The 57,671-nt window shown below is 77.8% G+C and carries 48 protein-coding genes (1 of these 48 running past the window's edge); 13 read left to right on the top strand and 35 right to left on the bottom strand.

From position 1 onward, the window contains the following. From ACRYMN_RS12355 to ACRYMN_RS12280, 16 genes are all read right to left on the bottom strand, one after another. Positions 1-510, bottom strand: partial view of a hypothetical protein gene (locus tag ACRYMN_RS12355; protein WP_432495437.1) — the 5' portion only. The gene continues 159 nt to the left of window position 1, outside the view; only the first 510 of its 669 coding nucleotides appear in the window; the start codon lies at positions 508-510; its stop codon lies beyond the left edge, outside the window. 60 nt (positions 511-570) lie between these two features. Beyond that, entirely contained in the window at positions 571-3,735 is a 3,165-nt protein-coding gene (locus ACRYMN_RS12350; RefSeq protein ID WP_432495435.1) for an arabinosyltransferase domain-containing protein, read from the bottom strand. A gap of 7 nt (positions 3,736-3,742) precedes the next feature. After that, positions 3,743-5,827 (bottom strand): arabinofuranosyltransferase, encoded by a 2,085-nt coding sequence (locus ACRYMN_RS12345; protein ID WP_432495433.1) that lies wholly within the window; start codon positions 5,825-5,827, stop codon positions 3,743-3,745. Positions 5,828-5,985: 158 nt separating this feature from the next. Continuing rightward, positions 5,986-7,656: a SpoIID/LytB domain-containing protein gene (locus ACRYMN_RS12340; RefSeq protein WP_432495431.1), complete on the bottom strand. Its 1,671-nt coding sequence runs from the start codon at positions 7,654-7,656 to the stop codon at positions 5,986-5,988. A 31-nt stretch (positions 7,657-7,687) separates the two neighbouring features. Then, on the bottom strand, positions 7,688-8,896 hold the full coding sequence (locus tag ACRYMN_RS12335) for a glycosyltransferase family 87 protein (protein ID WP_432495429.1): 1,209 nt from the start codon (positions 8,894-8,896) through the stop codon (positions 7,688-7,690). Continuing rightward, positions 8,893-9,390, bottom strand: a complete 498-nt coding sequence (locus ACRYMN_RS12330; RefSeq protein ID WP_432495427.1) for a GtrA family protein — start codon at positions 9,388-9,390, stop codon at positions 8,893-8,895. The genes ACRYMN_RS12335 and ACRYMN_RS12330 overlap by 4 nt, the downstream gene beginning before the upstream one ends. Continuing rightward, positions 9,387-10,256 carry a decaprenyl-phosphate phosphoribosyltransferase gene (locus tag ACRYMN_RS12325; protein WP_432495425.1) on the bottom strand — a complete coding sequence of 290 codons (870 nt, stop codon included), beginning with the start codon at positions 10,254-10,256 and terminating at the stop codon, positions 9,387-9,389. The genes ACRYMN_RS12330 and ACRYMN_RS12325 overlap by 4 nt, the downstream gene beginning before the upstream one ends. Continuing rightward, on the bottom strand, positions 10,253-10,870 hold the full coding sequence (locus ACRYMN_RS12320; RefSeq protein ID WP_432495423.1) for a phosphatase PAP2 family protein: 618 nt from the start codon (positions 10,868-10,870) through the stop codon (positions 10,253-10,255). The genes ACRYMN_RS12325 and ACRYMN_RS12320 overlap by 4 nt, the downstream gene beginning before the upstream one ends. A gap of 8 nt (positions 10,871-10,878) precedes the next feature. Then, complete coding sequence (locus tag ACRYMN_RS12315; protein WP_432495421.1) at positions 10,879-11,628, bottom strand: ABC transporter ATP-binding protein; 750 nt, start codon at positions 11,626-11,628, stop codon at positions 10,879-10,881. After that, positions 11,628-12,533, bottom strand: coding sequence for an ABC transporter permease (locus ACRYMN_RS12310; protein WP_432495419.1), 906 nt, complete (start codon positions 12,531-12,533; stop codon positions 11,628-11,630). The genes ACRYMN_RS12315 and ACRYMN_RS12310 overlap by 1 nt, the downstream gene beginning before the upstream one ends. A 5-nt stretch (positions 12,534-12,538) precedes the next feature. Next, positions 12,539-14,656, bottom strand: a complete 2,118-nt coding sequence (locus tag ACRYMN_RS12305) for a glycosyltransferase (protein ID WP_432495417.1) — start codon at positions 14,654-14,656, stop codon at positions 12,539-12,541. Next, positions 14,653-15,837 carry a UDP-galactopyranose mutase gene (gene glf / locus ACRYMN_RS12300; protein WP_432495415.1) on the bottom strand — a complete coding sequence of 395 codons (1,185 nt, stop codon included), beginning with the start codon at positions 15,835-15,837 and terminating at the stop codon, positions 14,653-14,655. Before glf ends, ACRYMN_RS12305 begins: the two co-directional genes overlap by 4 nt. Positions 15,838-16,068: 231 nt before the next feature. Beyond that, positions 16,069-18,081: a DUF6541 family protein gene (locus tag ACRYMN_RS12295; RefSeq protein WP_432495413.1), complete on the bottom strand. Its 2,013-nt coding sequence runs from the start codon at positions 18,079-18,081 to the stop codon at positions 16,069-16,071. Then, positions 18,078-20,066 carry a glycosyltransferase gene (locus tag ACRYMN_RS12290; protein WP_432495411.1) on the bottom strand — a complete coding sequence of 663 codons (1,989 nt, stop codon included), beginning with the start codon at positions 20,064-20,066 and terminating at the stop codon, positions 18,078-18,080. The genes ACRYMN_RS12295 and ACRYMN_RS12290 overlap by 4 nt, the downstream gene beginning before the upstream one ends. A gap of 35 nt (positions 20,067-20,101) precedes the next feature. Next, on the bottom strand, positions 20,102-21,262 hold the full coding sequence (locus ACRYMN_RS12285) for a glycosyltransferase (protein WP_432495409.1): 1,161 nt from the start codon (positions 21,260-21,262) through the stop codon (positions 20,102-20,104). A gap of 26 nt (positions 21,263-21,288) precedes the next feature. Next, entirely contained in the window at positions 21,289-23,082 is a 1,794-nt protein-coding gene (locus tag ACRYMN_RS12280; protein WP_432495407.1) for an ATP-binding cassette domain-containing protein, read from the bottom strand. Between the two features lie 228 nt (positions 23,083-23,310). Between ACRYMN_RS12280 and ACRYMN_RS12275 the strand changes: the two genes are divergently transcribed. Continuing rightward, on the top strand, positions 23,311-23,955 hold the full coding sequence (locus tag ACRYMN_RS12275; RefSeq protein WP_432495405.1) for a glycosyltransferase family 2 protein: 645 nt from the start codon (positions 23,311-23,313) through the stop codon (positions 23,953-23,955). A gap of 19 nt (positions 23,956-23,974) precedes the next feature. Continuing rightward, positions 23,975-24,358 (top strand): DUF2304 domain-containing protein, encoded by a 384-nt coding sequence (locus tag ACRYMN_RS12270; RefSeq protein ID WP_432495403.1) that lies wholly within the window; start codon positions 23,975-23,977, stop codon positions 24,356-24,358. Between the two features lie 17 nt (positions 24,359-24,375). On the opposite strand, the gene ACRYMN_RS12265 is transcribed toward ACRYMN_RS12270, so the two are convergent. Then, a complete protein-coding gene (locus ACRYMN_RS12265) occupies positions 24,376-25,485 on the bottom strand; it encodes a cell wall-binding repeat-containing protein (RefSeq protein ID WP_432495401.1) in 1,110 nt (369 codons plus the stop codon). 262 nt (positions 25,486-25,747) lie between these two features. Here ACRYMN_RS12265 and ACRYMN_RS12260 point away from each other — a divergent pair, with 262 nt between their 5' ends. Both ACRYMN_RS12260 and ACRYMN_RS12255 read left to right on the top strand, forming a co-directional pair. Continuing rightward, on the top strand, positions 25,748-27,076 hold the full coding sequence (locus ACRYMN_RS12260) for a UDP-glucose dehydrogenase family protein (protein WP_432495399.1): 1,329 nt from the start codon (positions 25,748-25,750) through the stop codon (positions 27,074-27,076). Between the two features lie 155 nt (positions 27,077-27,231). Next, positions 27,232-28,611, top strand: a complete 1,380-nt coding sequence (locus tag ACRYMN_RS12255; protein WP_432495397.1) for an LCP family protein — start codon at positions 27,232-27,234, stop codon at positions 28,609-28,611. Between the two features lie 74 nt (positions 28,612-28,685). On the opposite strand, the gene ACRYMN_RS12250 is transcribed toward ACRYMN_RS12255, so the two are convergent. The 5 genes from ACRYMN_RS12250 to ACRYMN_RS12230 form a co-directional block, all read right to left on the bottom strand. Further along, the gene (locus ACRYMN_RS12250; protein ID WP_432495395.1) at positions 28,686-29,744 is read right to left on the bottom strand and encodes an NHL repeat-containing protein; all 1,059 of its coding nucleotides are present in this window, start codon (positions 29,742-29,744) and stop codon (positions 28,686-28,688) included. A gap of 167 nt (positions 29,745-29,911) precedes the next feature. Beyond that, positions 29,912-31,678 carry a S8 family serine peptidase gene (locus tag ACRYMN_RS12245; RefSeq protein WP_432495393.1) on the bottom strand — a complete coding sequence of 589 codons (1,767 nt, stop codon included), beginning with the start codon at positions 31,676-31,678 and terminating at the stop codon, positions 29,912-29,914. Positions 31,679-31,810: 132 nt separating this feature from the next. Further along, the gene (locus tag ACRYMN_RS12240; RefSeq protein ID WP_432495391.1) at positions 31,811-33,118 is read right to left on the bottom strand and encodes an alpha/beta fold hydrolase; all 1,308 of its coding nucleotides are present in this window, start codon (positions 33,116-33,118) and stop codon (positions 31,811-31,813) included. A 4-nt stretch (positions 33,119-33,122) separates the two neighbouring features. Continuing rightward, entirely contained in the window at positions 33,123-33,656 is a 534-nt protein-coding gene (gene purE, locus ACRYMN_RS12235) for a 5-(carboxyamino)imidazole ribonucleotide mutase (protein WP_432495389.1), read from the bottom strand. Further along, on the bottom strand, positions 33,653-34,921 hold the full coding sequence (locus tag ACRYMN_RS12230; protein WP_432495387.1) for a 5-(carboxyamino)imidazole ribonucleotide synthase: 1,269 nt from the start codon (positions 34,919-34,921) through the stop codon (positions 33,653-33,655). The genes purE and ACRYMN_RS12230 overlap by 4 nt, the downstream gene beginning before the upstream one ends. Before the next feature lie 401 nt (positions 34,922-35,322). Here ACRYMN_RS12230 and ACRYMN_RS12225 point away from each other — a divergent pair, with 401 nt between their 5' ends. Next, the gene (locus tag ACRYMN_RS12225) at positions 35,323-36,027 is read left to right on the top strand and encodes a GtrA family protein (RefSeq protein WP_432495385.1); all 705 of its coding nucleotides are present in this window, start codon (positions 35,323-35,325) and stop codon (positions 36,025-36,027) included. Here ACRYMN_RS12225 and ACRYMN_RS12220 read toward each other — a convergent pair. Next, positions 35,968-36,837, bottom strand: coding sequence for a biotin--[acetyl-CoA-carboxylase] ligase (locus ACRYMN_RS12220; protein WP_432495383.1), 870 nt, complete (start codon positions 36,835-36,837; stop codon positions 35,968-35,970). The genes ACRYMN_RS12225 and ACRYMN_RS12220 overlap by 60 nt on opposite strands. A gap of 114 nt (positions 36,838-36,951) precedes the next feature. On the opposite strand from ACRYMN_RS12220, the gene ACRYMN_RS12215 reads away from it, so the two are divergent. From ACRYMN_RS12215 to ACRYMN_RS12200, 4 genes are all read left to right on the top strand, one after another. After that, the gene (locus ACRYMN_RS12215; protein ID WP_432495381.1) at positions 36,952-37,986 is read left to right on the top strand and encodes an ABC transporter substrate-binding protein; all 1,035 of its coding nucleotides are present in this window, start codon (positions 36,952-36,954) and stop codon (positions 37,984-37,986) included. A 49-nt stretch (positions 37,987-38,035) separates the two neighbouring features. Continuing rightward, complete coding sequence (locus ACRYMN_RS12210; RefSeq protein WP_432495379.1) at positions 38,036-39,715, top strand: DUF885 domain-containing protein; 1,680 nt, start codon at positions 38,036-38,038, stop codon at positions 39,713-39,715. A 74-nt stretch (positions 39,716-39,789) separates the two neighbouring features. Then, on the top strand, positions 39,790-40,476 hold the full coding sequence (locus tag ACRYMN_RS12205) for a Maf family protein (protein WP_432495377.1): 687 nt from the start codon (positions 39,790-39,792) through the stop codon (positions 40,474-40,476). Between the two features lie 46 nt (positions 40,477-40,522). After that, positions 40,523-42,439 carry an ATP-binding protein gene (locus ACRYMN_RS12200; protein WP_432495375.1) on the top strand — a complete coding sequence of 639 codons (1,917 nt, stop codon included), beginning with the start codon at positions 40,523-40,525 and terminating at the stop codon, positions 42,437-42,439. Positions 42,440-42,484: 45 nt separating this feature from the next. Here the strand turns inward: ACRYMN_RS12200 and ACRYMN_RS12195 are convergent, their stop codons facing one another. Beyond that, positions 42,485-43,039: a TetR/AcrR family transcriptional regulator gene (locus ACRYMN_RS12195; protein WP_432495373.1), complete on the bottom strand. Its 555-nt coding sequence runs from the start codon at positions 43,037-43,039 to the stop codon at positions 42,485-42,487. 102 nt (positions 43,040-43,141) lie between these two features. On the opposite strand from ACRYMN_RS12195, the gene ACRYMN_RS12190 reads away from it, so the two are divergent. Then, positions 43,142-44,098, top strand: coding sequence for an SDR family NAD(P)-dependent oxidoreductase (locus ACRYMN_RS12190; protein ID WP_432495371.1), 957 nt, complete (start codon positions 43,142-43,144; stop codon positions 44,096-44,098). A gap of 9 nt (positions 44,099-44,107) precedes the next feature. Here the strand turns inward: ACRYMN_RS12190 and ACRYMN_RS12185 are convergent, their stop codons facing one another. The 3 genes from ACRYMN_RS12185 to ACRYMN_RS12175 are packed head-to-tail and all read right to left on the bottom strand — an operon-like array spanning position 44,108 to position 46,979. Beyond that, positions 44,108-44,917 carry a DUF4097 family beta strand repeat-containing protein gene (locus tag ACRYMN_RS12185; RefSeq protein ID WP_432495369.1) on the bottom strand — a complete coding sequence of 270 codons (810 nt, stop codon included), beginning with the start codon at positions 44,915-44,917 and terminating at the stop codon, positions 44,108-44,110. Then, a complete protein-coding gene (locus tag ACRYMN_RS12180) occupies positions 44,914-45,582 on the bottom strand; it encodes a response regulator transcription factor (RefSeq protein WP_432495445.1) in 669 nt (222 codons plus the stop codon). Before ACRYMN_RS12180 ends, ACRYMN_RS12185 begins: the two co-directional genes overlap by 4 nt. Before the next feature lie 41 nt (positions 45,583-45,623). Next, the gene (locus ACRYMN_RS12175; RefSeq protein WP_432495367.1) at positions 45,624-46,979 is read right to left on the bottom strand and encodes a sensor histidine kinase; all 1,356 of its coding nucleotides are present in this window, start codon (positions 46,977-46,979) and stop codon (positions 45,624-45,626) included. 177 nt (positions 46,980-47,156) lie between these two features. Between ACRYMN_RS12175 and ACRYMN_RS12170 the strand changes: the two genes are divergently transcribed. After that, positions 47,157-47,579, top strand: a complete 423-nt coding sequence (locus tag ACRYMN_RS12170; RefSeq protein WP_432495365.1) for a hypothetical protein — start codon at positions 47,157-47,159, stop codon at positions 47,577-47,579. Positions 47,580-47,609: 30 nt separating this feature from the next. On the opposite strand, the gene ACRYMN_RS12165 is transcribed toward ACRYMN_RS12170, so the two are convergent. Together ACRYMN_RS12165 and ACRYMN_RS12160 are read right to left on the bottom strand one after the other, a co-directional pair. Continuing rightward, on the bottom strand, positions 47,610-48,023 hold the full coding sequence (locus tag ACRYMN_RS12165; protein WP_432495363.1) for a hypothetical protein: 414 nt from the start codon (positions 48,021-48,023) through the stop codon (positions 47,610-47,612). Between the two features lie 46 nt (positions 48,024-48,069). Next, positions 48,070-49,509 carry an NAD(P)H-quinone dehydrogenase gene (locus ACRYMN_RS12160; RefSeq protein WP_432495361.1) on the bottom strand — a complete coding sequence of 480 codons (1,440 nt, stop codon included), beginning with the start codon at positions 49,507-49,509 and terminating at the stop codon, positions 48,070-48,072. A 175-nt stretch (positions 49,510-49,684) separates the two neighbouring features. Here ACRYMN_RS12160 and ACRYMN_RS12155 point away from each other — a divergent pair, with 175 nt between their 5' ends. Continuing rightward, a complete protein-coding gene (locus tag ACRYMN_RS12155) occupies positions 49,685-50,137 on the top strand; it encodes a gamma-glutamylcyclotransferase family protein (protein ID WP_432495443.1) in 453 nt (150 codons plus the stop codon). 64 nt (positions 50,138-50,201) lie between these two features. Then, on the top strand, positions 50,202-51,044 hold the full coding sequence (locus tag ACRYMN_RS12150; RefSeq protein WP_432495359.1) for a purine-nucleoside phosphorylase: 843 nt from the start codon (positions 50,202-50,204) through the stop codon (positions 51,042-51,044). Between the two features lie 16 nt (positions 51,045-51,060). On the opposite strand, the gene ACRYMN_RS12145 is transcribed toward ACRYMN_RS12150, so the two are convergent. From ACRYMN_RS12145 to ACRYMN_RS12120, 6 genes are all read right to left on the bottom strand, one after another. After that, on the bottom strand, positions 51,061-52,152 hold the full coding sequence (locus ACRYMN_RS12145; RefSeq protein ID WP_432495357.1) for a CAP domain-containing protein: 1,092 nt from the start codon (positions 52,150-52,152) through the stop codon (positions 51,061-51,063). A 155-nt stretch (positions 52,153-52,307) separates the two neighbouring features. Further along, positions 52,308-53,120 carry an ABC transporter permease gene (locus ACRYMN_RS12140; protein ID WP_432495355.1) on the bottom strand — a complete coding sequence of 271 codons (813 nt, stop codon included), beginning with the start codon at positions 53,118-53,120 and terminating at the stop codon, positions 52,308-52,310. Next, the gene (locus ACRYMN_RS12135; protein ID WP_432495353.1) at positions 53,117-54,166 is read right to left on the bottom strand and encodes an ATP-binding cassette domain-containing protein; all 1,050 of its coding nucleotides are present in this window, start codon (positions 54,164-54,166) and stop codon (positions 53,117-53,119) included. The genes ACRYMN_RS12140 and ACRYMN_RS12135 overlap by 4 nt, the downstream gene beginning before the upstream one ends. Positions 54,167-54,297: 131 nt before the next feature. Beyond that, the gene (locus ACRYMN_RS12130; protein WP_432495351.1) at positions 54,298-55,938 is read right to left on the bottom strand and encodes a PhnE/PtxC family ABC transporter permease; all 1,641 of its coding nucleotides are present in this window, start codon (positions 55,936-55,938) and stop codon (positions 54,298-54,300) included. Then, entirely contained in the window at positions 55,935-56,723 is a 789-nt protein-coding gene (locus ACRYMN_RS12125; RefSeq protein WP_432495349.1) for a phosphonate ABC transporter ATP-binding protein, read from the bottom strand. Before ACRYMN_RS12125 ends, ACRYMN_RS12130 begins: the two co-directional genes overlap by 4 nt. Further along, positions 56,720-57,607 carry a putative selenate ABC transporter substrate-binding protein gene (locus ACRYMN_RS12120; protein ID WP_432495441.1) on the bottom strand — a complete coding sequence of 296 codons (888 nt, stop codon included), beginning with the start codon at positions 57,605-57,607 and terminating at the stop codon, positions 56,720-56,722. The genes ACRYMN_RS12125 and ACRYMN_RS12120 overlap by 4 nt, the downstream gene beginning before the upstream one ends. Positions 57,608-57,671: the final 64 nt, after the last annotated feature.

Below are 57,671 nucleotides of genomic sequence, written 5' to 3'. Positions count from 1 at the left end.
GGCGCGCCCGTGCTGCAGCGCGGTGTAGCGGATGCCCAGCCAGAACCCCGGTTCCTGCACCTGCAGGCCGTCCTCGTCGTCCTCGGCCTCGCGGGCGCGGTCGACCAGGACCTGGCTGACGTAGGCGCGCCCGTACCCGTCGACGCCCTCGAGGACCACGATGCGGGACCCGTCCTGCGACGGCGTGGGCGGCACCGCCACCGTGCACAGCTCCCGCGGCGCCCGCTCCGGCCCGGGAGCGCCCAGCGGGTCGTGCACGATGCCGCTGGACATCCCGGGGCAGCCGTCGTTCTCCTCGCACACCCGCTCCATCGCGGCCGGGGTGCGCTGCGCGGCCAGCGCGACGACGCCGGCGACCACCGCGCGCGCCTCCTCCTCGCCGACGGCGGCCACCGGCCCCCCGGCGCCGGCCGGCGCGCAGCCGCCGAGCGCGCCGGCCAGCAGCAGGGCGGCCAGGAGGGGGGCGAGGACCGGGACCGCCGGCGGCAGCGGTCGGCGGGGTGCGCTCACACCGGCGACCGTAGCGGTGCGCGGGCCGCGCCGGGCGGGTTCCGCGGCGGGCGCGCCCCGTCAGCGGTCGGGGTCCGCGGTGCCGTCGAGGTACTCCTGCGGGCTGGGGCCCGGGCCGGCGCCGTCCCACCAGCGCCACCCCGGCACGGTGCGCCGCCCCTCGCGCACGTCGTAGCGGCCCGGGGGCAGCTCGTACTCCACGCGCAGCAGGTCGCCCCACTCCCGGTACGGCGCCCCGGGCAGGAAACCGCGGTACGGCGTCAGGGTCGCCACCTCCGGCAGCGTGGAGTAGGTGCCGCCGCCGTCGATGACGGTGAGCATCGGGGTGCCCTCGAAGGTCGCGCTGCGCACCGCCCACCCGACCGGCTCGGCCATGCCGCCGGCCACCACCGGCGGGGCGTAGCAGGGCAGGTGCAGGCCGATCGGCCAGTCCACCAGCACCCGGGTGCCCGGCGGCACCGCCTGCGACAGGGTCTGCGCGGTGCGCCGGTACGGGTCCGTCACCGCCGGGGGCACCGCGTCCTGCGCGTCCTGGGCGCTCCCGGCGCCGGCGACGCCGTCCGCGGCGATCGCATCGGCGTCCACCCGCAGGCGCACCCTGGCCGCCACCGCCGTCGGCGGGGTGTCGCCCAGCGGGCCGAAGCCCACGCGGCGCCAGCCGCTCCCCGGCGGCAGCACCGCGGGCACCGGCAGGGACGCGCCGGCGGCGTCGGTGAACTCCACGAGCACCGCCGCGGGCGCGCCGAGGACGTCGAACGCCAGGGTGTCGGAGGGGCTGCGACCGCCCAGGTCCACCCACGGCGTGACGACCTCCGCGCCGGGCACGCCCGACCAGGCGCCCACCTGCGCCGGGGCGGTGGCCGGCAGGTCCTCGCGCTGCTCCGGCGTCGCCGCGGGAGCGGCCGGCCCCGGTGCGCCCGGTCCCGCGCCCGGCGCCGGGTCCAGCACCCGGGCGCCGGTCAGCGCCACGGCCGCGTCGGCGAAGCCGCACGAGCGCCCGGTCAGCGCCGGCCACGCGTCCGCGGCCACCGACCAGGTCCCCGACAGCCGCCGGGTCGCCGAGGCGACGCTCGCGGCCTGCGCGAGCACCGAGGCGACCAGGACGACGGCCACCGCGGCCACGACCAGCTCCGGCCACGCGTCGCGCACCGCGCCCCCCGCGCCCCCCACGCCCCCCGTGCCGCTCACGCCGCTCGCCCGGGCGCGCCGGCGGCGCACGGCGAGCACGGGCAGCACCACCAGCGCCGACAGCCCCGCCCACAGCAGCGGGTTGCCCAGCAGCTCGGGCAGCTCCGGCTCGACGCCGTAGGCGGAGTACTCCACCTGCGCGTCCGGGCCGTGGAAGGCCGCGCCGGCGACGACCACGACCGCGGCCCACAGCGCCAGCAGCGCCCAGCGCGTCGGGCGGCGGCGCACCAGGACGACGGCGCCGGTCACCGCCAGCAGCGTGCCCACCCCGGCCAGGGCGCCGAAGTGGTGCGACCACTTCGTCGGCGAGAGCGCCAGGACGGCGAAGCCGGTCCAGGCGGCGGCCACCGGGACCACCCACGCCACCCGCGCGGCGCGGGTGCGGGTGGCGCGCAGCAGCGCGGCGGTGACGCCCACGAGCAGCACGAGCGTGACGAGCACGACCACCTGGCGGGCGTAGCCGCGCTGGTTGGGGTCCACGCCCACCGTCAGGGCGGCGTAGCGCTGCGCCTCCTGCCACCACTCCAGGTTGGGTCCGACCTCGTCGTGCACGCGCAGCGAGGTCAGCGCGGTGGCCAGGGTCGCGTCGGCGAACACCAGCGGCGAGGAGGCGCTGGCGCACGCCAGCAGCAGCGCGGCCGTCGGCAGCGACCCCAGCCGCGAGGCGCGCACCAGCGGCCACCAGCGCGGGGCGAGCACGAGCAGCAGCACGGCGGCCAGCAGCCCCGAGGCCGTGACCGCCACCCCGACCCCGGCCGTCAGCGCCGCCGGCCCCAGCAGCCAGGCGCGCCGGCGCGCCACCGCCTCCAGCACGAGGGCCAGGGTCGCGGTGGAGACCAGCACGACCAGGCTCTCCGGGCGCGCGGAGGTGTTGAACGGCCACCACCACGCCAGCAGCACCACCGCCGCCAGGGGCCGGGTCCACGCCGGCGGGTCCTGCACGAGCCGGGGCAGCACCACCCGGGTGAGCAGCACCCACGTGGCGATCCCGCACAGCGCGGCCGGCAGGCGCAGCGCCCACGGCGCCGCCGACAGCTGCACCACGCCCGACAGCAGCAGCTGCTGCAGCGTGAAGGGGATCTCCGGGACGTTGAAGTAGCGCACGACGTTGCCCACGTAGCCGGTCAGCTCCACGCTGCGCGCCTCGAGGACGTAGTAGAAGTCGTCGGTGTGCAGCGGGCCCACGCCCGCCCACAGCACCAGCGCGCCGGCCACCGCCGCGTCGCTCAGCGCGGCCAGCGCGCGCCGCCACCAGCGCGGCGCCGCCGGGTCCAGGCGGAGCGGGCGGGCGGCGGCCGCCTCGTCCGCGGAGCGCTCGCGGCGCCGCAGCGGAGCGGGCCCGGCGGCCACCAGCAGCACGAGCAGCGCCAGCAGCACCAGCAGCGCGTGCGCCACCAGCAGCGCGACCTTCAGCAGCGCCGGGACGCTCTCGAAGCGCGCGTCGGGGTGGGCCACCAGGGAGGGGGCCGCGCCGTCCGCGGCGGTCAGGTCGGTGACCAGGGCGCTGACCTCGGGCACCGGCAGGCCCGGCGCGGACGCCAGCTCCTCCCCCGCCCCCGCCGGCGCGCCGCCGGGAGCGGCGCGCACGGTGGTGCCGTCCTGCGCGGCCACGACGCGCAGCACGCAGCCGGGCACCGCCAGGCGCGGGTCGTCGGCGGCCACGTCGAGCAGGTCGCGCCCGGAGGAGCGCACCAGCACGCGCCCGTCCGCGGCGGCCACGCTCAGCGAGCGGGCCCGCCCGCGCGCGGACCCCTCCGGGGCGGTGACCACCAGCGCGGTGCGCGCGCCCAGCGCGGTGCGCCCGGCCGCGGCCAGCGCGCTCGCGCACGGCACCTCGGCGCTGACGTCCAGCGGCCGGTAGGGCGCGAACAGCGCCGTGGTGGAGGTGGGCGCCTCGCCGGCGCGCGGCCAGACGACCTCCGGGGTGCTCACGAGCACGGGCGCCAGCGGCAGGGCCGCGGAGAGCACGCACGCCACGGCGGCCAGGAGCAGGGCGAGGGCGCGCGCGAGCGGGCGCGCCGGAGCGGCGGACGGCAAGGGCGCGTCAGCCGGCCGCGGCGGGGGCGGCGGGGGCGGCCGCGGCGAGCGCGCCGGGGTCGACGCCGACGACGACGAACGGGCCGGCGTCGGTGGACGTGAACGCCGGGTCCTCGAAGAGGGCGGGGTCGAACGTCACCGTCTCCCACGCCACGTTCGGCTCGGCCGGGAAGGTGTCGCGGGTCAGGCCCACCTGGTAGCCGTCCGCGGCGCGGCGCAGCACCAGCACGTCGGGCGCGGCGAACGGGCTCGCGGCCATCCGGCGCAGCAGCTCGCCCGGGTCGCCGGCGGCCGCCCAGGAGGCCACCTCGGCGCGGCGCGCGTCGAAGTCGGCCAGCGGGTTGGCGTAGTGGGCGGTGATCTGCTGGAAGCCGCGGTAGGGGCGGAAGGAGAAGACCTCGTAGTACGTGCTCAGCACGACCGCCCCGCCGGGGGCCAGGCCCTGCGCGGCCACCTGCGCGTCGACGGCGCGCAGCACCTCGTCCGTCCAGGCGCCGTCGAGGTCCTCGTCGGCCTGGCCGAGGGCGTTGGTGCCGTCCTCGGCGTAGTCGGTGTAGGCCTTGGTGATCTGGGGGGCGAGGTTCTGGGCCGTGGCCTGCAGGGGCACCACGAGCACCGCGGCGCCGGCGAGCGCGGTGAGCACCCGCGCCTCGGGCAGGCGGCCGCGGGCGCGCACCCGCTCCAGGGCCGCGGGCAGCGCCCGCCACAGCGCGGCCGCGCCCAGCGCGCCGGCGACCGCCGTGGTGGCCACCAGCACCGCCTCCATGCGGAAGGCCAGCAGGGTGGTGCGCGCCACCAGCGCGGCGGTGGACAGCAGGTACCACGCGTAGCACAGCGCGACGACGAGCAGCAGCGGCGCCGCGACGGCGTCGCGGCGCGCGGCGAGCACCAGCCAGGCGCAGCCCAGCAGCAGGAACGCCCCCCACGGGGTGGGCGCGAGCATCGGGGCGGGCAGCTGCGCGGAGATCAGCGGCAGGAAGTGCTGCGCGGCGGCGCGCCCGCCCCCGGCGGTGAGGACCTCCACGACGTACGGCGCCCACACCAGCAGCGCCAGCGCCGCCGAGACGACGGCCGCGAGCACGAGCGCGGGCACGCGGGTGCGCAGGGCCGCCGGCCCGGCCCCCGCGCGCCAGGCGGCGGCGCTGCGCACCGCGCACGCCAGCGCCACGACGAGGGCGGCGAAGCCGGCGTAGAGGGTGTACGTCATCGCCCCCAGGCCCAGCGCGACGCCCACCGCGACGGCCGCGGCGGTGCGGGCGCGGGCGGGCACGTCGCCGAAGGCGCGCCAGGCGACCACGGCCACCACCGGCACGAACGCGGCCAGGCACCACGAGTACGGCTCGTCGACGAACGGGCCGGCCAGGGCCGGGTGGACGCCGACGGCGACGGTGGCCAGCCCGGCGAGCAGGCCGCGGCGCGGGCCGACCAGGCGCGACCACGCCAGCAGCGCCAGCACCGGCACGACCGCGGAGGTGGCGATCCCGGCGGGCTTGAACGCCTCCCAGGCCGGGGTGCCGGTCAGGTCCGCGAAGCGACCGGCCAGCCAGAACCAGCCGCCCGGGTAGAAGGAGGGCAGGTCGGCGTAGTTCATGTCCGCCAGGTGCCAGTCGTCGGCCAGGCGGCCGAGGAACTGGGTGCGGAAGAGCTGGTCGTTGGTGTTGCCGCCGAGGTAGTAGCGGGTGCCGGCCAGCGGCACCGCCAGCAGCAGCGTCGCCAGCGCGGAGACGACCGGGACGGCGACCGCCTCGGTCCCGCGCCACCAGCGCCGCCGCGCGCACGCGGCCAGGACCGCGGCGACCACGACGACGAGCACCGCGGTGCTCGCGGCGGTGCCCGCGTAGGAGGGGGTGGGCGAGGAGAACAGCGGCGCGCCGTCGGGGCCGGCGCCCACCAGGCGCGCGGTCAGGGCGCCCACCGCGCGCTGCACGAGCAGGCTGACCGCACCGGCGACGACGGCACCGACGAGCAGGGCCGCGCCCAGCCGGGCGAAGCCGCCGCGCACCACGGCGTCGCGCGGACGCGGTCGCGGTGCCGGGGGCGGCACCTCACCGGCACCGGTCAGTCCCCCGCTCGCGCCAGCCACCTGCGTCACGCGTCACCCACCGCCTCGAGCGCCGGCCACGGTGACCGACCGGTACCCGAGGGTAGGCCACGGCGCGCCGGGGTCCGCCCCGCCGCGCGGGCGCGGGCCGGGGCCGCCGGTGCAGCCCGCCGGTGCAGCCCGCCGGCGCAGCCCGGCGGTGCGACCCGTCAGCGCAGGGCGACGACCGCCCCGCCGGCGGGGGTCCAGGTGATCGAGCCGCCCTGGAAGTCGCTGCGCTTGCCGCCGGGCACGTCGTACTCGTCGCTGGTGGGGTAACCCAGGCGCCCGGCCTCCCAGCCCTGCCGGGCCCACGCGTCGCGGATCGCGCCGCGCACCGCGCGCGCGCCCGTGGCCGGCGACCAGTACACCGAGCCGCCCTGGAAGTGGTTGAAGGCGCCGCCGCGCAGGGCGGTCTCGTCGGTGGCGGGGAAGCCGAGGTAGCCGTTCTCCCAGCCCAGCGCGCCCCAGCGCTCGCGGATCGCCCCGTGCACCTCGTGCGCGCCGGTGGCCGGCGACCAGTACACCGAGCCGCGCTGGAAGAGCTGGTAGGAGCCCTCCACCTGCGGCAGCGCCCACACCGGGGAGGTCGGCAGGCCCAGCACGCCGCCGGGGCCGCCGACGCGGCGCCAGGCGGCGTCGACCTCGGCGGTGCCGCCGGGCACGACCGCCCACCAGCTCGAGCGCAGGGTGCCGGCGAAGCGGGCCACCGCGGAGCCGGAGAGGGTCGCCTCGCCCGTGGTGCAGCGCACGACGAGGTCGGTGATGCGCCCGCCCCACTCGCCGTTGCCGTCGCGCCGGGTGATCGACAGGCTGCGCGGCTGGCCGCCGGCCGGGCAGCTGCGCGCGACGGCGGCCACGGGCAGCTGCGCCGTCCACCCCGCCACGGTGTCCTGGGGGACCTTCCCGGCGGGCGAGGAGAAGGGGTCGGGCGCGGCGCGCAGGTACGGCTTGCTGCCGGTGGCCGACCAGCCGCCGTTGCTGGAGGAGAACTGCGTGAAGGCCGCGGCGCCCTCGAACTCGCGGATCTCGCCGGCGGTGGCGCGCACGGCGGCGGTGGTGGCCGCCGGCTGCAGGTCCGTGACGGCGCCGGCGGCGGTGCGGGTGGCGGCGCCCTGGTAGACCTGGCAGGCCTCGGTGTCGCAGATGTCGTACCCGGACGAGGCCGGGCGCAGGGTCGACAGCGCGTAGCTGCGCGCGGCGACCGCCTGGGCCTTCAGGGCCTCGGGCGCGAACCAGGCCGGCGACTCGCGCGGCACCACGCCGAGCAGGTACCCCTCCAGGCCGATGACGTTGACCGGGGTGACGGGGGCGGCCAGCGGGAAGGTGACGGTGCCGGCGTAGCGGTTGCCGGAGCCGTCGAGGCGCTCGACCCACACGCCGTCGGCGCCGGTGACGGTGGGCGCGGCGGTGACGCGCTCGCTCCACACCTCCTGCCAGCCGGGCAGGAACGCGGTCAGCACCAGGGCGCCGCCGTCCCACGTCACGCGCAGGCGCTGGCCCTGCGGCACCTCGCGGGCGCCGACGCGCAGGGGTGCGGCGGTGCGGCTCTCCAGGAACACCTCGGGGCCGGCGAAGCGGGAGAGCTGCACGCGCACGGTGCGGTCGGGGCGGGTGGCCGCCCGGGTGCCCGGGTAGTACGCTTCGAGGATCTGGCGGTGGCCCTGGCCGGCGACGGCGCGCGACTGCGCGCCCCACTGCGACATGCCCCAGCCGTGCCCGAAGCCGTGGCCGGTGACGGTCCAGGCGCCCGAGGCCGGCGCCGGGTACGTCTCGGCCGCCTGGGCGACCGCGGCGGGCAGGGCGGACAGGGCGATGCCGGCGACCAGGGCGGCGGGCACGAGACGACGACGCACAGTGACCGAGTGTTCGTCAGGTGCTACCCATCGTCAAGGCACTCTCCTCACTCGTGACACTCCCGTGACTGACGGGGCGCTGCAGCACCAGCAGCCCCACGAGCACCAGCAGCGACAGCGGGCGCGACTGGGCCAGCAGCGCCCCCGCCGGGCCGGGCAGGGCCGCCGCCAGCTGCAGCACGGGCAGCACCCACAGCACCAGCACCACCGCGCCCGCCACGCGCTCGCGCCGCTCGCGGGGGGGCCAGCCCGCGGCCAGCACCACCGCCGCCAGCGGCGCGGCCAGCGCGTGGTGGCTCCACGCCACCGGGCTGGCCAGGCACGTCAGCAGGCTGACCACCAGGCCCCAGCGCACCCGCGCGGGCACCCCCGGCTCGGCCGGCTCCCCCGGCACGGGCGGGCGCAGCAGCACCAGCGCCACCAGGGCCACCAGCACCGCGGCCAGCACCGCCCCCGCCTCCGGGGCCAGGTGCCCGGGCACGCCCGCGTGCGCCAGCCCCCCGGCCAGGGAGTTGTTGCTCGTCGTGCCCGGCCGGCCCACCCGCCCCGAGCGCCACAGCAGGTCCAGGAAGTAGCTGCGCCAGGACGCCGGCGCCGCCAGCGCCCCGGCCGTGGTCAGCGCCGCGCCCACCACCACCACCCCCAGCGCGAAGCGCCGCCACGGGCGCGAGGCGCCCAGCAGCAGCACCAGCGCGGGGGTGACCTTCACCGCCCCGGCCGCCCCGGCCAGCAGCGCGCCCAGCCGCGGCGAGCGCCCGGCCAGCGCCGCACCGCCCACCAGGGCCAGCACCACCAGCGGGCTGATCTGCCCCAGCACCAGCGCCTCGCGGAAGGGGTCGCTGACCACCACCAGCGCCAGGGCCGCCGGCACCAGCGCCGGGGGCACCCCGCCGGCGCGCAGCAGCCGGTGCCCGCCGGCCACGACGGCCACGACGAGCACCGCGTCCCAGGCGAGCAGGTCCACGCCCACCGGCAGCAGCAGCAGCGGCACGAAGAGGACCGCCGCCACCGGCGGGTAGACGAAGTAGTGCCCGCGCTCGGTGGCGCGGTGGTACAGGTCGCGCCCGGCCAGCAGGTCCTCGGCGCCGTCGCGGTATACGCCGAGGTCGTAGCCGCGCTGCCAGCCCTCGGTGCCCACGCCGGTCACCAGCACCACCGCGCACCAGGCCAGCGCGAGGGCCAGGGGGACCCAGCGCAGGACCGGCCGGGGGGCCGGGCGGCTCACGAGCGGTCGGGGAAGACGAGCGAGCGGAAGGTCAGGAAGCGGAAGACGGTGGCCAGCGCCATGCCGACGAGGTTGGAGGAGACGTTGTCCGCCAGCGGCGAGGTCAGCCCCAGCACGTGCCGGGAGAACCACAGGCAGCCCACCTGCAGCAGGGCGGCGACCACGCTCAGCAGCAGGAACACCGCGTACTCGCGCCCCGGGTGCTCCGAGCGCCGGTCGCGCCAGGTGTAGTAGCGGCTGCCCAGGAACGCCACGGCGATGGCCACGACGCTGGAGACGACCTTCGACCACAGCGAGGGCACGTCCAGCACGAGCAGCAGCAGGTTGAAGACGGCCACGTCCACGAGGTAGGCCGCGCCGCCGGTGACGAGGAAGCGCAGCACCTCCTGCACCCGGTGGTGGCGCCACGCGGCGGCGGCACCGCCCGCACCGCCCGCCGCGCCCTGCGCGGGGCCGGGCGCGGCGGGGGCGCCCAGGTCCTCCTCGCGGCTCACGCGTACACCGCCAGCAGCAGCACGCCCACCCACGCCAGCGCCAGGGCGAGCAGGACCCGGTCGTGCAGGGCGAGGTCCTCCGGCTCCTCGGCCTCGCCGCGGTCGACGTCCACCGCGTAGCGCAGCACCGCCAGCACGAACGGCACGACGGAGACGACGGCCCAGCGGGTGCTGACCTCGTCGAGGACGGTGAACGCCCACAGCGAGTAGGCGGTGACGAGGACGGTGGCCGAGAGCGTCCAGACGAAGCGCAGGTAGGTCTGGGTGTACCGCTGCACCACCCGGCGCACCTGCCGGCCGGTCGCCTCGCCCTGGCGCGCCTCGGCGTAGCGCTTGCCGGCGGCCATGAACAGCGAGCCGAAGGCCGTCGTCAGCAGGAACCACGACGACAGGGTGATCCCGGCGGCCACGCCGCCGGCGAGGGCGCGCAGCAGGAACCCGGAGGCCACGCAGGCCAGCTCCACGACGGGCTCGTGCTTGAGGCCGAAGCAGTACGCCAGCTGGATCACGGCGTACACCGCCATGACGACGAGCAGGTCCAGGTCCCACAGGGCCGAGCCGGCCAGGCCGACGGCGAAGAGGACCCCGGCCGCGGCGTAGGCGGTGCCCGGGGAGACCACCCCCGCCGCGATGGGCCGGAAGCGCTTCTTCGGGTGGGCGCGGTCGGCCTCGACGTCCTTGGCGTCGTTGACCAGGTACACGGCGCTGGCCACGACGCAGAACGCGGCGAAGGCGATGGCCGCGCCCGCGAAGGCGCGCCCGTCGAGCTGGGAGGCGCCGGCGGGCAGCAGCGGGGCGACGACGAGGACGTTCTTGATCCACTGGTGGGGCCGCGCGGTCCTGACGAGCCCGGTGACGGCGTTCACGCGCGCCGCTCCCCGAGCAGGCGCTCGGCCACCGGCTGCCCGGCCAGGGCCACCAGGGCGCCCAGCGCCGAGCCGGCGGCCACGTCGCTGGGGTAGTGCACGCCCACGACGATGCGCGAGAGCGCCATCGCCGGCACCAGCGGCGCCATCTTCCCGCGGCCGACGAGCGCGCCGAAGGCGACGGCGGCGGCCGCGGTGGAGGTGGCGTGCGAGCTCGGCAGGCTCCAGCGGCTGGGCGTGCCGGCGCGCACCGCGACGTCCGGGTGCGAGGGGCGCACCCGGCGGGTCAGGCGCTTGACGACGACGCTGCTGCCGTGGGCGGCCACGACGGTCGCCGTCGCGGCGAGCCAGCGGCGCCGGCGCGGGCGGTCGACCAGCGCGCCCAGCGCGCCGCCGGCGATCCACACCGCGGCGTGCTCGCCGGCCAGGCTCATCAGCTGCGCGGTGCGCACCGTGGCCGGCTGCGACAGCGCGCGCTGCGCGGCGATCATCAGGCGCAGCTCGGCGGTCGTCGGCACCGGCCCCTCGGGCGGGCCGTCGACGCCGGCGACGGCCCCGCGGGCCGCCCCCGGCCCCTGCGCCGCCGGGTCGTGCCGCTCCTGCTGCTCGTCCATGGGTCCCTTCACGTCCGCAGCCGTCCCACGGCTGAGTGGATGTCCTCGTCGGCGAGCAGGCGCCCGTGCTCCAGCACCACGCCGCGCTCGCACAGCTCCTCGACCATGTCCAGGTCGTGGCTGACGATGACGAGGGTGCGGCCCTCGTCGCGCAGCTCGCGCACGCGCGCCAGGCACTTCTGCTGGAACGGGGCGTCGCCCACCGCGAGGATCTCGTCGATGAGGAAGATCTCCGGGTCGGTGTGCACGGCGACCGCGAAGGCCAGCCGCAGGAACATCCCGGAGGAGTAGAACTTCACCTCGGTGTCGATGAAGCGCTCGATCTCGCTGAACGCGACGATGTCGTCGAAGCGGCGGGCCGTGGTGGCCTCGTCCATGCCCAGGATCGCGGCGTTGAGGTAGACGTTCTCGCGCCCGGTCAGGTCCGGGTGGAAGCCGGCGCCGACCTCGATGAGCCCGGCGATGCGCCCGCGCACCAGCACCCGGCCGGTGTCGGGCGTCATGACGCCGGAGATCAGCTTGAGCAGGGTCGACTTGCCCGAGCCGTTCAGCCCGAGCAGCGCGACCGTCTCGCCCTCGGCGACGGTGAGGTCCACGCCGGCGAGGGCGTCGAAGGAGTTGCCGAGGTCCTTGCCGCGCAGGGCGGAGACGGCGAGGTTCTTCAGGCTGCGGTCGTGGCGCAGGTGGAAGCGCTTGCCCACGCCCTCGACGCGGATGCTCGTGCGGGTGCGCGGCGCGGCGGCGACGGGTCCGGTCATCACAGCTCCTGCGCGAAGCGGCCCTCGAGCCGCCGGAAGGTGAACTGCCCGGCGGCCAGGACGGCCAGGGCGACCAGCAGCGCCAGGCCGCCGTGCCAGAGCAGGTCCGGCGGCAGCGTGGCGGCCGGGCCGCCGTCGGGGCGGGTGGCGCCGAACCAGAACGCGTAGTGGAACAGCTCCACGCCGCTGGTGACCGGGTTCAGCTGGTAGAGCTGCCACAGCCAGCCGGGCAGCTCCTGCTGCACGAGGTTCCACTGGTACAGCACCGGCGAGGTCCAGGTGACGACCAGCAGCATGAGGTCGACGATGTTCTCGAAGTCGCGGAAGAGCACGTTGATCGAGCCGAAGAACAGCCCCAGCCCGGTCGCCAGCACCGCCACGACCACGAAGCCGAGCACCCCGGACAGCAGCTGCCACACCGTCGGGCGCCACCCGGACACCAGGGTGCCCAGCAGCAGGATGACCAGCTGCGGCAGGAAGTGCACCGCGGCCACCCACGCGGAGCTGACCGGGAACAGCTCGCGCGGCAGGTAGATCTTCTTCACGAGCGCGGCGTTGCCGGTCACCGAGCGCGTGGCGTTGCCGAACGCCTCGGAGAAGAAGTTGATGACGACGATCCCGGAGAACAGGTAGACGGCGTAGTCCTGGATCGCCTCGTTCTGCTGCAGGAAGACGCCCAGCGCGAAGTAGAAGACGCCGAACTGCACCGCGGGCTTGACGTAGCTCCACAGCAGCCCCAGGAACGAGCCCTGGTAGCGCACCCGCAGCTCCTTGCGCACCAGGAGCTTGAGCAGGTACCGCCGCTCGAGGACGTCGAGCAGCCCGCGCCCGCGCCCGGGCACGGTGAAGCCGTCGAGGTCCTCGCCCGTGCGGGGGCCGGCCGCTCCCGGCGACCCGGCGACCACCCCGCTCAGCGCTCCTCTCCCGCACCCGTCAGCGCGGCGTCACCGGCCTCCTCGGCACCGGCCCCGCCGGCCGCGCCGTCGGCACCGCCCGCGCCGGGGGTCACCGGCTGCGGCGCGGGCACGGCGCCGGCGTCGAAGACGGCGTCCCACGCCTGCGGGGAGGTGAAGCGCGGAAGCGCCGCGCGGTAGGCGGCGGACAGCTCGTCCCAGCGCGCCCACAGCTGGCGGTGCGCCTCGGCGCTGCGGCGCAGCAGGTCGCGGAAGGTGCGCGGGTCGCGCCGGTACCAGGCGGCGGCCGTGCCGTCGGCCGTGGAGACGACCGCGGAGTCGTAGTGCGCCAGGCGCCACCAGGTGGAGTCCATCGCGGCGACCTGCTTCTCCGGGCGCTCGAGCGCCGCCGGGTCCGGCGCCGTCAGGTGCCGGGCCACCACGGCCGCGGCCCAGGGCAGCAGCGTGTAGCGGTTCGGCGAGGACGGCTCCTTGCCCTTGCGCGGCGGCTTGCGCTGGTGCGGTGCGGGGAAGGCGTCGACGTCGGTGGAGGCGCGCGCGTCGCTGAAGTCCTTGCGGGCCGCGCGCACCTCGGCGGTGCGGGTGGGCAGCGTGGCCAGCAGGTGGTCGGGCCCGGAGAGCACGTCCTGCAGCGCCATCAGGCGCAGCACCTCGGTGGAGTACTGCATGGAGATCAGGTGCTTGACGTCGGTGAAGACGCTCTCGCGGAAGATGCGCCCGCCGCGCGGGTAGGGCGAGTGCAGCAGCGCGGCCACGACGCGGTTGCGCTCGTGGAAGTACGCCTGCCAGTCGGTGCCGTCGTCCTTGTCCAGCCAGGAGACGTGCCACACGGCCGCGCCGGGCAGGCTGACCGTGGGGAAGCCGGCCTCGGCGGCGCGCAGGCCGAACTCGGCGTCGTCCCACTTGATGAACACCGGCAGCGAGAGCCCGACCTCGCGGATCACCGAGACCGGGATCAGGCACATCCACCAGCCGTTGTAGTCCACGTCGACGCGCTTGTGCATCCACGGCGTCGCGCGCAGGTTCTGCGCCGACAGGTCGTGGCGCTCGTGCACGCCGGGCACCGAGCCCCAGAAGAAGCGGTACCTGTCGATGCGCTCGCCCAGCGAGTGCATGACGCTGCGGTCGTACATGTCGAACATGTGCCCGCCGACGACGGTGGGCGTGCGGCACGCCTGGGCGAACCGCAGGGCCCGCAGCACGCCCTCGGGCTCGACGACGATGTCGTCGTCGAGCAGCAGCACGTGCCCGCTGCGGCCCTCGCGCAGGGTCTCGCGCATGCCGCGCGAGAAGCCGCCCGAGCCGCCCAGGTTGGCCTGGCGCACGACGCGCAGCTGCTCGCCGAGCTCGGCGGCGACCTCGTCGAAGCCGGGCTGGTCGGAGACCAGCTGCGTGCCCTGGTCCACGACGAAGACGCGGTCGAGCACGGCGCGCACCTCGTCGGCACCGGCCAGCGCGCGCAGCAGCGCCAGGCAGTAGTCGGGGCGGTTGAAGGTCGTGATCGCGATGGACAGCGTCGAGGCCGGCGCCGGGACCTCCTCGGCCACCTGCCACTCCGCGGCCACCAGCGCGGTCTCGCCGGCGCCGGCGGCCACGTCGAACCAGTACCAGCCGCCGTCGCCGAAGGCGGCCAGCGGCAGCTCCGCCAGCAGCGGCTCGCCCGGCGCCACCGGGCGCGAGGTCACCCGCTGGCGCAGCCCGCGCGCGTTGGACTTGTAGACCGTCACCGTGCCCGGCGCGGCGAGCTCCACGCGCAGGCGCACCGCGCTCGCGGTGGTCCAGCGCCGCCAGTAGGCGGCGGGGAAGGCGTTGAAGTAGGTGCCGAAGGACACGCGGCTGCGCGCGTCGACCACGAGGCCGCGGCGCCCGCGCACGTTCTCCGAGCGGCCCTCCTGGCGCACCGCGAACGCGGACGGGCCCGCCTCGGCGTCGGCGCCGCCGCCCAGGGAGGCGGCGTCGTCGCCGGGGCGCCCCGCCGAGGCGCCCGAGGTGGCCACGGCCGAGTCGTAGTCGACGTACAGGGCCAGGTCGTCGGCGTCCGGGTCCTGCGGCAGCACCACCCGGTGCACCGTGCGCCAGGTCGCGCCGGGCAGCTCCACCAGCGTCGTGCTCACGCGTCCACCCCGCCGCTCGTCAGCTTCGCGCTCCCGCCGAAGTGCGGGGCGAGCTTGTTGTCCACCGTGGACAGCGCGGCGCCGATGGCCATGTGCATGTCCAGGTACTTGTAGGTCCCCAGCCGGCCGCCGAAGAGCACGCCGTCCTCGCCGCGGGCCAGGTCGCGGTAGGCCAGCAGGCGCCGGCGGTCGGCGGGGGTGTTCACCGGGTAGTACGGCTCGTCGCCGCGGGCGGCGAAGCGCGAGTACTCCTTGACGACCACGGTGGCGTCGCGGGTGTAGTCGCGCTCGGGGTGGAAGTGGCGGAACTCGTGGATGCGCGTGTAGGGCACGTCCTCGTCCGCGTAGTTCATCACCGGGGTGCCCTGGAAGTCGCCCACCGGCAGCACCTCCTGCTCGAAGTCGAGCGTGCGCCAGGTCAGCTCGCCCTCGACGCGCTCGAAGTACTCGTCGACCGGGCCGGTGTAGACCACCGGCACCTGCCCGACGACGGCGTCCTTGGACAGCTCGCCGGGGCGCAGGAAGTCGGTGTCCAGGCGCACCTCGACGCCCGGGTGGTCCGCCAGCCGCTCCAGCCACGCGGTGTAGCCGTCCACCGGCAGGCCCTCGTGCGTGTCGTTGAAGTAGCGGTTGTCGTACGTGTAGCGCACCGGCAGGCGGGTGACCGTCTCCCCGGGCAGCTCGCGCGGGTCGGTCTGCCACTGCTTGGCGGTGTACCCGCGGAAGAACGCCTCGTACAGCGGGCGCCCGATCAGCGAGATCGCCTTGTCCTCGAAGTTCTCGGCGGTGGCGGTGTCGACCTCGCCGGCCTGCTCGGCCACCAGGGCCCGCGCCTCGGCCGGGGACATCGCCTTGCGGAAGTACTGGTTGATCGTGGCCAGGCTCACCGGCATCGGGTACACCTCGCCGCGGTACGTGGAGTACACGCGGTGCACGTAGTTCGTGAACCGGGTGAAGCGGTTGCAGTACTCCCACACGCGCTCGTTGGAGGTGTGGAACAGGTGCGCGCCGTAGCGGTGCACCTCGATGCCGGTGGTCGGCTCGGCCTCGGAGTAGGCGTTGCCGCCGATGTGGGACCGGCGCTCGAGCACGAGGACCTTCAGGCCCAGCTCCTCCGCGCACCGGCGCGCGACGGTCAGGCCGTAGAAGCCGGACCCGACCACGACCAGGTCGGCGTTCACCGCGACCCCCCACCGCGCCGCGACGGGACGGGCGCGCACTCCTGCGACAGGCTGTACCTAGGCATGATGCCGCTCAGGGTAACGGCCCGCCGCCGGGGCCGGGGCCAGGCGCGCCCGCCCCCGCCGCGCGCGCACGCCGCGCGCACACCGCCCGCACACCGCGCGCACCGGCCCGCGCACCGGCCCGCGCACCGGCCCGCGCACCGGCCCGCGCACCGGCCCGCGAGGTCGTCAGCCGCAGGCGGTGATCCGGTACAGCACCGCCCCGCCGCCCGCGGCGACCGGCTCGAAGCCCGGCCGGCCCTGGAAGAGGCGGAAGGCGGTGTAGCCGGCCGGCTCCAGGCGCGGCGGGCGCCACAGCTGCCCGTCGTCGAGGACCCAGCGCACGCGGTGGCGCTGCAGCGCCGGGCACACCGCCGGGTCCACCCCGGCGTCCTGCAGGTGGTCGGCCAGGAAGACCCAGTCCGCCGGGTAGCCGCCGCGCAGGTGCGGGTAGAGCACCTCGGCGCCGGAGAGCGCGTAGGCGAAGGCGCTGCCGTCCCACGGGGTGCCGGCGACCACGTCGCCGGCGGGCACGTACCGGCCCAGCCCCTCCAGGAAGCGCTGCTCGGCGAGGGTGACCAGCGAGTTGCGCGGGTGCTCGGCGGCCTCGACGTTGGCCTTGGCCAGCTGGGCGGCGTTGCCCCGCACCTGCGGCACCGTCCCCGCCAGCGCCAGCAGCGCGGCCACCGCGACCGCGGCGCGCCGGGCCCGGTGCGCCGGGCGCAGCGCGCGCGCCGCCAGCCGCCCCAGCGCGCAGGCGCCCAGCACCGCCAGCGCGGTGCCGGTGACCGGCAGGCTGGCCGCCAGCCGGCCGCGGTCGTTGTACCAGGGCCCGGTCAGCAGCGAGGACAGCGGCGAGTCCACCGAGGCGGCCAGGACGTCCAGGGCGGCCACGACGACGTGGCCGACCACCAGCCAGCGCCAGCGCGTGCGGGTCGCGGCCACCACGGCGCCCACCAGCACCAGCGCGCCCACGAGCCAGCTGGCCCCCGAGCCCGCCGGCGCGCCGCGCACCGCCTCGAGCAGGGCGCGCGCGACGCCCCGGGTGGCCGGCCAGTCCGCCGCGGCCATGCGGCGCAGCGAGGGCGAGGCCACCACCACGGCGGCCGCGGCGGCCAGCACCGCCAGGGCCGTCACGGCCAGCACCGCGCGCTGCTCGCCGTCGCCGCGCCAGGGCAGCAGCAGCCCCGGCAGCGCGGAGACCACCGCCAGCACCACGGCCAGCAGCAGGGCCACGAAGAACGCCCCCGGGTGCGCCAGCGCGCAGGCGCCGGCCGCCGCGGCGGCCACCACCAGCGCGCGCGGGCGCTCGCCGGGCACCGCCGGGCCCGGCGCCGCGCGCCCGCCCGCGGCCAGGACCAGCGCCCCCAGCACCGCCGGCACCAGCGCGGTGCCCAGCACGAAGGGCCACAGCCCGCCGCGGTCGACGTACCAGGGGAAGGCGACGAAGCCCTGCGCCAGCACCGGCGCCAGCAGCAGCGGCAGCGGGCGCGCGCCCAGCACGGCGCGCACCAGCAGCCCGGCCGACAGCGACCACACCACGCCGGGCACGGCGACGACGAGGGCGTCGGCGGCGGGCACCGGCGCGGTGGGCCCGGCCACCAGGGCGGCCAGCCCGTGCCAGGCGGACGGGTAGAAGCCGCCCGTCTCCCGCTCGGTCAGGCGCGCCACGTCGAACGGGGAGGCGCTGCCGGTCCGCAGCACCCACCGCACCGCGTTGAGGTGGAAGATCGTGTCGAAGGCCTGCGAGACGACGTCCGGGCGGCCGAGCCCGCGCACCGCGGTGGCGCAGGCCAGCGCGGTGCCGGCCAGCGTGCCGGTCAGCAGCGCCGCGACGGCCCGGCCCTGCCCGGCCCACGGCCCCGGCGCGGGGCCCGCCGGTGCCCGCGCCGCGGCGCGGGCGCGGCGGTGCACCAGCCGCGGGGCCAGCCGGCCGGCGAGCGCGGCCGCCGCGGCCGCCGCGGCGGTGGCCAGCGCCACCGCCGGCGGCCCCCAGCGCAGCCCGGCCGCCGGCGCCACCAGCGCGCACGCGGCCAGCACCGCCACCGTCAGCGCGGGCGCGGCGGCCACGAGCAGGACGCCGCGCAGCCGCAGCGCCCAGCCCACCAGCAGCCCGGGCAGCACGCAGGCCGCGACGGCCAGCGCCAGGACGGGCAGGGCGGCGGCCCACTCCGCCGGGGTCGCCGTGGTCGCGACGCTCACCGGGGCAGCCGCTCCGGGCGCGAGCGGGCGATGAGCCGGCGGTAGGCGACGGTGCGCACGCGGGCGGGCACGAAGCGGTAGCCGCCGCGCACGACGACGTTGCGCACCGCCTGCCCGCGGGTGGTGAAGCCCTCCGCGCGCAGGTGCCGCTGCAGGGCCAGCTCCGAGCGCCACAGCCGCACCCCGCCGCGCCGGGCGTAGGAGCCGGCGGCGGCGTCGGCGCCCACGCGGTACTTCACCAGCGGCTCGGGCAGGTTCTCGCAGCGCGCGCCGGCGGCGATCATCCGCGCGAAGAGCCAGTAGTCCTCCATGAGCGGCAGGTCGCGGTACCCGCCGGCCGCGGCCACCGCGGAGCGCCGGTAGACCACCGTGGGGTGGTTGAAGGGGTCGTGGAAGCGCGCGTAGGCGGCGATGCGCTCCCCCGTCGGCGGGGTGCGCCGGCCCACCACGTCGTCCTCGTCGGCGCCGATCTCCCACAGCCCGGTGCCCACGAGGTCCGCGCCGGCGGCCAGCAGCGGCAGCTGGCGCGCGAAGCGCTCGGGCAGGCTGACGTCGTCGGCGTCCATGCGGGCCACCACGTCGTGCCGGCACGCGGCCAGCCCGGCCTCCAGCGCGGCGGCCAGCCCGGCGTTGCGCGCCAGCTCCACCACGCGCACCGGCACGCCCGCCGCGCCGGCCCCGGCCAGCTCGCCCAGCAGGGCGGCCAGCGGCGCCGGCACCGGGCCGTCGCGCACGACGACGAGCTCGTCGGGGCGCAGCCGCTGGTCGGCGGTGACGCTGCGCACCGCCCGGCGCACCTGCTCGGCGTCGTCGCGCGCCCACACCGGCAGCAGCACCGAGAAGGGGGGCAGCTCGCCCGGCGGCAGCGGCGCGGCGGGCGCCACGCGCCCGGCAGCCCGCCCGGCGCCCCGCGCGGCGGCCTCGACGGCGGCGACGTCCTCGCTGACCTCCCCCAGCCCGGCGAGCACCGCCTCGGTCGGCGCCGGCGCGCGCAGCGCCTCGGCCAGCCCGCGCACCAGCCCGCGCGCGAGGACCCCGCGCGCGGAGGAGCCGCGCACGGTGCGGCCCCAGCGCAGCAGCGTCGCCCCGCCGTACAGGGCGGTGTCGCGCGCGCCCAGGGTGCGGTACCGGGTGAACAGCCACGCCTTGTTGCGCACCTCGAAGCGGAAGCGCTCCCCCGGGTCGGCGTCGGTGCCGCCGAAGGCGCGGGTGCGGTGCTCGACCACGCTGGCCGGGGCGTGCACGCCGCGCGCGCGGCGCAGCAGCCGGGTGGTGAACTCGAAGTCGTCGTTCCACAGGAAGAACGCCGCGCGCGGCAGCCCGGAGGCGCGCACCGCGTCGGCGTCGACGAGGGCGGCCACGAAGGAGGCGGAGCGGATCGGGGTGCAGCCGGCCGCCGCGGCGGCCTCGCGCTCGGCGCGCGGGGCGCCCGGGCGCGGGCGCGGGGTGTTCATCGGGTGCTCGCGCCCGTCGGTCCACACCACGCGGCTGGCCACGACGACCGCGCCGGTGGCCTCGCGCGCCGCCAGGGCGGCGGCCAGGGCGCCGGGGCGCGCGACGGTGTCGTCGTCCATGAGCCAGACGGCGTCCGCGCCGTGCCGGCGCAGCGCGCGGGCCAGCCCGGCCGCGAAGCCGCCGGCGCCGCCGGTGTTGCGCTCCAGGCGCACCAGGTCCACCGGGAACGGCGCCCCCGCGCCCCAGGCGCGCACCGCCGGCGAGGTGCCGTCGGTGGAGGCGTTGTCCACCACGACGAGCGCGTCCGGGCGGCGCGTCTGCGCCGCCAGGGCGGCCAGCGCCTCCAGCAGCAGCTCGCGGCGCTGGTGCGCGACGACGACGGCCACGACGCGACCCCCGCCGGCCCCGCCGGCCCCGCCGGCCCCGCCGGCGGGCTCGGGGGTCGGCCCGGGGGTCGGCTCGGGGGTCGGCCCGGCGGGCTCGGTGGCGGGCTCGGCGGCGGGCTCGGCGGCGCGGGGGTCGGCGGGCACGGCGCCAGCCTCCCAGGCGCGCGCGGCGGCGCCGCTCACGCCCCGCCCGCCCCGGCGACGTCGAGCACCGCGCGCGCGGCGCGCCCGGCGGCGGCGGCCAGCGAGCCGTGGCGCTCGGCCCAGGCGCGCAGCGCGGCGCGCCGGGCCGCGTCCGGGCGGGTCCAGCCGCGCAGCACCGCCGCCACGGCCGCCGGGTCGTGCTCGACGACGGCGCCCAGGTCCCCGGCGCGCACGGCGTCGCGCCCGCTGCCGACGCCGGCGAAGAGCACCGGGGTGCCGCAGGCGGCCGCGGCGGCGACCTTCGTGGGGGCCATCAGGTCGTAGCCGGTGCCGGGCACCAGCGAGGCCAGCGCCACGTCGGCGGTGGCCAGCAGCCGCGCGGCCCGCTCGGGCGGGACGGTGCCGGACAGCTGCACGGCGCCGGGCGCCAGCTCGGCGGCCAGCGCCCGCAGCCGCGGCACGTCCACGCCGCCGCCGACCATGACCAGCCGCGCGGCCGGGTCCGCGCGCGCCACCTCGGCGAAGGCGCGCACGAAGACCTCCGCGCCCTGCCACTGCGACATCGTGCCGCTGTAGACCGCCCGCAGGCCGGGGGCGTCCGGCACCCGCCCGGCGGGGCGGAAGACGTCCACGTCCACGCCGTTGCCCACCACGTGCACCCGCTCCGGGCGCGCGCCGGCGCGCACCACCTCCCGCGCCATGCCCGCGGTGACGGCCAGCACGGCCGCCGCGCCGCGCAGGGCCGCGGACTCCGCGGCGCGCAGCGCGGCCAGCACCGGGCGCGGCGCGCCGGCGGCCACGGCCCCCAGGGACCACACGTCGGGCACGTACGACACGTACGGCGCCCGGCGCGCGGCGCCGGCCAGGCGCACCGCCAGGCCGGTGGTCGGCGGCGGCTCCTGCACCACGACGTCGGGGCGGCGGCCCAGCAGCAGCCGTCCGGTCAGCGGCACGTCGAAGCTGAGGTAGGGCAGGTACCCGCGCACGGCGCCGTCGGCGTCGCGCAGCACGGGGGCGCGGCGGGTGCGCACGCCGTCCTCGTCGGGCGGGGCGCCCGCCCCGCGCGGGGCGGTGGTGAGCACCTCCACCTCGCAGCCGGCGTCGGCCAGGGCGCGGGCCAGGGCGCGCAGCCGGAAGGGGGCGGCCCCCACGTCCGGCGCGTACGTCCGCGTGGCGATGCGGACCAGGGGCGGCACGGACGGCGACCCTACCGGCAGGCGGTTCACGCGAGGCCGGACAGCTGCGCCTGCACCGCGAAGTCGGGGACGCGGGCCACGACCTCCTCGAAGGAGCCGACGGCCGCCACCCGGCCGTCCTGCAGGAGCACCACGGAGTCGCAGTCGCGCACGGTGGACAGCCGGTGCGCGACGACGAGCACCGTCACGTCGCGCAGGCCCGCGACGGTCGCGCTGACCGCCGACTCGGTCGCCGCGTCCAGGGCGCTGGTGGCCTCGTCGAGCACCAGGACCCGCGGCCGCACGTACAGGGCGCGGGCGATGCCGAGGCGCTGGCGCTGGCCGCCGGACAAGCGCAGGCCCCGCTCCCCCACGGGCGTGCGCACGCCCGACGGCAGGGCGTCCACGACGTCCAGCAGCTGCGCGGCGGCCAGCGCGGCGCGCACCCGGTCCGGGTCGATGCCCTCGTCGCGCCAGCTCAGCGCCACGTTGCGGGCCACGTCGGCGTCCAGCAGCGCGACGTCCTGGGGCACGTAGCCGGTGGGGACGCGCCACCCGGCCGACCCGCGCACCGGGTGGCCGCCGACCAGCACCTCCCCCGAGTCCGGCACCAGCAGGCCCAGGACGAGGTCCACGAGGGTGGACTTGCCCGAGCCGGAGCGGCCCACCACCGCCACCCGGGCCCCTGCCGGCACGTCCAGCGCGACGCCGTCGAGGGCGGCGCGCCCGGAGCCGGGGTAGGTGTAGCGCACGTCGCGGACCTCGATGCCCACCGCCGCGCCCGGGTCCGCCGCCGGCGGGCCGGGCAGCGCCGCGGGCGCGCCCGCGGTCGCGCCGGTGTCGCGCAGCGCCTCGAGGACCTCGTGGACGTCCGGCTCGTGGGCGTGCATGGTCGCGAAGACGGACTGCAGGCGCGTCAGGCACGGCACGACGCGGAAGCCGGCGACGGCGAACAGCCCGATGGAGGAGACGGCCTGCGTGACGCCCTGGGTGAGCACGGCGACGCCCCCGACGACGAGGAAGCCGCCCAGCAGGGCGGCCTCGAGCACGAAGCGCGGCCCCACCGAGTAGAAGAAGGCCATGCCCCGGGCGCGGGCGCTGCCGGCGCGCACCTCGCGGGCCGCGCCGGCCAGCTGCTCCCCGCGCCCGAGCAGCGAGATCTCCTTGGCGGCGGCGAACGACTCCTGCACGAGCCGGACGGTGTGGACGCTGGCGGCGGTGGCCGTCCGCCCGGCCGCGGCCGCGCGGCGGGCGATGACCGCGTACAGCACGACGGCGACCAGGGCGAAGTAGGCGGCCGCCACCAGCGCCGTCTGCCACGCCGCGACGAGGACCACCACGCCGACGGCGGCGAGGGTGGCCACCTCGGCGACCAGGCTGGAGAACGGCATGAGGAAGCCGTTGAAGGCCTGGTTGAGCGACTCGTCGACGGTGCGCACCGCACGCGCCGAGCTCGAGCGCAGGCGGTAGCTCCAGGAGGCGGACAGGTAGGCGCGCACCAGGCGGTCGGCGACGCCGACCTCGTGCTCGGCGAAGCGCACGACGCCCCAGCGCACCACGAGCAGCTGGACCACGCTCTTGACGACCAGCAGCAGGCTCGCGACGCAGATGAGCAGGACGAGCTGCTCGGGGCCGACCTCGCCCCCCACCCCGGGCACCGCGACGGTCAGACGGCCCCCGCCGGCCACGGCGGCGGGCAGGAGCACCGACAACAGGCCGAGGGCGAGCACGTCGAGCACCGACAGCAGCGCCTGCGCCGCGCAGTAGCCGACGACGAAGCGCGAGCTGCCCGCGGGCAGCAGCGCGAGCAGGGCTCGCACGGTCGAGAGCAGGGCCTTCACGAGCGCGTCCTCACCGCGCCATCCTCCCCGACGCGCCGGGGGCACCCGCACGCGCCGCGGCGCTGCCCGACGCGCCATCATGGGCCGACAGCCGCCACCCGGGAGCCCAGACCTGTGAGCCTTCACCCGCCCCGCGCCGCCGCACCTGCGGCGGCGCCAGGAGCCGTCCCCGCGCCGGCCCCGGTGCGCGCGCGGGCGGGTGCGCGCTACGCGGGGACGTGGGTCGTCGTGCCGCTCTACCAGGAGGCGGCCGTGGTGGGCGGCGTCGTCGAGGAGCTGCTGGGCACCTTCCCGCTGGTCGTCTGCGTCGACGACGGCAGCCGCGACGGCTCGGCCGCCGCCGCGCGCGCGGCCGGCGCGGTCGTGGTGCGCCACGCGGTGAACATGGGGCAGGGCGCGGCCCTGCAGACGGGTCTGGAGTACGCGCTGCGCGACCCGCTGACCCGCTCGGTGGTGACGTTCGACGCGGACGGGCAGCACCGCGTCGCCGACGCGGCGGCGATGGTGGACCGCCTGCGCTCGGAGGACCTCGACGTCGTCTTCGGCTCCCGCTTCCTGGACGACCGCACCGAGCTGGACCGCCTGCGGCGCGTCGTGCTCCGGCTGGCGACCTTCTACACCAACCGCTCCACCGGGGTGCGGCTCACGGACGCCCACAACGGCCTGCGCGTCCTCTCCCGCGAGGGGGCGGCGGCGCTGCGGATCACCCACAACCGCATGGCCCACGCCAGCGAGATCGTCGCCCAGGTGGGCAGGGGGCACCTGCGCTGGGCGGAGCACCCCGTGCAGGTCCTCTACACGGACTACTCGCGCTCCAAGGGGCAGTCGCTGCTCAACAGCGTCAACATCCTCGTCGAGACGCTCCTCGGCTGACGCCGGGACGGAGGCCGTCGTGCTCGTGATCCAGGTGCTGCTCATCTCGACCGTGCTGGTGGTCGGGGTGCTGCTGGTGCGCAGCACCGCCGGCGCGCGCCACCAGGCGGTGCGCCGGCTGCTGCTGGGCGGGCTGGTGCTGCTGGCGGTCGCCAGCATCCTGGCCCCGGACGCGGTGAGCGCGGTGGCGCGGGTGCTGGGCGTCGGGCGCGGCACCGACCTGCTGCTGTACGGGCTGGTGGTGGCGTTCCTGGGTGCGCTGGTCTCCTCGTACCGGCACCGCCGCTCGATGGAGGAGCGCCTGACGCAGCTCACGCGGCGCCTGGCGCTGGACGAGGCGGAGCCGCCGTCGTCCGTGCGGGCGCGCCGGGAGGGGGCGGACGGCGAGCGGCCCGGCGCGTGAGCGCCGGGCCGCTCGCGTCAGCCCAGGGCGGTGCGCACCTGCTCGACCACGACGTCCTGCACGGAGCTGGCGCTCCCGAACACCAGGGCGTCGGTGATCTCAAGCGGCTGCCCGTCCTCGCCGCGCTGGGCGCGCGCGTCGGCCTGCAGGGCACCCAGCGTCTCGGCGGTGACCGGCGGCAGCTGGTCGGGGCGGGTCAGCAGCACCGGTCCACCGCCGTAGGCGAGCAGGGCGGAACCGGCCAGGGCGTCGGGCCAGTTCTCGCCCGTGGCGATGCCCACGATCGTCGTCGCGTCCTCGAAGAAGCCGGTGGAGGAGAACTGCCGGGCGACGAGCGCGGCGGTCGCGTAGCGGTCCGCACCCGCCAGGAACCCCCAGTCGGTGGACCCGGTCTGCGGCCCGACCGCCACGCTCGCCGGCCCGCCGACGGCGATCTTCGTGGCGAAGCTGCGCCGCTCGAGGTAGCGGGCGGTGGTGTCGCCGACGCGGTTGCCGTCGCTGAGCAGGACGACGCCGACGCTGCGCCGGGTCTCGTCGTCCACCACGCCCATGAGGGCACCGGCGGCCAGGCCGTCGGGGTAGTTCCACCCGTTCACCAGGGAGACGGTCCGGGCCTGCGGGAGCAGCTCGGCGACCGCGACGGCGGTGCCGAACCGGTCGGCGCCCTGGACGCGCTGGGTGGTGAAGCCGAGCGCCCGAACGGACGACTCGACGCCCGCCGACAGCGCGTTGGTGTCACCGAGCAGGTAGACCGTGCCACCGGGCGCCAGGACGTCGCGGATCGCGTCGGCGACCTCCGGCTGCAGGGACGTGCGCGAGGTCAGCAGCAGCGGGCCGCCGCGGTCGGAGGCGAGGGGGGCGCCGGCCAGGGCGTCGGCGAAGGTGTCCGAGCGGGTCAGCACGACGGCGTCGGCGGCCTGCCCGGTGAAGGACCCGGCGGCCGCGACGGCGGTGGCCACGCGGTCGGGGCCGGCGACGCGCGAGACGGCGGCGGCCTTGAGGTCCACGTCGAGCCGGGCGGTGCCCGGGTCGACGGCCGGGGTGGCGCCGGCGGGCACGGCACCGCCGCCGAGGACGGCCACCGCGAGCGCGGCGGCGAGGGCCAGGGAGCGGGGGGCGAGACGCATGGGGACCTTCCGGAGCGGGGTGCCGTGGGCCGCGCGCGGGAGGGCACGACGACCTGACCGGTGTCGGACCGGCCGGGCTGGACCTTGAGGCACAGGGTGGCACGAGCCGCACCCGTCCGGGGACCCCCGTCCGCAGCAGCCCGTCCCGCACGGTGACCGGTCCCCGCCCTGCCGCGGCGGGCGGGTGCGGCCGCTTGGCGGATCACCGCCGCGCAGCGGGTCGACGGTGACCGGGGCGCTCGCGGAGCACTACTGTGCGCGCATGCGCATGACTGTCATCGGGTGCGGGTACCTGGGCGCCGTGCACGCCGCGTGCATGGCGGAGCTGGGCCACGAGGTGGTCGGCGTCGACGTGGACGCCGAGAAGATCGAAGCGCTGCGCGAGGCGCGCGCACCGTTCTTCGAGCCGGGCCTGCCGGAGCTGCTGGCCAGCGCCATGGCCACGGGGCGGCTGCGCTTCACCACCGACGTGGCCGAGGCGGCCGGCTCGGCCGTGCACTTCGTGTGCGTGGGCACCCCGCAGAAGCGCGGCGAGTTCGCCGCGGACATGCGCTACGTGGACGCCGCGGTGGACGCGCTGCTGCCGCACGTGGGCGCCGGGGAGCTGGTGGTCGGCAAGTCCACCGTGCCGGTGGGCACCGCGGCGCGGCTGGCGGCGAAGGTGGCCGAGCTGGCCCCGGGCGCGGCGCTGGCGTGGAACCCGGAGTTCCTGCGCGAGGGCCACGCCGTGGACGACACCCTGCACCCGGACCGCCTGGTCTACGGCGTGCCCGGGGGCGCGGAGTCCGCGGAGGGCCGCGCGGCGAAGGCGCTGCTGGACGAGGTCTACGCCACCCCGCTGAAGCGCGGGACCCCCGTGATCGCCACCGACTACCAGACCGCCGAGCTGGTCAAGGTCGCGGCCAACTCCTTCCTGGCCACGAAGATCTCCTTCATCAACGCGATGGCCGAGCTGTGCGAGAAGGTCAACGCGGACATCACGCAGCTGGCCGACGCCATCGGCCACGACGACCGCATCGGGCGCAAGTTCCTCAACGCCGGCCTGGGCTTCGGCGGCGGGTGCCTGCCCAAGGACATCCGCGCCTTCATGGCCCGCGCCGGCGAGCTGGGCGCGGACCAGACGCTGACGTTCCTGCGCGAGGTCGACTCCATCAACATGCGCCGGCGCATCCGCATGGTCGACCTGGCCCGCGAGGTGTGCGACGGCTCGCTCATCGGCAAGCGCGTGGCGGTGCTGGGCGCGGCGTTCAAGCCCGACTCCGACGACATCCGCGACTCCCCCGCGCTGAACGTGGCCGCGCAGATCCGCCTGCAGGGCGGTGACGTGGTCCTGACCGACCCGGCCGCGCTGGACAACGCCCGCAAGGCGTTCCCGGACATCTCCTACGCGGAGACCGTGCAGGAGGCCGTGGCCGGTGCGCACGTCGTGCTGCTGCTGACGGAGTGGAAGCAGTACCGCGAGCTGGAGCCGTCCACCCTCAACGGCCTGGTGCGCGAGAAGCGCGTCCTGGACGGGCGCAACGCCCTGGACCCGGCGAAGTGGCGCGCCGCGGGCTGGACGTACCGCGCGCTGGGCCGCCCGCGCGCCTGACGCCCGCGCCCGCCCCGGGCCCGCCCGCGCCCCGGCGCGGGTGGGCCCGCGCGCGTGTGGGGGAAGTGCGCGGGTTCTCCGGCGCACCGGCGAGGACGCCGCGCGCTGCGGCCGCGTCGACCCCGGGCGGCGGGCCGCAGCCCTACTGTGGTCGCGTGCCCGTCCAGCCGCCCCCCACCCCCGACCCGGCGCAGCCGCCGCGGCGCCGGTCGCCGGGACGGCCCACCGCGGTGCGCCGCTCCGACGAGGAGCCCTTCGACGGCGGCACCCGCGCGCTGCCGGCGGGCGGTGCGCGCGGGGAGGCCGCGGCGCCCGCGGGCGCCGAGCGCGCCGGTTACACCGCCACCACCTACGGACGGCCCGTGCGCCGCCGGCCCGAGCGCGCCGCCGCGCAGACCCCCGGCCGCGAGCAGCGGCTGGCCGAGCTGCGCCGCCCCGCCGAGGGCGGCCCCGGCCGGCCGGCACCGCCCCGCGAGCCGGCCCGCCGCGCACCCGCACCCCCCGCCCCGGGCGGGCCCGGCGGGCCCGCCTCCCCCGGGGGCCGCCCGCGGCGGCGGCCCAGCGCGGCGCAGCGGCGCCGGCGCACCCTGCTGGTGCTGCTGGTGGTGGCGGCGCTGGCCGTGGCCTACCCGGTGGCGCTGGGCTGGCGGGGCGTCTCGGCGGTGCGGCACGTGGCGGTCGAGCCGGCCGGCGAGCGCCCGGCGGACACCCCGGGCACGACGTACCTGGTCGTGGGCAGCGACTCGCGCGAGGGCATGAGCGAGGAGGAGCTGCGGGAGTACTCCGCCGGCGGCACCGACGGCCTCGGGCAGCGCACGGACACGATCATGCTGCTGCACGTGCCGCGCTCCGGGCCCGCCGCGCTCATCAGCGTCCCGCGCGACTCCTACGTGCCCATCCCCGGCCACGGCTCGGGCAAGGTCAACGCCGCCTTCGCGCTGGGCGGGGCGCCGCTGCTCGTGCAGACCCTCGAGCAGGTCTCCGGGCTGCGCGTGGACCACTACGTCGAGACCGGCTTCGCCGGCTTCGCGCGCGTCGTCGACGCCGTCGGCGGGGTGCAGGTGTGCCCGCCGGAGCCGGTGCAGGACGTGCGCGCGGGCCTGGACATCCCGGCCGGCTGCCAGCAGGTGGACGGCGCCACCGCGCTGGGCTTCGCCCGCTACCGCTACTCCGACGTGCGCGGCGACCTGGGCCGCGCGGACCGCCAGCGCCAGCTGCTGGCCGCGATCGCCGACCGCGCCGCCGGCCCGGGCACGCTGCTGAACCCGTTCCGCGCGTTCGCGCTGGCCTCGGCCGGCGGCGGGGCCCTGACCGTGGACGAGGGCGCCTCGCTGCCGGCGCTGGTGACCTTCGCGCGCGGGATGCGCTCGGCCACCGGCGCCGACGGGGTGTCCACGACGGTGCCGGTGGCCGACGCGGCCTACCGCACCTCCTCGGGCGTGGCGGTGAAGTGGGACACCGAGCGCGCCCTGGCGGTGTTCGCGGCCCTGCGGGCCGACGACACCGCGGTGCTGCGCGGTCTCACCGGTGCGTAGCGGGCGCGCACCGGACGGGCCGCGCCCCGGCCGGTGCGGGACCGGCCGGGACGCGGCGCCGCCGTCAGCCGCCGTCAGCGGTGGCGGGGCAGGTCCACCCGCACCACCTGGTAGTCGGCCGTGGCCGGGTCGGGGTTGGTGAAGCGGCCGTTGACCAGCCACAGGGCGCCCGCGCTGAGGATGCCGGTGGTGGGCACGTCGAGGTCCTCGTCGGTCAGCTCGCCGACGACCGCGCCGCTGCGCGCGTCGGGGGCCAGGCGCACCACGGCCACGGAGTCCGCCGGGTCGAAGCCCCGCACGACGTACAGGGTGCGCCCGCGCAGCACCAGGCCGTCGCCGGCGGTGAGGTCCCGGCCGGTCAGCTCGATGCGGTCGGTGGCGCCGGTGGCCGGGTCGAGGCGGAACAGGTCGCCGGTGCTGCTCTGGGTGACGACCAGGGTGCCGTCGCCCAGGTCGCGCACCCCGTTGGCGTTGAAGCCCTCCCCGTAGGCGAAGTCGCCCGTGATCGGCACGGTGCGCGCGCCGTCGGGGCCGGGCAGGGCCCCGTCCTCGCCCAGCGGCACGACGACGAGCTGCGCGACGGCGGAGTCGGTGACGTGCACGGCGTCGTCGGTGATCGCCACGTCGTTGAGGAACCCGCTGCCGGGCACCACCCAGCGGCCGAGCTCGGCGCCGGTGGTGCCGTCGTAGGCGGTGACGGCGCCGGTGGTGCCGCCGGCCACCCACAGCCGGTCGGTGCGCTCGTCGTAGGCCATGCCCACGGCGATGCGCCCGGCCACGCCGGGCACGAACGGCTCGCTCTCGCCGGTGCGCAGGTCGCCGCGCACGACGCTGCCGTCGGCGCGCGAGCCGGCGTAGAAGGTGGTGCCGGGCCCGTCGGCGATGCCCTCGGGCAGGGAACCGGTGGGCAGCGGGACGGTCTCGGGGAAGGCGGCGGGCGCCTGGCCCCAGCCGCCGGGGCCGCGCCAGTCGCGGCCCTGGCCCCAGCGGTCGGAGCCCTGGCCCCAGCGGTCGGAGCCCTGGCCCCAGCGGTCGGGACCCGGGCCCCAGCCGTCGGCGGCGGCAGCGGCGGTGGGGGCGGTGAGGAGGAGGCAGGCGGTGGCGGCGACGAACGCGCCGGTGCGGCGTCTCATGCCTCCGACGGTAGGTCGCCGCGCGCGACCCGGCGAGGCGGCGCGGGCACGACGGCAGGACCGCGCCGGGAGAGGAGGACGACGACGCCCCGCCGGCGGTGCCGGCGGGGCGTCGTCGTCCGGGTGGGGCGGATCAGCGCTGCGGGCCGATCAGCGTTGCGGGCGGATCAGCGCTGCAGGGCGCTGACGGCGGCCACGGCGTCGACCGTGCCCTGGCCGTAGAAGCCGTTGACGTCGGCCGGGCCGGCGCAGGTGGCGGTGGTGGTCACCGGGCCGTTGGCGGTGACGCGGCGGTAGGTGAACTCCGCCGGGGTCGGGCAGGGGACGTCCTCGGCGGTGCCGAGCAGCAGGGCCTCGGTGAGCGAGGGATCCAGCGTCAGGGTGCCCGGGTGGGCGGGGTCGCGCCGGCCGTACTGGCTGACGACCAGGGCGGCCACGCCGGCGGCGTGCGGGGCGGCCATCGAGGTGCCCTGCAGGTAGCGGTAGTAGGCGCTGGTGCCGTCGGCGGCGACCTCGCGCACCACGGACGCGGTGGTCGGCTCGCCGGCCGCGTCGATCAGGCCCTCGGCGGCGAGCACGCCCTGCGGGTAGGTGGACAGCACCTGGCGGGTGACGTCCACGCGGTCGTTCGGGGTGTCGTACGCGTCGCCGCCGGGGGCGGCCACGTCGGCCTGCTCGGTGCCGTAGTTCGAGTAGTACGCCTTGCGCCCGGAGGGGCCGGTGGAGGTGACGGTCACGACGCCGCTGCTCTCGGCGGGCACGCTCAGGCAGGTGGAGTTGTCGACGGTGCGCTCGCGCACCGGGGACTGCTCGCCCGTCTCGTCGATCCGGTAGTTCGGGCTGGTGGCGTCCACGCCGGGGGCGCCGAGGTCGGTGGCGGCGTTGCCCGCCGCACCCACGGGCAGCACGCCGTGGTCGCGCGCGTAGTCGATGGCGCGCTGCACGGCGGTGATGGTCACGCGCTGCTCGGCCTGCTCGGCGGGCGAGTCGGCGGGGTTCGCCTCGCAGTTGAACAGCCACGGGTCGACGTAGAAGCTCATGTTCACGACGTCGACGCCGGAGTCGGCGGCGAAGGTGAGCGCGTCGAGGGTGGGCTGCAGGAAGAAGTACCCGGAGTCCTGCCCGGCGCGCAGGTTCACGAGGTTCACCCCGGGGGCGACACCGGCGATGCCCAGGCCGTTGGCGGCCGCGGCGATGGTGCCGGCGACGTGGGTGCCGTGGCCGCCCTCGTCGACGTCGGCGGGGTCGACGCAGGTGGCGACCTCGCAGGGGCCGTCGATCTCGGGCAGGTCGGTGACGAAGTTGCGGCTGCCGGCGGCGTCGAAGTTCGGCGCGATGTCCGGGTGGGAACCGTCGACGCCGGTGTCGATGACCCCGACGGTGACGCGGTCGCTGCCCGGCTGCAGGCGGTACGAACCCTCGGGGGTGGCGCCGATGGCGGCCATGTCCCACTGCAGGTCGGCCAGGGGTTCGGCGGCGGGGGCCTTGGGGCCCCGGGCGCGCGAGGCCTTCAGCACGGCGTCGCCGTCCGCGACGGTGGCGGTGAGGCGCTCGACGGCGTCGTCGGCGCGCTCGGTCCCCTCGGGCGAGGCGCCGATGCGGCGGTTGGCGGCCGCGCCGAGCAGGACCGGCGCCTCGGCGGCGCGGGCGGCGAACTCCCGGGAGGCGGAGCGCACGAAGGCGTAGCCGACGGACTCGTTGCTGGAGACCACGGTGCCGCCGGCCTCGGTGATGGCGGCCCGGGCGGCGGCGTCGGTGGCGCCGGGTTCGTAGACGACGACGTACTCGCCGTCGGTGGTGACCGCGCGGGAACCGCGCTCGACGGCCGGGGAGGTGGTGGCGGTGGGGTCGGCCGAGGACGCGGTCTGCGTGGCGGCCAGTGTCGCGGCGACGAGCGTGGCGCTCAGCGCGGACGAGAGGACGATCTTGCGCACGTGGGACTCCTGCCTGGGGGGACCGACGGACGAACTCGCCCGTTCGGCGCAACGATGTCGCAGAGTGTGGTGCTCAGAGTGCACACAGACAAGGCGGCGCGCTGAGCAGATCGCTCGCGGGATCCCGCTCCCTCAGCGCCGCACGAGGTCCAGCAGGACGCCCAGCAGGCGACGGCCGTCCAGGCGCAACGCGTCGTGGTGGTACTCGTTGGTGACGAACGTCCTCGCCCCGCGCACGGCCGCGGCGGTGCGCCGGCTCAGCTCGGCAGGCACGAACAGGTCGTCGAGGTAGACGGCCGCGGCCACCGGGACGGTGCTGCGCGCGAGCACGTCCGGGTCGTGCAGGGGCGCGAAGTCCTCCCGCGCCGCGAGCAGTTCCGCCGTGCCGCGCAGCGGCACCAGCGCGGGGTCCTCCTCGAACTGCCAGGGGTAGACGTGCTCGGCGGTGAAGCGGAACGGCGCGCCCGCCGGGGGTTCCGGGGAGAACTCCTCGAACTCCTCGCGCACCCGGTGCGCGGACCAGCGCGTCGCACCGCCGGTGAGCGGGCCCTGCGCGTAGATGCTCTCGTGCAGCACCGCGTACAGCGGGTGCGCCGCGAAGGACAGCCGCCGGCCGGCCTCCACGAGGAACCGCTGCCGCAGCCGGCGCGCGCCGCGCACGGTGGTGAACGGGTCCTCCAGCGCGAAGTGCAGCGCGTCGAACCCGGAGGTCTGCCCCAGCGCGATCCCCAGGGTGCGGAACCGGCGCGAGCTCAGGCGCTCGCCCGTGGGCAGGAGCTCCTCCTCGCCGTCCAGGTGCGCCGCGACGGCGCGCGCGACGTCCTCGTCGCGCGGGTAACGGGCGAAGAACTCCGCGTTGCGCAGCGCCGTCCGCGCGTACGTGGCGCGGTAGACGTCGTCGGCGCTGCTGCGCAACCCCGGCAGCCCCGCCGTGATGAGCACCCCGGCCAGCCCGTGCGGCGCCTGCGAGAGGTAGGTGGTGGCGGCGAAACCGCCGTAGCTCTGCCCCAGCACCCACCAGGGCTCCTCGCCCTGCAGTGCGCGGCGCAGCGCCTCGGCGTCGGCGACGATGCCGTCGGCGCGGAAGTGCGCCAGGTACCGCGCCTGCGCGGCGGCGTCGCCGACCTCGCCCAGGGACTGCCCGTCCAGCGGCGTGGAGCGCCCCGTGCCGCGCTGGTCCAGCAGCACGACGCGGAACTCCTCCAGCGCCCGGTCCAGCCAGCCGCCGACGACCTCCGGGCGCGGGGCGGGGTTGCCCGGGCCGCCCTGCAGGAACACCAGCCGCGGGGCGCGCTCGAGGCCGTCGCGCACGTACTCGCGGGCGAACACCTCGACCTCGCCGGCTTCGGCGCCGGTGCGGTCCAGGGCGACGGTCAGGACGTGCTCGTGCACGTCGTGGCCGTCCACGCGGTGCGAGGCGGTGCGCACGGCGGGGCTCACCGGTTCAGGCGCCGAAACCGGTGCCGGTGCGCCGCGCGCGGGCGCGCAGCGTCGAGCCCTTGTCGACGGCGCTGCGCCGAAGCGCCTCCTGGAACTCCACGACGCGCTCGCGCAGCGCCTCGTCGGTGGCGGCGAGGATGCGCACGGCCAGCAGGCCGGCGTTGCGCGCGCCGCCGATGGAGACGGTGGCCACCGGCACGCCGGAGGGCATCTGCAGGATCGACAGCAGCGAGTCCACCCCGTCCAGGTGCCGCAGCGGCACGGGCACGCCGACCACGGGCAGCGGGGTGACGCTGGCGAGCATCCCCGGCAGGTGCGCGGCGCCGCCGGCGCCGGCGATCACCACCTGCAGGCCGCGCTGCGCGGCGGAGGCGCCCCAGGAGACCATGTCGTGCGGCATGCGGTGGGCGGAGACGACGTCGGCCTCGTACGGCACGCCGAACTCCTCCAGCGCCTTCGCCGCGTCCTCCATGACGGGCCAGTCGGAGTCGGACCCCATGACCAGGCCCACCCGGGCCGGCTGCTCCTGCGCGCTCACTCGTCGATCTCCCCCGCGATGAAGGCCGCGGCGTGGCGGGCGCGCGCGCGGACGAACTCCAGGTCGTCGCCGTAGGCGGTCACGTGGCCCAGCTTGCGCCCGGGCCGCTGCTCCTTGCCGTACAGGTGCACCTTCACGCCCGGGTCGTGGGCCATGACGTGCAGGTAGGAGCGGAACAGGTCCGCGTGGCGCTCCTCGGTCCGCTCGGGACCGAGGACGTTGACCATGACCGTCCACGGCGCCCGCGCGGAGGTGTCGCCCAGCGGCAGGTCCAGCACGGCGCGCAGGTGCTGCTCGAACTGGCTGGTCACCGAGCCGTCGATGCTCCAGTGCCCGGAGTTGTGCGGGCGCATGGCCAGCTCGTTGACGAGCACCTCGCGGTGGGGCCGCCCGTCGACCTCGCGCTCGACCTCGAAGACCTCCACGGCCAGCACGCCGGTCACGCCCAGGCCGCCGGCCACGCGCAGCGCCACGTCCGTCAGGTGCGCGGCCAGGTCCGGGTCCAGGCCGGGGGCGGGCGCGGTGACCTCGTGGCACACCCCGCGGCGCTGGACGGTCTCCACCACCGGCCAGGCCGCCGCCTGCCCGGAGGAGCTGCGCGCGACGAGGGCGGCCAGCTCGCGGACGAAGGGCACGTGCTCCTCGGCCAGCAGCGGGCCGCGCTGCGCCCAGGCGGCGAACCAGGCGTCGGCGGTGGCCCAGCCGGCGTCGTCGGGCCCGTCCAGGACGAGCACGCCCTTGCCGTCGTAGCCGCCGCGGGGGGTCTTCAGCACCACCGGCCAGCCGGCGCCGGCGGCGAAGGCCTCCACGTCGGCGCGCCCGCCCACCTTCGCCCAGCGCGGGCACGGCAGGCCCAGCTCGGTCAGCCGCTCGCGCATGACGACCTTGTCCTGGGCGTGCAGCAGGGCGTCGGCGCCCGGCTGCACGCTCGTCAGCTCGGCCATGGCGCGCACCCCCTCGGCGGGCACGTGCTCGTGGTCGAAGGTGACCGCGTCGCACCCGGCGGCGAAGGCGCGCAGGGCCTCCACGTCGTCGGCGGCCCCCACCGGCGCGGGCGTGACGACCTGCGCGGCGCTGACGTCGGGCCCCTCGGCGAGCACCCGCAGCCGCAGGCCCAGCGCCACCGCGGCCGGCTGCATCATGCGGGCCAGCTGCCCGCCGCCGACGACGCCGACGACGGGGAAGCCGCCGGGGCGCGCGTACGGCGCGGGGTCCGGGCGCGCGGGCGCGGGTGCGGGGGCGGCGGCGGAGGGGGCGCTCGTCACGGGCGCGAGCCTAGGCGACGGCCCGCCGCTCAGGTCCCCGGCGTGTCGGCCGACGGGGAGGCGAGCGCCGGGCCCCGCGTGGTCCACGCTCGTCCCGGGATGCCCGGCGCCGACCGGTGCTCCATCCTGGGTCCGCGCTCCGCGGACCCGCGGAGCATCCCACGGAGGGGGAAGTCCAGTGCTCACCGTCATCGCCTGCGTGGCGCTCGTCGTCGTCGGCATCCTGGGTGCCGTGAAGATGGAGGACCACCTGGACCCGTCGAAGGGCCGCAGCCGCGCGGAGCGCTGAGCGCGCCGCGCGCCGCGCGCGGGCTCCACAGCCGCGTCCGTCACACTGCGGACCGGTACGACCGAGCCCCGCCCGCGCGGCGGGCGACGCGACGAACGGAGCCCCGCCCACCGTGGCCGACCAGACCCCCGCGACCCGCCGCAGCGCTGCCCGGCCCACCCCCGGGCCCACCCCCGGACCCACCCCCGGACCCGCCGCGCGGCCCGGCCCGGTGGCCCGGCTGCGCGCGACCTACGAGGTCCTGGCGCGCGAGGCCGCCAAGTTCGGCGTCGTGGGCGCGGTGGCCTTCGTCACCGACTTCGGCGTCTTCAACCTGCTGAGCTTCGCCGGCCCGGGCGGGCAGGGCGTGCTGCACCACAAGCCGCTGACCGCCAACGGCACCGCGATCGTCGTCAGCGTCGTCGTCGCCTGGCTGGGCAACCGCTACTGGACGTTCCGGCACCGCAGGCGCGCCTCCGCGCCGCGCGAGCTGCTGATGTTCGCGCTCATGAACGGCGCCGGGCTGCTCATCAGCGCCGCGTGCCTGGCCTTCACCTACTACGTGCTGGAGCTGCGCGGGCCGCTGGCCTCGAACGTGTCGGCCAAGGTCGTCGGCGTGGGGCTGGGGACGGTCTTCCGCTGGTGGGCCTACCGCCGCTTCGTCTTCGTCGAGGAGCTGCGCGAGGAGGGCTGGGACCCGCACGCCCCCGCCCGACCCGCAGCCCAGCCGGTGCGCGGGGCGGCGGCGCGGGTGGGCGCGCCGGCGGCCCGGGCGGCCTCAGAGCCCGCGCAGGTGGACGACGTCCGCGGCGGCCAGCCCCGTCCGGGCGCCGCCTGAGCCGACGAGCACGAGGCGGCCGGTGCCGTCGACGTCCTCGGCGGTGCCGGTGAGGACCTCGCCGCCGGGCAGGTGCGCGCGCACCGGCGCGCCCAGGGTCAGGCACGCGGCCCGGTAGGCGGCGGCCGTGGCCGCCGGGTCGCGCGCCCACTCGTCCAGCCTCTCGCGCAGCGCGCGCAGGTAGCGGCGCAGCACCGTGTCGCGGTCGGTGCTGCCCGCCCCGGCCAGCGCCAGCGACGTCGCCGGCACCGGGGCGGCGCCCCCTTCGCCCCCCTCGCCCGGCGGGGCGGGCGGGGGCAGCTCGGCCGGGGCCTGCGAGACGTTGAGCCCGGCGCCGAGCACGACGGCGTCCCCGCCCACCTCGGCCAGCACCCCGCACACCTTCCCGGCCCGGCCCGGCCCGCGCACCAGCACGTCGTTGGGCCACTTCAGGCCCGCGTCCACGCCCAGGGCGCTCACGGCGTCGACGACGGCCAGGCCGGTCAGCAGCGGCAGCCACGACCACAGCGGCGGCGGGACCGCCGGGCGCACCAGCACGGAGACGGCCAGCCCCGCGCGCGGCGGCGCGCTCCAGGTGCGGCCCAGCCGGCCGCGGCCGGCCACCTGGTGCTCGGCGACCAGGACGGTGCCGTCGGCGACGTCCCCGCGGGCGTTGCGCTCGAGCAGGTCCGCGTTCGTCGAGCCGGTGCTGGTGACGACGTCCAGGGCCGCCCAGCCGCCGGGGCCCACCAGCGCCCGGCGCAGCGCGCCCACCCGCAGCGGGGGGCGCTGCAGGTCGCTGAAGGGTCCGTGCTCGCCCCGGGGGTCCACGCCGGCCACCGTAGCGGCGCGCCCGCGCGCGCCGGCCGGGGCGGGCCTGGTGAGGACAGCCTCACCTGTGCTTAGGTGTGCCTGCCCTGACCCGCCGTCCCCCAGGAGCCCCCCGTGCCCGCGAGCACCACCCGCCGGACCCTGCTGCGCTGCGCCCCGCTGGCGGCGCTGGCCGCCGCCACCGCCTGCGGCGCCGAGGGCGGCGCGCCCGCCGCGAGCGGCGCGCCCGCGCAGCCGGCCGGCGGGGACGGCCCCTTCCCCGTGCAGGTGCGCCACGCGCTGGGCACGACCACCGTGGAGTCCGCCGAGCGCGTCGTCACCTGGGGCTGGGGCTCGCAGGACGTGCTGTGGGCGCTGGGCCTGCAGCCCGTCGGCATCCCGGAGACCACCTACGGCGGCGACGCCGAGGGCGCCTACCCTTGGTGGCGCGGCCACCACGACCCCGCGGCCACCACGGCGATCGGCGCCAGCGAGACCGGGCAGGTGCCCTTCGAGGCCGTCGCCGCGCTCGACCCGGACCTCGTGCTCGCCGTCAACTCCGGCCTGACGGCGCAGGACTGGTCCACGCTGAGCGCGATCGCGCCCACCGTCGCCTACCCCGACCAGCCCTGGCAGACCACGTGGCAGGACCAGGCGCTGCTGATCGGGCGGGCCGTGGGCCGCGAGGACGAGGCGCAGCGCCTCGTCGACGAGGCCGAGGCCGACCTCGCCGCCCGCGCCGCGGCGAACCCGCAGCTGGCCGGCAGGACCTTCGCGTACGTGTACGCCACCGCCGCGGGGCTGTCGGTGTACCTGCCCGGCGACTCGCGCGTGGACACCCTGCACGGCCTGGGCCTGGTCGACGCCCCCGGCGTGGCCGCGCTGGCGGCCACCTCGGAGCAGTTCTACGTCGAGGTCGCCAAGGAGCGGGCGCGCGACCTCGACTGCGACGTCCTCGTCGGCTACGGCGAGCTGTCGCTGGAGGAGCTGCGCGCCGACCCCGTCTACGCCACCATGCCCGCCGTGGCCGCCGGCGCGGTGGTCTGGCTGACCGACGAGGACCTCATCGCCGCCACCTCCACCACGCTGCTGAACCTGCCGTGGCAGATGGACCGGCTCGTGCCGCAGCTGGCCGCCGCCGCGGACGCCGCGGCGCTCGCCACCGCCTGAGCAGCCGGACGCGGGGCCCGGGGCGGGGGCCGCCGCTAGGGTCGGCGCGGTGAGCAGCTCCCCGCGCCGGCCCACCGCCCTGGACGCGATCGCCGAGGACCACCTGAGCGCGCTGCTGCGGCTGCAGCCGGCGCTGGCGCTGTCCCTGGGCGTGCCCGACCCCGCCCCCGGCCTGGGCGACCGCTCCCCCGACGGGCTGGCCGAGGTGGCCGCCCTGGCCCGGCGGACCCTGGCGGCGGTGGAGCGCGCGGAGGCCGTCGACGACGTCGACCGCGTCACGGCCGCGGTGCTGCGCGAGCGCCTGGGCCTGGAGCTGGAGCTGCACGCGGCCGGCGAGGACCTCGGCGACCTCAACGTCATCGCCTCCCCGCTGCAGGACCTGCGCATGGTCTTCGACCTGGTGCCCACCGAGGACGAGGACGACTGGGCCGACGTGGCCCGGCGCCTGGCGGCCGTGCCCGCGGCGGTGGGCGGGTACGTCGAGAGCCTGCGCGCCGCGGCCGCGCCCGAGCGGGTGGCCGCGGCGCGCCAGGTCGCCGCGTGCGCCGCCGAGGCCGACTCCCACGCCGCGGCGCAGGGGTTCTTCGCCGCCTTCGCCGCCGGTGCGGCCGCGGGCGGGCGGCCGCTGCCGGGCCCGCTGGCCGCCGACGTCACCCGCGGCGCCGCCGCGGCCGCGGCGGCCTACGGGGAGCTGGCGCGCTTCCTGCGCACCGAGCTGGCGCCGCTGGCCCCGGCGGCCGACGCCGTGGGCGCCGAGCGCTACGAGCTGTCCTCGCGCTGGTTCCTCGGCGCGCGCGTGGACCTGGCCGAGACGTACGCGTGGGGGCTGGAGGAGGTCGCCCGGGTGCGCGCGGAGATGGCCGCCACCGCCCGGGGGATCACCGGCTCGCCGGACGTGGACGCCGCCGTGGCCGCCCTGGACGCCGACGCCTCCACCGTCCTCACCGGCGCGGAGGCGTTCCGCGACTGGATGCAGCAGCGCTCCGACGAGACCGTCGCGGCGCTGGCCGGCACCCACTTCGACATCCCCGAGCAGGTGCGCCGGCTGGAGTGCCGCATCGCGCCCACCACCGGCGGCGGCATCTACTACACCGGCCCCAGCGAGGACTTCTCCCGCCCGGGGCGGATGTGGTGGGCGGTGCCGGCCGGGCAGACGCGCTTCTCCACGTGGCGCGAGGCGACCACCGTGCACCACGAGGGCGTGCCCGGGCACCACCTGCAGATCGGGCAGACCGCGGTGCGCCGCGAGCTGCTGAACCGCTGGCGCCGGCAGGGCTGCTGGGTCTCCGGGCACGGGGAGGGCTGGGCGCTGTACGCCGAGCGCCTGGCCGCGGACCTGGGCCTGCTGCGCACGCCGGGCGAGGTGCTGGGCATGCTCGACGCGCAGCTGCTGCGCGCGGCGCGCGTGGTCATCGACGTCGGCGTGCACTGCGGCTTCGAGGCGCCCGCCGAGGTCGGCGGCGGGGCGTGGACGTACGAGGGCGCGTGGGCGTACCTGACGAGCTGCTCGCGCAACCACGAGGACGTCCTGCGCTTCGAGCTGGACCGCTACCTCGGCTGGCCCGGTCAGGCGCCCAGCTACAAGGTCGGCCAGCGGCTGTGGGAGTCGGTGCGCGAGCAGGTGCGGCGGCGCGAGGGCGCCGCCTTCGACCTCGTCGCCTTCCACCGCCGCGCCCTGGACCTGGGGCCGGTGGGCCTGGACGTGCTGCGCGAGGCCCTGCTGCGCTGAGCGCCCGCCGTCCTCGCCGCCCTCGCTGCGCCGGGGGCCCGCGGCCGGGGTGGGGTGCGCGGGCGGGTGCGAGGATGCGGGGCGTGCCGTCGCTGCTGCTCGCCTCCGCCTCCCCCGCCCGCCTCGCCACCCTGCGCGCGGCCGGCCTGGACCCGGCCGTGCTCGTCTCCGGCGTCGACGAGCCCGCGGTCGTCGAGCGCTACGGCGTCACCGACGGCGAGGACGTCGCCCTGGTGCTGGCCCGCGCCAAGGCCGAGGACGTCGCCGGGCGCGAGGAGGTCGCCGAGGACGCGCTGGTGCTCGGCTGCGACTCCGTGCTGGAGCTGACCGGGCCCGACGGCCTCAAGCAGGTGCACGGCAAGCCCGCCGACGCCGCGCAGGCCCGCGAGCGCTGGCGCGCCATGCGCGGGCGCAGCGGGGTGCTGCACACCGGGCACTGGCTGGTGGACGCCCGCGAGGACGGCTCGGGCGCCACGCTGGGCTCGGTGGCCTCGGTGACGGTGCACTTCGCCGACGTCACCGACGAGGAGGTCGACGCCTACGTCGCCACCGGCGAGCCGCTGGCGGTGGCCGGGGCCTTCACCCTCGACGGCCTGGGCGGGGCGTTCGTGCGCGGCGTGGAGGGCGACCCGCACGCGGTGGTCGGCGTCTCGCTGCCGCTGCTGCGCGAACTGGTGCGCGAGGCGGGCGTGGCCTGGCCGCAGCTGTGGACCCCGGCGGCGCGCGAGCGCGGGGAGCGTGTCGCCGGGGGCGGGCAGTAGTCTCAGCCGTCGCCCGCCCAGCCGCCGAAACCCCGGAGCGCACCGCATGACCTCCCCCGAGCCCGCCGCCACCGAGCCGACCCCGCGGGGCGGCCTGGCGGTGACGGGCCCCGTCACCAAGGTGCTCATCGCCAACCGCGGCGAGATCGCGGTGCGCGTGGCGCGCGCCGCGCGCGACGCGGGCGTCGCCTCGGTGGCGGTGTACTCCGAGGGCGACCGGGACGCGCTGCACGTGCGCGTGGCCGACGAGGCGTACGCGCTGGGCGGCACGACGGCCCGCGAGAGCTACCTCGACGCGGGCAAGCTCGTGGAGGTCGCGCTGCGCGCCGGCGCGGACGCGGTGCACCCCGGGTACGGGTTCCTCTCGGAGAACGCGGCGTTCGCGCAGGCGGTGATCGACGCGGGGCTGACGTGGGTGGGCCCGCCGCCCGCGGCCATCGAGGCGCTGGGCGACAAGGTCTCCGCCCGCCACCTGGCCGCGCGCGCGGGCGCGCCCCTGGTGGCCGGCACCCCCGACCCCGTCTCCGGCGCGGAGGAGGTCCTCGCCTTCGCCGACGAGCACGGCCTGCCCATCGCCATCAAGGCGGCCTTCGGCGGCGGCGGGCGCGGGCTGAAGGTGGCGCGCCGGCGCGAGGACGTCGCCGAGCTGTACGCCTCGGCGGTGCGCGAGGCGGAGGCCGCGTTCGGGCGCGGGGAGTGCTTCGTGGAGCGCTACCTGGACCGCCCCCGGCACGTGGAGACGCAGGTGCTGGCCGACGCCCACGGCGGCGCGGTGGTCGTCTCCACCCGCGACTGCTCGCTGCAGCGCCGGCACCAGAAGCTGGTGGAGGAGGCGCCCGCGCCGTTCCTGAGCCCCGAGCAGGACGCCGAGCTGCGCCGCGCCTCGCTGGCGATCGTGCGCGAGGCCGGCTACGTCGGCGCCGGCACGGTGGAGTTCCTCGTCGCCGCCGACGGCACGCTGGCGTTCCTGGAGGTCAACACCCGCCTGCAGGTCGAGCACCCGGTCACCGAGGAGGTCAGCGGCCTGGACCTGGTGGTCGAGCAGTTCCGCATCGCGCGCGGGGAGGCGCTGGGCTACGAGGAGGTCGCCACCCGCGGGCACTCCATCGAGTTCCGCGTCAACGGCGAGGACCCCGCGGCCGGTTTCCTGCCGCGCCCGGGCCGGCTGACCCGCTTCTCCCTGCCCAGCGGCCCGGGCGTGCGCGTGGACACCGGCATCGACCCGCGCACCGCGGCCGTCAGCGGCGGGGTGGAGGTCTCCCAGGACTTCGACTCGCTGCTGGCCAAGCTGATCGTCACCGGCGCCACCCGCGAGCAGGCGCTGGCGCGCGCGGCGCGCGCGCTGGCGGAGTTCCAGGTCGAGGGCGTGCCCACGGTGCTGCCGTTCCACCGCGCGGTGGTGGCCGACCCGGCGTTCGCGGCGAGCGGCCCGCGGGGTTTCGCGGTGCACACGCGCTGGATCGAGACGGAGTTCGACGCCTCGGTGCTGCCGGGCGCCGGTGAGCTGCACGCGGCCGGCGAGGGCGCCGGGCACCGCGAGACGATCGTGGTGGAGGTCGCCGGCAAGCGCCTGGAGGTCTCGCTGCCGGTGGACCAGCTCAACGCCCAGCTCTCCCGCGCCGGGCACGAGATCTCGCGCGCCGGCGTGGCCGCCGGGGCGGCGGTGGCGCGCGCGTACCGCAGCACCACCCACCGCGGCGGGCGCGGCCGGCGCGGGGCGAAGGCGCAGGCGGGTTCCTCGGCGAACCCGGACGCGCTGGTGGCGCCCATGCAGGGCACGATCGTGAAGGTGGAGGTCGCCGAGGGCGACCGCGTGCAGGCCGGCGACCTCGTCGCGGTGCTCGAGGCGATGAAGATGGAGCAGCCGCTGACCGCGCACAAGTCCGGCACGATCACCGGCCTGACCGCGCAGCAGGGCGGCACCACCACCACCGGCACGGTCATCTGCGAGATCCTCGACTGACCCGCCCCGGCCGACCGGCCGACCCACCCCGCCGCGGCGGCGCGCTCAGCCGCGCAGGCCGGCGACGAGGACGTCGAGGTAGGGCGCGGTGCGGTCGTCGCCGCCGCTGCGCACCGCGTGGTCGACCCCGCACAGCAGGCGGCGCACGTCGTCGGCGCCGATGCCCGCGCGCACGGCGCCGGCGCGCCGGGCGCGCTCGAGCACCTCCTCGGTGCCGGCCTGCAGCTCGCGCACCAGCTCGGCGCGGTCGGCGCCGGGGAACCCGGTGGCGGCCAGGACGGCGGCCAGGCCGGCGTCGGCGCGCAGGCGCGCCAGGGCGGCGGCCAGCACCGCGCGCAGCGCCGCGGCCGGCTCCTCCAGCGCCGCGGCCGCGCGCACCTCCCCCGTCAGCGCGCGCAGGCCCGGCAGCGCGATGGCCTCCAGCAGCGCCTCCTGGGTGGGGAAGTGCCGGTAGACGGTGCCCACGCCCACCCCGGCGCTGCGCGCGAGCGCGTTCATGGGGAACGGCAGCCCGTGCTCGAGGAGGTGGCGGCGGGCGACCTCGACGACGCGCTCGCGGTTGCGGGCGGCGTCCGCCCGCAGCGGGGTGCCGGTGCTCACGGGCTCCAGCGTACGCGGGTCGCCGCGAGAACGGATGGATCGTCCGCTCCGGTGCTACGGTCGTGACCGGATGCACCATCCGCTCTCTCCGAGGAGGCCCCCGTGCCCGGTCCCGTCCCGCCCCCCGCCCCGCCCGCTCCCGTGCGCTGGACCGCCGCCGACGTGCCCGACCAGAGCGGGCGCACCGTCGTGGTCACCGGCGCCAGCAGCGGCCTGGGCCGCGAGTCCGCCCTGCGCCTGCTCGACGCGGGCGCGCACGTGGTGCTCACCGCCCGCGACACCGCCCGGGCGCGCGCCGCCGTCGCCGGTCACCCCGGCGCCGCGCGCGCCGAGGTGCACCGCCTGGACCTCGCCGACCCCGCCTCGGTGGCCGCCTTCGCCGCCGCCGTGCGCGAGCGCCACGAGCGCCTCGACGTGCTGCTCAACAACGCCGGCACCAGCGCCGCGCGCCGGGAGCTGACCCCCCGGGGCGTGGAGCTGACCCTGGCGACCAACCACGTCGGCCACGCCGAGCTGACCGCGCACCTGCTGCCGCTGCTCGAGCGCGGGCGCGACCCGCGGGTCGTCACCGTCACCTCGGGGCTGTACCGGCGCCTGCGCGGCGCGCTCGACCCGGACGACCTCGCCCTGGCGCGCGGCTGGTCCCCGGCGCGCGCCTACGTCGCCTCCAAGACGGCCAACCTGCTCTTCGCCCTGGAGCTGGAGCGCCGGCTGCGCCGGGCCGGCTCGCCGGTGCGCTCCCTGGCCGCGCACCCCGGCGTGGCGACGACGGCGCTGGACCGCGACGCCACCGGCGCGCAGCGCGCGGTCTCCGCCGCGCTGCACCTGCTGCTGGCGCGCGACCCGGCCGTCGGCGCCCTGCCGCAGCTGCACGCCGCGACGGCACCGGACGTGGACCCGCGCCTGCTGGTGGGCCTGGGCCTGCGCCGCCGCGACGAGCGGGTGCGCTTCGAGCCGGTGCGGCCGCCCGCCGACGACGAGGACCTCGCCCGCCGGCTGTGGGCGGCGACCTCCGCGGTGATCGGCTCCGAGCCGGTGCCCGGCGCGCTCAGCGCGTGAGGCCGGCGCTCAGCGCGTGAGGACCTCCACGTCACCGGTGGAGGCCGTCACCCGCACCGCGCGCGGGGAGTCGTCGTCGACGGGCAGGTCGAGCACCACGTCGCCGAAGGAGCTGGTGGCGCCGGCGGCGTAACCACCCTCGACGTCGGGCAGCTGCAGGTCCACGTCGCCGGTGCCGGTGGTCAGCTCCACGGAGTCCGGCGGCTGCACGACGTCGACCTCCACGTCGCCGGTGCCGGTGCGCACCCGCACCTCGCGGTAGGCGCCGCCCAGCTCCACGTCGCCGGTGCCGGCCCGCACGTCGACCTCGTCGGCGTCGGCGCCGGAGGCCTCCACGTCGCCGGTGCCGACGTCCGCGCCGACCCGGCCGAAGCGCCCGCTCAGCTTCTGGTCGCCGGTGCCGGTGCGCAGCGCCAGGTCCACGCCCTCGGGCACCTCGACCTCCCAGGAGACCTCGCACGGGCTCCACCAGCCGCTCTCGCACGAGCTGTCCAGGCGCAGCACGCCGTCGGCCAGCGCGGCGCTCGCCCCGGCGTCGGTCCAGCCCTCGTGCACCAGGGCGCGCACCTGCACCCGCGCCACGTCGGCGGCGGTGACGCGCACGTCGCCGGTGCCGCCCTCGGCGCGCACCTGGCGCACCGGACCGTCGAACACCTCGGTGGTCGCGGTGCGGGTGGCGGTCACGTCGCCGAGCACGTCCACGCCGGCCGCGGCGACGACGAGCACGGCCAGCACGGCCAGGGCGGCGCGCCCGCGCGGGCGCCGCGGCGCCGCGGCCGGCGGGACGTCCACGGCCAGCGGGACGGTCGGGGTGCTCACGCGCCCTCCCCGGGACGGGCGGCGGCACCCAGGTGGTGCAGCACCGCCAGGACGCGGCGGTGGTCCCCGGTGTCCGGGGGCAGCCCGAGCTTGGCGAAGATGTTCGACACGTGCTTCTCCACGGCCTTGTCGGTCACGACGAGCCGGCTGGCGATCGCCGTGTTGGAGCGGCCCTCGGCCATGAGCTGCAGCACCTCCAGCTCGCGGGGCGTCAGGTGCTCCAGGGGGTCGTCGCGCCGGGCGCGCGAGAGCAGCTGGGAGACCACCTCGGGGTCCACCGCGGTGCCGCCGGCGGCGACGCGGCGCACGGTGGTGACGAACTCCTCCACGTCGCCGACGCGGTCCTTGAGCAGGTACCCCACCCCGCGCGCCCGCCCGCCGAGCAGCTCGGCGGCGTAGCTCTCCTCCACGTACTGCGACAGGACCAGCACGGCGGTGCCGGGGTGCTGCCCGCGCACGGCGATCGCGGCGCGCAGCCCCTCGTCGCGGAACGTCGGCGGCATCCGCACGTCGGTCAGCACCAGGTCCGGGCGGTGCTCGTCGGCCGCGCGCAGCAGCGACTCGGCGTCCTCGACGGCGGCGACGACGTCGACGCCCTCGGCGCGCAGCAGCTGCACCAGCCCCTCGCGCAGCAGCACGGAGTCCTCCGCGAGCACCACCCGCAGCGGCGCCTGCCCGGCGGCGCCGGCCGGGACGGCGGGCGCGCTCACCGCCCGCCCCCGGCCGCCCACGGCACCGCGACCTCCAGGACGGTGGGGCCGCCGGGCGGGCTGTCCACGTGCAGGCGGCCGTCGACCGCGGCCAGGCGGTCGGACAGGCCCCGCAGCCCGCTGCCGCCGTCGGCGACCGTGCCGCCGGCCGGGGCCGCGCCGCCGACGCCGTCGTCGCTGACGCGCACGCGCAGCAGCCCGGCGCCGGGGGCGGCCTCGTGCCACAGCTGCACCACCGCGCGCGAGGCGCGCGCGTGCTTGGCGGTGTTCGTCAGCGCCTCGGAGACGCAGAAGTAGGCGATGGCCTCGGCGGTGGGGCTGGGTCGCTGCCCGGGCGGCAGGTGCACCTCCACCTCCACCGGCACCGGGCTGGCGGCGGCCAGCGCTGAGACGGCCGCGTCCAGGCCGCGGTCGGTGAGCACCGGGGGGTGGATGCCGCGCGCGACGTGGCGCATGTCCGCGATGGCGGCGGTGGCCGAGCCGCTGGCGGCCTCGAGGAGCTCGCGGGCCGCCTCGGGCCCGCCCCGGTCCAGGGCGCGCTTGGCCATACCCAGCTGCATGGCCAGCGAGACCAGGCGCTGCTGCGGGCCGTCGTGCAGGTCGCGCTCGATGCGGCGGCGCTCGGCCTCGACGGAGTCGACGGCGCGCGAGCGCGTCTCGGTGAGGGTCACCACGCGCCGGCGCAGCTCCGCCTCGCGCTCCCCGCGCCCGGCGCCCAGCAGCACCCGGGCCACCTGCACCTCCACCGCCGCGAAGGCGGCCGCCACCGGCGGGGCGGCCGCCAGCAGCAGCACCCCGACGGCCACGACGAGCAGCGCGGGGGCGCGCACGGTGCCGGGGATGCCGAACGGCCAGGCGTGCTCGCCGGCGTGGCCGAGGGCGGCGCTGACCGCGGGGGCCGCCAGGGCGGCCAGCCCGGTGGCGGTCAGGGCCAGCACCACGCCGGCGCCCAGCACCCCGAAGGTGCTCACCAGCGCCAGGTGCCCGGCGTAGCGCCACGGCCGCGGGTCGAGCACGACGCGGCGCCACCAGGGGCCGGTGGCCCGCGGGTGCCGCGGCGGGGCGGGCACCCGCACGTCCAGCACGGCGGCCAGCCGGTAGCGCTCCAGGCGGGCGCCGGCGGCCACGAGCAGCCGGGCCAGCAGCAGCAGCGGCAGGCCGGTGCCCACCACCGGCACCAGCGCGGTGCCGGTGATCAGCAGCACCAGCGCGGTCAGGTGCAGGCCGAGGACGAAGGGGTGCAGCACCAGGTGCACCACCGCCCACCACCCGCGCGCCCAGCGGCGCAGCGCGCCGCCGGGGTGGTTCGCCGCGGGAACCGCTGCGGCCCAGCGCATCGTCTCGTCGCTCACGACGTGAACAGTAGGGCGGCGCGGGTGCCCGGCGGCAGCGTGCGCGCACCCGTCGCGGGGGTGGGGCTGACCCCACCGCGGGAGGGGGGCGCGCGCCAGCGACCGCGGCCCCGCCGGCGCGCCAGGGTTCGGACCGCGCCCGTCCGGGCGCAGCCCCGCCGCTCGCAGGAGGTCTCCGTGCCCACCCCCACCGCCGCCCGCGCGGACGACCCCGAGCGCCCCGCACCCCGCGCGGCACGCCGGCTGCTGGCGCACCCGGCGCTGCCGGTCCTGCTGGTGCTGCTGGTCGCGGCGGGCGCCGCCGCCCTCGCGGCCGACGCGACCCTCGCCGCCGACGCGCACGGGCGGTCGGCGGGCGGGGCGGGCGGGGTGGTCCGGGTCGCCGCCGGCGTGCTGGAGCACGACCTGGCTCGCACGGGCCTGCTCGGCCTACCGCTCGCGCTGCTGGTGCCGCTGGTGCTGCTGGCGACCCTCGGCGCGGTGCTGCCGGCCGCGGTGCCCGCGCTCGTGGCGCCGGCGCTGGCCGTCACCGCGCTGGCGGTGGCCCCGGCCGCGGCGGCGCTGGTGCGCGCCAGGCGCCCGGGCGGTCCGCGCACCTGACGACGTACGCCGGCCCCGTCGCCGGCCCCGTCAGCGCCGCGGTGGTGCCGACAGCGCCGGCCAGCCGATCGGCGAGGAGGTGTGGTGCACCACGTGCAGGTGCTGCACGACGTGGACGTGGTGCACCACGTGCCCGCCGACGTCCACCCGCGCCGGGGCCGCCGCGGCCGGTGCGCCCAGGGCGCGCCGGGCCACGTCGAGCGCCACGCGCGCGGCCAGGGTCAGCGCCACCGTCGAGGCGCTGACGACCACGGGGTTGCGGGCCAGCTGCGGCAGGGTGCCGCGCAGGGCGAGCGCCCGCTGCCGCCACGGCTCCGGCGGGCGGGCGCCCGCGTGCAGCAGGGGCAGCCGCTCGGCCACCGCGGGGACCTCCGGCTCCCCCGGCCCCTCCGGACCCGCCGCCCGGTGCTCCCCGGTCCCGCCCTCGCCCGCTGCGCCGCTCATGCACCGATGGTGCGCGCCGCGCGCCCCGCGGTCCACCCCCGCGGCATCACTCCCCCATCACGTGCAGCTGCCGCGCCGCCTCGGCCAGCGAGCCGCTGAGGGAGGGGTACACCGTGAAGGCGTGCGCGACGTCGTCGACGTTGAGGCGCTTCTCCACCGCCAGCGTGATGGGGAAGATCAGCTCGCTGGCGCGCGGGGCGACGACCACGCCGCCGATGACGGTGCCCGACCCGCTGCGGCAGAACAGCTTCACGAACCCGTCGTGGATGCCGAGCATCTTCGCGCGCGCGTTGGTGGACAGCGGCAGCTTGACGATCTCGCCCTGCGCCTCGCCGGAGTCGATCTGGCTCTGCGTCCAGCCGACGGTGGCGATCTCCGGGGAGGTGAAGACGTTGGAGGACACCGAGCGCAGCTTCAGCGGGGCCACCGTGTCGCCCAGGGCGTGCCACATGGCGATGCGCCCCTGCATGGCGGCCACGGACGCCAGCGGCAGCACCCCGGTGCAGTCGCCGGCGGCGTAGACGCCGCGCGCGGAGGTGCGCGAGACCTTGTCCACGTCCACGTGCCCGGACTGCGAGGTCCACACCCCGGCCTCCTCCAGGCCGATGCCGGCGGTGTTGGGCACGGCGCCGACCGCCACGAGGCAGTGCGAGCCCTCCAGGGTGCGCCCGTCGGAGAGGGTGACGGTCACGGTGTCGCCGTGGCGCTCCACCTTCTCCGCGCGCGAGCGGCCCACGACGTCCATGCCGCGGCGGCGGAAGACCTGCTCGAGGACCTCGGCGGCGTCGGCGTCCTCGCCGGGCAGCACGCGGTCGCGGCTGGAGACGAGGGTGACGTGCGCGCCCAGGGCGTCGTAGGCGCTGGCGAACTCGGCGCCGGTGACGCCGGAGCCGACGACGATGAGGTGCTCGGGCAGCTCCTGGACGTCGTAGACCTGCTTCCAGGTGAGGATGCGCTCGCCGTCGGGCTGCGCGTCGGGAAGGGTGCGCGGGCTCGAGCCGGTGCTGACGAGCACGACGTCGGCCTCCACGCGCTCGCCGGCGTCGTCGCCGCCGGTGACGACGAGGGCGGAGGGCCCGTCCAGGCGCCCCTCGCCGGACAGGACGCGCACGCCCTCCTTCTCCAGGCGGGCGCGCACGTCCGCGGACTGCGACAGGGCCAGGGACTTCACCCGCTGGTGCACGCGGCCGAGGTCCACGGTCACCGACCCGGCCGGCTCGGTGTCGGCGCCGGCGCCGCCGGGGAAGCGCACGCCCAGCTCGGTGGAGCCGCCGACCGTGGTCATCGTCTCGGCGGTGGCGATGAGGGTCTTGGAGGGCACCACGTCGGTCAGCACGGTGGACCCGCCCAGGCCCTGGCGCTCGACGACGGTGACGTCGGCGCCGAGCTGGGAGGCCACCAGCGCGGCTTCGTACCCGCCGGGGCCGCCGCCGAGGACGGCGACGCGCTGGCGCTTGGCGATCGGGGAGGCGCTCGTGGGGCTCACCCCCCCATGGTCGCCCACACCTGCGACACCGGTCTCCCCCGCGCCGGTGGGCGCCGGCCCGCCCGGCAGCAGCGGGCACCCGTCCGCCCGGGAGCGGCGCCGGGCGCCCCCGCGCGGGCGCCGCGGGCACCGCGGGCACCGCGGCGTCCTACAGTCTTCCCTCGTGCCCGTTCACGTGCCCGCCTACGCCGCGTACGCCACCAACCTCGACCCCGAGGTGATGGGGCGCAAAGCCCCGCACTCCCCGCTGCGCTCGACGGGGTGGCTGCTGGGCTGGCGGCTGACCTTCGGCGGCGAGGACCGCAGCTGGCAGGGGCCGGTGGCCACGGTCGTGGAGGCGCCCGGCGAGCAGGTGTACGTGGCGCTGTACGACGTCACCGACGCCGACCAGGGGCGCCTGGACGAGCTGGAGGGCGTCGACCTGGGCCTGTTCCGCAAGGTGCGGGTGCGGGTGAAGACCCTCGACGGCGACGTGGTGGCGTGGACGTACGTGCTCGACGACTACGAGGGCGGGCTGCCCACGGCCCGCTACCTGGGCGGGCTGGCCGACGCCGCCGAGGCCGGCGGCGCCCCGCACGACTACGTGCTGGCGCTGCGCGCGCGGCCCTGCCGCTCCAACGACGCCTGAGCACCCCGCGCGCGGCGCCGACCGGGCCGCCGCCGCCCGGGCTCGCCGCGCCTAGGGTGGGGCCGTGACGAACGCCGCTCCCCCCGCCCCCGCGGACCTGCCCGAGGACCCGTTCGACCTGGCCGCGCTCGCCGCGCGGCGGGTGGCGGAGCTGACGGGCGTGCCCGGCCACGACGTGGCGCTGTTCCTGGGCTCGGGCTGGGCGGCGGCCGCCGACCGCCTCGGCGAGGTCGTCGCGGAGGTGCCCGCCACGCAGGTGCCCGGCTTCAGCGCGCCCGCCGTGGTCGGCCACGCGGGCACGGTGCGCTCGCTGCGGGTGCAGCGCCCGGGGGCCGAGCCGCTGCGCGCGCTGGTGCTGCCGCGCACCCACTTCTACGAGGGCCGCGGGGTGCGGGCGGTGGCGCACGGGGTGCGCACCGCCGCCGCGGCGGGCTGCCGCACCGCGCTGCTGACGAACGGCTGCGGGGGGCTCGACCCGGCGCTGGCACCCGGTTCGCCGGTGCTCATCGCCGACCACCTGAACCTCACCGCCGCCACCCCGCTCGAGGGCGCCACCTTCGTGGACATGACGGACCTGTACTCCTCGCGCCTGCGCGCGCTGGCCCGCGGGGTGGACCCGGAGCTGCCCGAGGGCGTGTACGCGCAGTTCCGCGGACCGCAGTACGAGACGCCCGCCGAGGTGCGCATGGCCGGGGTGCTGGGCGCGACGCTGGTGGGCATGTCGACGGCGCTGGAGGCGATCGCCGCCCGGCACGCCGGGCTGGAGGTGCTGGGGTTCTCCCTGGTGACCAACCTCGCCGCGGGCGTGTCCGACCAGCCGCTCTCGCACGAGGAGGTCCTCGAGGCCGGCCGCGAGGCCGCGCCGCGCTGCGCGGCGCTGCTCGCGGGCGTCGTGCCGCTGCTGTGAGGCTCCGCGGCGGCGCTCAGGAGCGCGTGACGCGCCGCTCGGCCCAGCGGTAGGTCAGCGAGCCGCCCTGGAAGTCCTGGCGCACCCCGCCGGGCACGGCGTACTCGCCGGTGCGCGGGTAGCCCAGCGGGCCGCTCTCCCAGCGCTGCGCGGCGTAGTGCGCGCCGATGGCGCCGTGCACGGCGTGGGCGCCCAGCGCCGACGTCCAGTACGCCAGGCCGCCGGCGAAGCGCTGCGCGCGCCCGCCGTCGCGCACGGCGAACTCCTCGCCGGTGGGGTACCCCAGCGCCGAGCGCTCCCAGCCCAGCCCGGCCCACTCGCCGCGGATCGCGCCGCGCACCACCTGCGCGCCGGTGGCCGGCGCCCAGTACAGCGAGCCGCGCTCGAAGTGGGTGAAGCGCCCGGCGCGGTCGGGGGTGGGCAGCTCGGAGGTGGTCGGCGCACCCAGCAGGCCGCCGGGACCGCCCAGGGCGCGGTAGCGCGCCAGGATCGCGCCCTGCAGGCGGTGCACGGCGGCGCCGTTCGCGAAGGTGGCCACCACCGGCGAGGACGCGAGCACCGTGGACGGGCGGGTGCCGCGCACCGCGTCCACGACGTAGTGCACCTCGGCCTGCGCGCCGGGCCGGCGCGGCGGGCCGACGGCCACGCCGACGCCCACGCCGGTGAAGTCGCCCAGCAGGATCGCGCGGTGCGGCGGGGAGTCCATCCAGCCGCGCACCGCCCAGGCGCCGTCGGTGTCCAGCCGCAGGCTCAGGTGGATCACCTCGCCGGTGGCGGAGTAGCCGGCGAGCTCGGCGCCGGCGGCGGGGTTGTGCCGGTACTGCCCGGTGGCCGCCTCCGCGTCGGCCCAGCGCTGCGCGACGGCGGAGACGTCGGCGAGCTCGGCCAGCGGGGGCAGGCCGCGCGCGGCGCGCTCGGCGTTGATGCCGTCGACGACCTGGCGCTCCTGCACGTCGGGGTGGGTGGCGGGCACGGGCGCGGCGGCGGCGGTGCCCGCCCCGCCCAGCGCCGCGGCGCCGGCCAGCGCGCAGCCCAGCACGGCGCCCAGCGCCCGGCGCAGCGGTGCGCGCAGCCCGCGCCCGGTCCTGTCCGCACGACGCGCTCCCACGATCCCGCACCCCCCGGCCGCTGACGGGCCGCCGCCCGGCGCGGGGGTCCCCGGTCAGGGATCGGGCGGGCGCGGGGGCGCCTTGAGCGCCGGGCGCGCGAGGGCCCCCCGCCGCGGGGTGCGGCAGGGGGCCCGGGGCGCGCGCGCGGCCGGCCTCAGCGGGCCGCGGCCCGCCGGTACTGCCGGGTGGCCAGCGGCACGAACACCGCGAGGATCACGAGGATCCACAGCAGCGTGTACAGCTCGGAGTTCTGCAGCGACCAGCTGCCCAGCTCGGTGCCCGGCGGCACGTTGCCGAAGCGCTCGCGCGCGGCCTGCACGAGCGTGGACACCGGGTTCCACTGGGCGACCACCTTCAGCGGGCCGGGGAAGGTCTCCAGCGGCACGAAGGCGTTCGTGACGAACGTCAGCGGGAACACGGTCAGGAACACCAGGTTGTTGAACGCCTCCGGGGTGCGGATGAGCAGGCCCAGCAGGCCCATCACCCACGAGATCGCGTAGGCGAACAGCAGCAGCAGCCCGAAGCCGACCACCGCGTCGAGGAACGAGGTGCGGATCCGCCAGCCGATGACCAGGCCCGTCAGCGACATGATGACCACGACGATGACGTTGAGCACGACGTCGGAGGCGGTGCGGCCCACGAGCACCGAGGACTGCGTCATGGGCAGCGAGCGGAACCGCTCGATGATGCCCTTCTGCATGTCGTCGGCGATGCCGGCGCCGGTGACGGTGGCGCCGAAGATCACCGTCTGGGCGAAGATGCCCGGCACGAGGAACTCGCGGTAGTCGCCCGCGGAGCCGCCCCCCGGGGTCCCGATCGCCCCGCCGAAGACGTAGCCGAACAGCAGGATGAACATGATGGGCGAGATGAGGGTGCCGACCAGCAGGTCGGGGATCCTCGTGATCTTCAGGATGTTCCGCTTGGCGATCACCGAGCTGTCGGCGAGCACCTCCGCCACCGCGCTCACGGCCGCACCCCTTCCTTCGTCGTCGGCTTCCTCGGCTTCGCCGGTCCCCCCGGCCCCTCGTCGCCGGCGAGCTCCTCGGCCGGCTTGCCCGTCAGCGTCAGGAACACGTCGTCCAGGGTGGGGCGGCGCAGCCCCGCGTCCAGCGGGACGATGCCGACCTCGCCCAGGCGCTGCAGGACGCCCACGAGCACCTGGGTGCCGGAGGTCACCGGCGCGGTGACCCGGCGGGCGCGGCGCTCGACCTGCAGCTCGCCGACGGACACCTCGTGCAGCACCGCGACCGCGGCGTCCACGTCGGCGTCGGCGGCCACGACGACCTCCACGCGCTGACCGCCCACGCTGGTCTTGAGGTCGTCGGCGGTACCGCGGGCGATGACGCGGCCGTGGTCGATGACGACGATCTCGTCGGCGAGGCGCTCGGCCTCCTCCAGGTACTGGGTGGTCAGCAGCAGGGTGGTGCCGCCGCCGACCATGGTCGTCAGCAGGTCCCACATGTCGTTGCGGCTGCGGGGGTCCAGGCCCGTGGTCGGCTCGTCGAGGAAGAGCACCGGCGGCTCGGCCACCAGCGCGCCCGCGAGGTCCAGGCGGCGGCGCATGCCGCCGGAGTAGGTCTTGGCCACGCGCTTGGCCGCGTCCGTCAGGTCGAACTGCTCCAGCAGCTGCCAGGCGCGCTCCTTGGAGCGCTTGCGACCCAGGTGGTACAGCCGCCCCACCATGTCGAGGTTCTCGAACCCCGTGAGGTTCTCGTCCACCGCCGCGTACTGGCCCGACAGGCCGATGCGCCGGCGCACCTCGCGCGGGTCGGCCACGACGTCCACGCCCGCGACCGTCGCGCTGCCCCCGTCGGGGGCCAGCAGCGTCGTGAGCATCCGCACCGTCGTCGTCTTGCCCGCGCCGTTCGGGCCCAGCAGGGCCAGGACGGTGCCCGTGGGCACCGTCAGGTCGACGCCCGCCACCGCGGTCACGTCGCCGTACCTCTTCACCAGTCCCCGTGCTTCGACCGCCGGGGATCCCGTCCGCACGGGCGCCGTGCTCGTCGCTGCCATGGGGGGAACCCTAGGGAAGGCCTCCGACACCACGCCCCTCCTTTCCTCGCGCGTCCTCGCGCCCGGTGGGCGCTGCGTCCGCGGGGTGGACCGGCGCGCGCGGCCGGACTCACCGGTGCGCGCCGGCCGCGTCAGCCCAGCGCCCGCCGCGCCCGCGCGCTGAGCAGGTCCACGAGCACGGAGAGGACCAGCAGCGCCAGGACCACCGCGAGCACCCCGGCGTGGTCGAAGGAGGCGCGCTCGGACTCCAGCACCCGGCCCAGCCCCCCGGCGCCGACGACGCCGACGACGACGGAGTCGCGGATCGCGACCTCCCAGCGGTAGAGCGCGTACGCGGCGAAGCGGGTCAGCGCCAGCGGCAGCACGGCGTAGCAGGACGTGGCCACGGCCCCGGCCCCCGCGGCGCGCAGGGCCGCCGCGGGGGCGTCGTCGAGGTCCTCGACGACCTCGGCGAACAGGCGCCCGAGCACGCCGGCGTTGTAGACGCCCAGGGCCAGCGCCCCCGGCAGCGGGCCCGGCAGGAGCACGAAGAGCAGCAGCAGCGCCCACACCGGCGGGGAGACCACCCGCACCACCAGCAGGGCCAGGCGCGCCGCCGAGCCGACCGCGCGGCGCAGCGGCCCGGCGCCCGGGGCGCGCGCGGCGGCGAACGCCAGCACGGGGGCCAGCACCGAGGAGACCGCGATCGCCAGCACCGACAGCCGCAGCGTCGCGGCCGCGTCGCCGAGCAGGCCCGTCCACCCGCCCGGCGGGTCCGGCGGCACCGCGCGCCGCACCAGGTCGCCCAGCAGCTCGGCGGTGCGCGGGTCGGTGAGCCGGCCGAGGTCGGGCGAGAGGACCACCGCCGAGGCGAGCGCGAGCACCGCCGCCAGCGCCGCGGAGGCCGGCACCCGGCGCCGCCCGCGGCCCGAGCGCAGGGCGGCGCCCCAGCGGTCGACGAGGGCGCCGAGCACCACCAGGGCGTACAGCAGCGTCCAGGTGCGCTCGTGGTCCAGCGCCTGGAACGCCAGGTTCAGCTCCAGGCCGACCCCGCCGGCGCCGATCATCCCGAGCACCACGGCCGAGCGCAGCGCGCAGTCGAAGCGGTAGAACGCGTAGGCGGTCAGGTCCCGCACCGTCAGCGGCAGCACGCCGTACACCAGCGCGGTCAGGCGCCCGGCGCCGGCGGCGACGAGGGCCGCGTGCTGCGCGCGGGCGGTCGTGTCGATCAGGTCGGCGTAGACCGTGGCGGTGATGGCCCCGAACGGCACCGCGATCGCCAGCACGCCCACCAGCGGGTCGCGGCCCAGGAACGAGACCAGCACCACGCCCCACACCGCCTCGTGCACCCCGCGCGGCACGCCCAGCGCCCCCCGGGTGAGCAGCCACCCCGCGCGCCGGCGCACGCGCCGGGCCGGTGCGTCGAACGGCGTGGTCGACCACAGCACGCGGCTGGCGAGCACGCCGCCGACCAGGCCGCCGGCGGTGGCCAGCACCGTGCCCAGCAGCGCGAAGGCCACCGTGACCACGCAGGCGCGCGCGGTGGTGCGCAGCAGCTCCGGGGAGAGCTCGGGGTGCAGCGCGGCCACCCAGAACTCGCCCAGCACGTGCCGCCCGCCCGGGTTGAGCACCGGCTCGCGCCCCAGGCCGCTGCCCCACGCGGCCCAGGCGACGACGGCCAGCACGAGCAGGGCGCCGGCGCGCCGCGGGCGCGGCGCACCGGTGCGCCGGCGCTGCGGGCCCGCCGCCCCGGTGGCCGCCCCGGTGGACCACGGCGGTGCCGGGGCGCTCACCCGTCCACCCGGTACAGCAGCTCGCGGTGCCGCTCGCCGACGCGCGCGGGCGGCAGGTCGAAGAGCACGGCGCCGTGGCGCAGGCCCACCACGCGCGTGCACCAGCGCTGCGCCAGGTCGAGGTCGTGCAGGCTGACGACCAGGGCGCGCCCGGGCCCGGTGACGACCTCCGCGAGCAGGCGCATGACGCTCTCGCGGTGCCCGGGGTCCAGGCTGGAGACCGGCTCGTCGGCCAGCACGAGCTCCGGGCGCTGCACGAGGACCCGGGCCAGCGCGACGCGCTGCTGCTCGCCGCCGGAGAGCCGGTCGGTGCGCTGCATCAGCTCCCCGGCCAGCCCGACCCGGCCCAGCGCCTCACGGGCCACCCCGGCGTCCACGGGCCGCACCAGCGAGCGCAGCGCGCGCAGGGTGCCCCACTCGCCGAGCCGGCCGGCGTTGACGTTGTGCACCACGCGCAGCGGGCCGACCAGGTCCAGGCGCTGGTGCACGGTGCCGATGCGGCGGCGCAGCCGGCGCAGCCGCGCCGCCGGCAACGCCCGGGGGTCCTCCCCCAGCAGCCGCACGGCGCCGGTGGTGGGGGCCAGCGCGCCGCCGCACAGCCGCAGCAGCGAGCTCTTGCCCGCACCGCTGGGACCCACCAGCGCCACCCGCTCACCGCGCGCGACGAGCAGGTCCACCCCGCGCAGCACGGTGCGCCCGCCCAGGACCAGGCCGACGCCGCGCACCTCCACGGCGAGCGCGCCCCCGGCGCCCCCGGCGCCCCCGGAGCTCCCGGGGCCGCTCACACCACCAGGCCGAGGTCGCGGCCGATCTCCTCGATCCGCTCGTAGTCCTGCGCGCGCGCCGGCACGAAGGCACCGGCGCCGAAGCGCTCGAGCACGTCGGCCTGCTGCGGGTCCGCCGCGCTGAGCGACGTGATCGCCTCGCGCAGCCGGTCGGTGAACCCGGCCCCGAACCGCTCGTCGGTGCCGGGCCCGGCCAGGTAGTGGTAGTCGTGGTAGGGCGGCGTCTCGAAGACCACCCGCACGGCGCCGGTGTCGACCGTGCCGGCGGCCACGCGCGAGCGCCACACCTGGCTGTTGAGCGCGCCGCCCTCGAAGGTGCCGGACTCGACGAGGTCGAGGGTCTTGTCGTGCGAGCCGGAGAACCCCGGCTCGCCGGCGAAGGCGTCCGGCCCCACCCCGGCCCGCTCCAGGAAGTACGCCGGCATCAGCCGTCCCGACGTGGAGGTCTCCGAGCCGAAGGTGAAGCGGCGCCCGGCGAAGGCCGCCAGCCCCTCGACGTCGCCGAACGGCGCGATGCCGGTGCCGGTGCCGGCGACGAACACGCTCGTGAAGGCGCTGTCGATGTCGCGCTGGGCGATCAGCGCGCTGCCCGGCGCCTGCAGGCGGGCCTGCACGCCGGTCAGCCCGCCGAAGAACACCAGGTCCAGGTCGCCGGAGCGGAACAGGCCCACGGAGGCCGTGTAGTCGGTGACGGGGACGACCTCGACCCGCACGCCCAGGGCGGCGGACAGGTGCTCGGCCATCGCCCCGTCGCGGGCGGCGAGGGTGGCCTGGTCCTGGTCGGGGATGGAGCTCAGCGCCAGCACGGGCGCGGAGCCGCCGGCGGCGTCCTCGCCGGAGCAGCCGGCGGCGCCGGCCAGCAGCGGCAGCAGGCCGGCGGCCAGGACGCGGCGGCGCGAGGGCCCGGCCGGGCGGGTGTCGGGGTGGGCGGTGTGGGCGGGGTGGGCT

This window comes from Kineococcus gypseus (genome assembly GCF_050871305.1).
Taxonomy (GTDB): Bacteria; Actinomycetota; Actinomycetes; order Actinomycetales; family Kineococcaceae; genus Kineococcus; species Kineococcus gypseus.
This window is presented reverse-complemented; position numbering and strand designations above follow the sequence as displayed.

Coding starts and splice junctions, on each gene's coding strand:
- ACRYMN_RS12315 (WP_432495421.1), bottom strand. CDS start 11,628: ATGACCGGACCCGTCGCCGCCGCGCCGCGCACCCGCACGAGCATCCGC.
- ACRYMN_RS12165 (WP_432495363.1), bottom strand. CDS start 48,023: ATGAGCGGCGCAGCGGGCGAGGGCGGGACCGGGGAGCACCGGGCGGCG.
- ACRYMN_RS12260 (WP_432495399.1), top strand. CDS start 25,748: ATGCGCATGACTGTCATCGGGTGCGGGTACCTGGGCGCCGTGCACGCC.
- ACRYMN_RS12250 (WP_432495395.1), bottom strand. CDS start 29,744: ATGAGACGCCGCACCGGCGCGTTCGTCGCCGCCACCGCCTGCCTCCTC.
- ACRYMN_RS12135 (WP_432495353.1), bottom strand. CDS start 54,166: ATGGCAGCGACGAGCACGGCGCCCGTGCGGACGGGATCCCCGGCGGTC.
- ACRYMN_RS12265 (WP_432495401.1), bottom strand. CDS start 25,485: ATGCGTCTCGCCCCCCGCTCCCTGGCCCTCGCCGCCGCGCTCGCGGTG.
- ACRYMN_RS12205 (WP_432495377.1), top strand. CDS start 39,790: ATGCGGGGCGTGCCGTCGCTGCTGCTCGCCTCCGCCTCCCCCGCCCGC.
- ACRYMN_RS12320 (WP_432495423.1), bottom strand. CDS start 10,870: ATGGACGAGCAGCAGGAGCGGCACGACCCGGCGGCGCAGGGGCCGGGG.
- ACRYMN_RS12200 (WP_432495375.1), top strand. CDS start 40,523: ATGACCTCCCCCGAGCCCGCCGCCACCGAGCCGACCCCGCGGGGCGGC.